Genomic DNA, 55797 nt, shown 5'->3' on the forward strand with positions numbered 1-55797 from the left:
CGAAGGCCAAGCTGTCAAACGCCATCACCGACAACATCGGCATAGTTCGAACGTCGGCATAGGACTTCAAATGCCGACGTCGGCATTTGAAGTCGGCCACCCACAGCTGGTTCGGGCCGGTCGCTGCGAACTTCCGCTTCACCAGATCCTCGGGACGCTCGGTCTCAGCACCGTCGCCGATGGTGGTCTTGCGGAACTTCTCCCGCGGGATCCCCCGCAAGCCCTCGGCGCGCATCAGCCGCTCCACGGTGCACCGGGCGACCTTGACGCCTTCGCGGTTGAGCTCGGCGTGGATCTTCCGGGCGCCGTAAACACCCAGGTTCGCCTTGTGGGCGACCTTGACGCCTTCGCGGTTGAGCTCGGCGTGGATCTTCCGGGCGCCGTAAACACCCAGGTTCGCCTTGTGGGCGACCTTGATGTCCTCGACCAGCTCGGCGTCACGGATCGCGCGTGCCGAGGGCGGTCTGGTCTTGGCCGCGTAGTAGCTGCTCGGGGCGATCTGCACGCCGGCGTTCCTCAGCACGCCGCAGATCGGCTCGACCCCGACCTCACGCCCGTCGACAACGTCGTGGCGATGGGCGTCGATGTAGACCACTACCTGTTCGTGGGGCGGTCGAGCTCCGCCGCGAAGAAAGCCGCCGAGGTCTTCAAGATGTGGTTCGCCCGCCGCAGCTCGCGGACTTCGCGCTCGAGGTCGGCCAGCCGCTGCGCATCACTGGTTGTGGTGCCGGGCCGGACGCCACCGTCAATCTCGGCCTGTCGGACCCAGTTGCGCAGGGTCTCAGGGTGCATGCCGAGCTGGTCGGCGACACGGGGCGATCGCGCCCTGCTTTGTCGCCGGGTCCTGGCGGAGCTCCACCGCCATCCGGGTGGCCCGCTCACGCAGCTCGTCGGGGTACTTCCTGGGTGCTGCCATGACTCTCATCCTCCATGGATTGAGAGCCTCCATCAGACCCGAGGCGATTCAACCCCGAAAGCCTGCACGGGCGTGGCGGGTAGAGAACAGAGGTGAGTCATGAGGAAACTTCCGGCAAAGCTGGCCACCCAGCTGTACGGCGCGGCCGAGCTCATCGCGGAACGGGGGCTGGACGGCACCAAGATCGACGACATCGCCGAGGTCACGGGTATCCCCAAAGCCACCATCTACTACCACCTGGACGGGAAGAACGGGGTGCTGGCATTCCTGCTGGGTGACCTGCTCGACCTCATCGCAGGGGAGGTCGGTGTCGCCGTCTCAACTCAGGAGGACGCGCGGAGCCGCCTCGAGGCCGCCGTTGCCGCGCAACTGGCCGTCATGGTCGAGCACCCGTTCCTGTGCCGGGCCCTGGTGGGCGACCTGGGGCGAGCCACCCGGCTGCCCGACCTCGCCGATGCATTGCGCAGTGCGTTCTACGAGCCGATCGAGCAACTGCTGGCCGACGGGTCACTGCGCCGGGTCGCCGACCCGAGTGCGGTCGCCATGGGCGTCTTCGGTGCCATCACCGTCGCCGGCCTCAGCGCCGCAGTCGAAGGTCCCTCAGAGGATCCGTCTGCGGATGCGGCACGATTCGCAGCGGCGATCTGCGCATTGATCCTCAACGGCCTTGCGACCCCCACCACGCCCGAAGATCGCGAGCCATGAGTCGCGCCCAATCCACAGTCAGTTGTTTCACTGGACAGACTGTCCGCGCCGTGACGTGGGAGCGCGTGGTGCGGCCCGGGGGAGATGAAAGGCGAACATCGCACCCCCGTCTGGCTGGGGTGTGTACCGGACGTCACCGCCATTGAGCAGAAGAAGACGCCGGACGATGTAAAGGCCGAGCCCGCTGCCCCGCTCCCGGCCCGATCGAGACGCCTCAGATCGGGTGAAGCGGTCAAACAGATGTGGCTCGAACTCCGGCGGCACCCCTGGACCCGCGTCCGCCACCTCGACGGCAACCGAATCGGTGTCCGTGCGGATGTTCACGACGACTGGTTCTGCGCCGTACTTCAGAGCATTGGTCACCAAATTCGTAACGATCTGCGTCAGGTGTCCGCGGTCAACAAGCGCCGTGGTGTCTCCCGTTGCGCGAAGGGTGATAGACGACGTCAAACCGAGATTGTCTAGGACTTCGCCAGCCACCTCGCTCACGCTCACCGGCGCGGGATAAACGACGAGACCGCTGTCGTCCAGTTCCGAGACCGTCAACGTGTTTTCGAGCAGCGCTTGCACTGAATGCGCCGCTGCCTTCGTCTTCTGCAGGAAGCTGCGGCGCTCGTCGGCGCGCAGTGAATCCCAGGAGTCGAGAAGCATTTCGACGTACCCCGTGACAACCGACATGGGAGCGCGCAGGTCGTGCGACAGCATGGCAACCATGTCCCGAAGAGATGCCTCGCGTACCTTGCGATCTGTGATGTCCTGGATCTGAGCGATGAAGTACTGCGGCGCGCCGTCAGGATCCCGTACCAATGTGACCGACAGCTGCGCCCAAACGGTGGAACCCGACCCGGTGATGTAGCGCTTCTCCAGGTCGTACGCGTCGATCTCCCCGGCAAGCAGCCGACTGCTGTAATCCACGTGTGTGTCGAAGTCGTCGGGGTGGGTGATGTCCTGGAACGACCGTGCCAGCAGTTCCTGCTCGGAGTACCGCGTAAGGTTCGCGAACGCTTTGTTGACTTGCCGCAGGCGCCCATCGAGTTCGACCAGCGCCTTGCCGATGGGGGCGTGGTCGAAACTGAGCCGGAAACGTTCCTCGGATTCCCGGCGCGCTTGCGCCGTTGCCCGTGCCTCGGTGACGTCCTCTACGACTCCCATTGCTGCTACGACCTGGCCGGACTCGTCTCGAATGGGAGTCAGGTGCTGAGAGAAGATTCGGCCCGCAAAGGGCACGTCGATGGTGTTCGAGCGACCTGCGAGCGCGTCTCGGAACCAAGGCTCGGCCATGGTGACCGTCTCTGCAGGGAAGACATCAAAGAGGGTCTTGCCCTCCAGGGCCTCTCGGGAGAGGCCCAGCGCGGCGAGGCCGCTGCCGTTGACTGACAGGTAGCGCAGGCTGCGGTCAAAAGTGAAAATGGCATCGAGGTCGAATGCACGCATCAGGGGATGGTCTGCTGCTCGCGAGAGGACCTCCAGCGTACGCGACCAAGCGTCGGTTGAGTGCGCCCCGTCAACGTCTCCCACTGCCTCTCGTGTGGGATCGCCGAACAGGTCGTGTCGAACCTCAGACCGTGGAACCAAGGTGAACTCCGTGACTTGACCGGTGGTCGGCGGTATGCCCGAGATGGGACATACTTGAGATGGAAAAGGCTACGTCAACAAGCGCACAACGCACCGGATTACATATGTTGGCACAAGCGACGACCCGCGCTGCCCTGCGTACGGCACCTCACGGGAACCCGACGGTCTCATCTGGGAGGTGGAGTCCGTCGAGGACCAGCTGTCCGAGGCGGCGGAAGTCGTTGTCGCGGGCCTTGCTTTGCACCTGGAGGTGGCAGTTGCTAACTTCGCCCGTCGCGGGGTCGCGCAACTCGATCGTGCCATCGATCCCGGCGTCGACTGTGCGCTCATGCCAGACGTGATCCATGGCGCTGACCCGCTGGTGAATCAGGGCAATCCCAGCGTCGCTGATGTGCGTGCTGCGACTTGACCTGCTTACCGCCTCCCACCGGTACCTCGCTTCTGCCGAGGAACCTGGAGAGCCCGGCTCTTTGAGGGTACGAGTCACCTCCGACAGTTCGTGGCAGGCGCGGTTCAGTTGCGGTGCTACCGGACTTGTATGGGCGCGAAGCGTCGTCACCGGCCACGGCTCTTGGCTGGGATACCGGCGGTGAGTGGTGCCACTTCATTTCGCCCGGTAGGGCTTTGGTGCGTGTTCACCCTCGCCGGGACTCGTTCATTGCTCGGCATGTGCACCGTAACCACCGCGGAGGCCGAGCTTGTGGCGTCGATCGTGGCGTCGCTGGCCGCGCGCAGGGTCTCCGCGACGGGCGGGGGGAGTGGCACGAGGCGCTTGGCGAGGATGTCGGCGGGGGAGACCCAGACGACGTCGCCCTCGGCAGGCGGGGTAGCCAGGCCGGCCTCGACGTCGTTGTGAGCTCGGCGCGACAGGGCTCGGGCCGGGCCGGTGAGGTCGGGTGCGTCGGCCTTCTCGGCGACGACGACTGCGAGCTCGGAGCCGGCCTCGATCGCGCGCAGCGAGGCGTGCATTGCCTGGGGCAGTCCTGGGCGGCTGGCGATGACCTCCGGGCTGGCCAAGGTGGTCTTGTCGTGGGTGATCTGGCGGTACGCGGCGCGGACCTCCGCGGCCGCGCGTGCCAGTGGCTCCTCGAGGCGGGCTCCTGGGGGAGCGAGGTCGCCCCAGCGGCTGGCCAGGTTGCTCCAGGAGCGTCCTGTCTCGGCGATGGCGGGGATCAGGCGGTCGGAACGCTCGAGCGCGCCGGCAGTCGCGGCGGCGTCGACGAGGACCATGCTGGCGCCGGCGATCAGGCCCTGGGTGCGGGTGATCAGCAGGATGTTGGACGTTTCGAGTTCCCGGGCCAGCGCGCGGTGGGTCTGGATGTCCCAGTTGGCCAGCGCTTGCGCGAGCCGGCCGGGGTCGTCGACGGGGCGCATCGCCTCGCCGGCGAGGGCTTGGGCGAACCGGTCGCTCAGGTAGCTGCGGGCGGTGTTCTCGCTTGCGGAGATCCGGTCGATCCAGGCACCGGTGGGGGCGATCGCGTAGGGGGAGTGGTGCTGCGCCAGGTGGATCCGGTGCCCGGCGCTGCGGGCGTCGTTGACGCGGTCGCGGCCGTGCTGCTGGAGCGCGACGTTGACGGCGTGGGCGGTGAGGTAGAGCCCGTGCATGATCCGGGTGCGTGCTGCCTCGAGGTCGCGGTGGGCGTCGGGCTGCTCGTGGGGGATCTCGGCGCCGTAGCGGCGGACCAGGGCGGCGGCGTTGAGGAAGGTCTGGGTCATCTGGTCGATGCGGTGGCTGGTTGGGCCTTGCCCTGGCCAGGCGGTGCGGCCGGAGAGGCTGGTCTCGATGGTGGCGGCTTGGGCGGAGAGGGTGGTGATGGGCCGGTCGCGCTCGTCGACGCCGGGGCGGCGACCGGGCAGGGATGCCCACAGGTCCTCGGCGGCCGCGACCATCGTCGGCCAGCTGCGCAGCAGGGTACCGGCGGCGTCTCCGTCGACGTCCATGAGGAGCTGGCGCGCCAGGTAGTCGACGTCGAAGAGCATCTCGCCGACGCTGCGCACGTCGCGCGCGGTAATCGGGATCTGGTCGACGTCGAAGAGCTCCTGGTCGATGTCGGCGTACGCCAGCCGCAGGTCAGTAGCCAAGGCCGCGGGCTTCCCGGATGAGGTCGCACAGGTCGACGACCAGCTGGGAGCCGTGCAGGTCGGGTCGGTGCAGCGGCAGGGGCCGGGTCAGCTCCTCGGCCTCGGTGAGCAGCTGCAGCGGGGTGGGCTCCTCGAGCTCGTCCACCTCGACGTCGGGCAGCTCGTAGTCCTCGGGCAGCAGGGCGCTGGCCTGGGAGTGCGCGAGGTAGACACCGAGGCCGAGGTCGTGCAGCGGCGAGTCGGCGGCCGCCCGGTCGGCGTCGCTCCATACCTGGGTGGCGGCTTGGTGCAGCAGGAGGGCGATCGAGCCGAGGCGGTCCCAAGTGCCGTCAGCGTTGAGGGTGTCCACGGGGGTTCCTTTCGGTCGGAGGTCGGTCTGGCCCATGAACCCACGTCCGGGTCGGTCCTCGCTCCGCTGCGCGGCGGGCTGTGGATAACTCGGGGTCGTGTCGGCGGCTGGGCACAAACTGGTCTCGTTCGCCTATGTCGTATGGCGGTCGCCGGACGAGCATCGCGGATAAAGTCAAGAGATTCGCACTAGTGCTGACAGATGGAGGAGGGTCGTGATGATGAGGTTCCCGATGACCGTGCTGAGAGTGGTGACGCTGGCGCCGGCGCTGCTGGTGAGCTTCGTCCTCACCGTGGTGGTGTGCGCCCTGCTCCCGCCGGCGCTCGGCCTGATCGCATTCCTGGCTGCAGCGGGCGTGCTCGTTGCACTGGCGCTCGGCCAGTTCGAGGTGCCGGCGACCGCGGCGCTGACCCGGTCGCGGCCTGCGACTGCGGCTGAGCTCCAGGTGATGGGGCCTGTGCTCGCCGAGCTGGGTGTCCGCGGCGTCGACGTCGGCACCCTGTTCGTACGCCGGCGTCAGAGTCCGGGCACCCTGGTGGCTGCGGCGATCGCGGATGGCGCTGTCATGGTCAGCCCCGGACTGTTCAACGCCACCTACCGGGGAGGAGTGACCGCTGCGGAGGCGGCCGCCGCGATTGCTCATGCCGTCGGCCGGCGGCGTGCGATCCGGCCGCGGCTCGAGCTCGCTGTGCTTGCGGCGACGACGCCGTGGCGGCTGGTGGGCGCGTCGTTCCGCGGCGTGGCCCGGGCGTTCGCCTGGCTTCCGTTCATGCGGCTGGCGTGGACGCTGCGAGGTGTCGTCGGGGTGATCTGCATCGTGCAGTCGGTCGTTGAGGGCCGGGCCGCTCCGGGGATCTTGGGCGGCGCGGTGATCGCCCTGACCTACCTGGTGCCGGCAGCCAGCCGGCGGATCGAGGCCGGCGCGGAGGCCGCGGCCGACCAGCTGGTGGTCTCCCTTGGGCTGGGCTCCGTGCTGGCTGGCCTGCTCCGGCGTCATGGCCATCCGATGACGCTCGAGCGGCTGCAGCGCCTGGAGACGGCCGTCGAGCAGCCGGCGCGGCGGCGGCTGCACCTGGTCCACGGCTAGGCACGCTCTCTGGCGCTGCAGGTCGGCGAGCTACTCGTCGTCCTGGAAGCCGGAGGTGGAGTGGTGCACGCAGCCGTGGCCGTTGCCCTCGTGCGGCTTGTGGTTCATGCACGGCAGCGAACCCAGCTTGTGGGAGCAGTCGACCCAGCGGACCGTTGTGCGGCCGGGGATGCGGCTGGCGTCCGTTGATGCGAGCGCGGTTGCCATCGCGACCCCCTAGCGCCGCGGGCCGCGGCGGCGGCCGAGCTGGGGCCGCTGGTAGGCGGCCGTGTCGGTGTGGTCGTGCTGGCGCCCGGACCGGTGGACCTGCGCGATCTCGGCGTCGGGGGAGGGGCCGGTGTCGGCGGCCGCGGCCTGGGCGGCGGCCTCCTGGGTGGCCCTGATCTCCTCGGCGCGCTGACGAGCCTCTTCCTCGAGCGCGGCTTCCTCGCGAGCGGCGTCACTCATGTGAACTCCCATGGATCCCGTGGACCGGCACAGGCTGCGCCAGTCCTCCTTGGTCTCCTAAGTGCGGATCGGGGGTGGGAGCGATCACCCTCGGCGCATCCGTCTTGGCGACCCGGGCCCGATCACGCCGACTGCGCCAGCAGCGTGGCTCCCAGCTGCTGCGCGGTGTGCTTGAGGACGCCCAAGGATCCGTTCTCACCGGGACGGTCGCAGCACGGATGGGTGCCGAAGCCCTCGTCGACGACGATGCGGTGCAGTTGGCCACCGCAGGCACGACAGCGCCGGCCGGCGTGGGTGGGGCACTTGGTCGGCCGCCACGGCGCAGGGCAGGCAGGCGGCCGGCGTCGGTGGGCTCACCTGGTGTTCGCGGTCCCAGTCGCGGCGCTGGCCTAGCAGCGTGGCGGTCTGTTGCCACAGTGCCTGCTCGAGGTGCGCCGGGGCGGGGCGGCCGAGGGCCTGGTCGACGGCGACTCTGCACAGCTGCTCACCGCAGCCGAGGAGGCGTTCGTCGATGCCGCGGGCGTAGCACCACCGGGCCAGCGTCTTCGCGGCCAGCGTCAGCTGCTCGTCCATTGACCTGCCCCTTGGCTCTCAGCAGTTGCCTCACAGGCCGCGCTCAGCGCCTTGGGCATCGTCGGTGGCCGCGGCGTACGACTCCTCGCGGGCGAGCGCCTGCGCGCACCTGGCTGGTCTTGCCCTCGGCGGGCTCGGGTCCTGTCTGGACTTCGGGCAGGGCGGCCTTGATCCCGCCGGCGGTGAGCCCGAGGATCGCGGCCGCGGCCAGCCCGATCAGTGCCTTCACCGGGCGACCCTCAGCTGCGCCCGCTCGGCGGCAACGGGGATCGCCCGCTGCTGCTCGCGCAACCCGAGGGAGCGGGGGCCTCTCTCGGGCACGTGCTCGTCGACTTCCAGCCTGCCGGCGCTGGCGCTGGCCGGCTGCTCGGGGAGATCCGCGGCGATCTTGGCGGCCAGGTCCCGCAGCGGCGGGGTCTTCTCGATGCGCCGAGTCGCCTGCAGCACCGTGGTGTGGTCGCGCTCGAAGTGCCGGGCGATCGTGGGCAGGCTGTGCCCGTGGATCCGGGCGGCGGTCATGGCCACCGCCCGGGCATCGGCGGCCGCCCGGCTCCGGTCGGCACCCAGGAGGACCTCCGGTGTGGTGTTGAAGGCATCCGCGGCCGCCACCACGGCGTGCTCGACCGGGCCATCGGGCTCGAACGTCGAGGCCAGAGGCCGCTGGTGAAGGTCGACCACGCTCTCCTCGGTGCGGGGGAGACGGGCGGTGTAGCGGCTGTTGACGTGCTCGCTCACCCGCGCCGCGGCGTCGGCCAGTCGGGGCCGCTCGGCGGTGCGGCGGACCGCATGGATCACCGAGCCGTGGTCCTTGTTGAAGTGCTCGGCGATCGCCGGCAGGGACAGGCCGGTCTCGCGGGCGGCCGTCATGGCCACCGCCCGCGCATCGCTGACTGGTCGGCGGCGTTCGGCGCTAAGAATCGCCTCCGGCGTCGTGCCGAACATCGGCGCCGCGGCGTTGATGGCCAGCTCGCACACCGCGGCCGGGCCGGTTGCCGAGGAGGCCGGCGCGCTCTGGTCGACCTGGACGGCCAGCACCGTCACCAGCGAGCACAGCCGCTCTGCATCGAGCGGTGCAATCAGGCTGGCGACCTGGTCATGTTCGCCTCGGCCAGCCGCGTCGAGGATGAGGCCCGCCAGCTGGCGGCCGCCCGGGTCGAGATCCATGGCTCGCTCTACCGACCCGGGGTCCTGGGACCCGGCAGGGTGGGGCTCGGGATCGGGTCACGGGCCTGCTCGGACATCCGCCGGCGAGCGTTGTCGGTGATCTCGCTGGCGATCCCGGCCGACTCACGGGCGCTGGCCGCGGCGTGGTCGACGACGTTGCCGAGCAGGCGCACGTCCTCGTCGGCGCGGCCGAGCTCCTTGCCGGCGGTCGCGATGCTCCGCTCCAGGCTGACCGGCTCCAGCAGCCCCATGGCAGTCACGTCCTGGCTGGCCTGGTGTGCCGTCTCGACGTGCTGGGCAGCCAGCTGGGCGACGGGCTTGGCCAGGGTGACCATCTCTCCGACGACCGCGAGGTGCGGCTTGAGTTGGGCGACCTCGCTGGCGATGACGGGATCGGAGGTGTCGGCCGGGTCGAGGAGGGCACGGGCGTCGGTGACCGACTGCGACGCGCGATTGAGGTGTACGAACAGGTCGTGCGTCAGGTCAGGCATCTCGTTGCACCTCGTGCGCAGCCGTCCCAGGTGCTCGCCGGCGGCCTCGAGGTAGAAGGAACCGCGCCCGGACAGCTTGGCCTTGGCCGAGTCGAGTTCGGCGTCGTTGAGCACGCGGAGCGCGGAGCCGATCGTCTCCTTCAGCTCCTCCACCACCCATCGGGCCCTGCCCACGGCCTGCTCGGCCTCGAACACGGCGTCGGCGGCGCTCATTGTGGTGTCGGTGGTCATGCCGACTCACCGCCTCCGGTTTCGGGCGGGCGGAGCGGTGGGAGGGGGCAGGACCTCGCGGAGTTGATCGAGCGCAGCCAGGGCCTGCTCGAGGTGTGCGCGGACGTCCTGGACCGGGTCACGGTCGGCCGCGGACGGGGAATCGGTGGGCGTGCTCACGGGCAGCTCCTTGGTGGACCGGGGTCATCTCTCAGTCACCAAAGGAAGGTCGACCCGTCGGGGCGATCACCCGACGCGAAGAAATCTTCGCTGATGCGTCAGCGGGGCCGGGTCAGGGCTGGTCTCAGGGCATCGACTCCTGGCCGTCGTCGGCGCCCTGGCTGATGACGTGCGCGGTGGCGTTGCGCGCGGCGTTGAGGTGCTTGTGCAGGTCGACCGCGAGACCGCGGGCCTCCTCTAGATGGAGGCGAGCGACGCCGATCGCCATCGCCGGGTCCGACTCGTCGGTCATCGCATCCATGCTGAGCACCTGGTGAGCCAGAGCCTGCTCGAGCGTGCTGGAAAGCTGCGATGATGCCTGGGGGAGTGCGGCCGCGATCTCGGCGAACTCCGCCAGCTGGGCGGAGGTCTCAGCCGGGATCTGGTCCTGCTCCCACATCGTGGCGCGGTTGAAGCCGTAGACGTGCTCGCGGGCCGCCGACGCGTGCCCGCCTGCTTCGAGCTGGTCGTTGTCGTCCACCGGGTGCCCTTCCCTCCGAGAGGTTGGGCTTGAGTCTCGCGGATCTCGCCGGCCGGCGCGCGCCGCTGGCGGTGAGGCTGTTAACAACGGGAAAGGGACTCCCTCCAGGTGTGTGGGGAGGGAGACTGAGCCATGGACGACAAAGCGGCCCTGATCGCGCGGCGCGTCGCGATGTCCGCCGCCGCGTGGTTCAACGCCCCCAGGATGTTGAGGCCTATCGCCGGCTCGCCGCGGCGGCCAGTGAGTGGAACGCCTACTGCGCCCGACGATGGAGTCACTGACGGCAGACGACTCCGAGTTGCTCGACGAGCTGGCCGACGTCGCGCCGCCGCAGTCCCTTGCCGCGCTGCTGCCCGACGTGACAGGGCCTCATGCTGCGGCGGGCCCGCCGCCAGCTCTAGCGCCGCGCGGACTGTCGCGGTCCGTGCCGGCCCGCTCCCAGCCTGTTACACGGCTGCGTTGTGTAACGGAACGTATGTCCGCGCGTTCGGTAGCGGTGCGCGCGGCCACTCAGGAGCGCGGCCGCACAGATTCGCCGCTGGGCGGTGGCACCTGGCGGGTCTCGTTCTGCTTGCTTCGGCGCAGCATGTCCCGATCCGCGTGGGCTGCTGACGGATCCAGCCCGGCGTTCGCGATCATCTTCTGCAGGCTCAGCAGTTCGGTCGCTGCCTCGGGCCGCGTGCGTTCGTAGTGGCTCAGAACGAAGCGGTTAAAGAGCGGAACCGCCATCGCCAGCTGGCCGCGTTTGGGTGCGTAGACGTCGCCCTCCTCGATGAGCTCCTCGCGGAGCCAGGACAGCTCTTGCTGGGAGCGACCGAGAGTCTTGGCGATCGCCGCTGTCGAGGCGCGCCCGCCGTGCAGAGCGAGGGCGGCAAGGAACTCCATCTGGCGATCGCTGATGCGGTCCCAGCGGGGACCAAGCGTGCGGCGTTCGAGCATGTCGGCGACCTGGGGGAGTGCGGCTTCGACGTCGCCGAGGGTGATCTGGTCGGGCCCAGGCGCGGATGTCCAGATGGCGTGGGCGAACAGCTGCAGGTGGGCCGGGTAGCCGTTGCTGGCCTCGACCACGGCTGCAGCCGCCTCGGGAGTCCACGCGACACCGGCCCGGCGTGCTGGCTCCACCACGGCGTATCGGGCGTCATCGGGTTCGAGCGTCAGCGGGATGGGCTCCAGCACGAAGAGGCGGTCTGGGTGGGTCACGCCGGCCTTGCGGAGTGCATCGGGGGTGAAGGGCAGTCCGGTGCCGGCGAAGAGGACCGGTGCGGAGGGGTGGTCGACGTTGAGTCGGTGCAGCGTCGCCGCGAGCAGGGCGAGGTCGGGCCCAGAGGCGACCTGGAGTTCATCGACGGTGATCAGCAGGCCGCCGCTGTGGGCGTCCTTGCGGACCTCGGCCGCCAGCGTGGCCAGGGCGTCAGCGAGCGTTCCCGCGTCCAGGCCCGGTGCTGCGGCGTCGGATTGGTGGGTAGAGATCCCGGCACCGATGCCCGCGATGCTGAGGTTGACCCCACCGATCCGCTCGAAGGCCTTGCGGGCGCGCTGCCAGGGGCCGGCCTCCTCCGCCATACGGGTGCGAGCGCGCTGGAGCAGCGCCTCTACAAGACCAGCGTGGCCCGACACAGCCTGGAGGTTGACCACCTCGAAGCCTTGCTCCTTGCCAAGGTCCGCGAACGCGCTCACCGTGACGGTCTTCCCCACGCCGCGCGGGCCGGCAAGGATCATGTCCTGGGCACGGACGCGGCCGCCAGCGACAATGTCGTTGAGCACCAAGTGCCAGTCACGGAGAAGGCCGTCGCGTCCTGCCAGGACGGGCGGGTTGTGCCCAGCACCGGGCGTGTACGGGCTCTGATCCACCAGCGCCACCTTCCTAGACTCACCTAGATTTAGGGGGTTTTCTAGGTCAGTCTAGGTGGTCACTCGGCGGGCGAGCTCTCGCGCGTGGGACCGGCGTGTCAACGGCCGATCCGGCGTGGCGGGGGAGGAGCGCCGCCGGCAGTGGACCGGTCGGCGCCGAGGGGTCTACGGGCTGCCTGGTCGGGACTCTCGGGGGCTGGGCCGGCCTCGCCGCAGACGAGGGATTCGCCGAGCTTGTCGGCAAGCTCGGCGATGTCGGCGGACAGCACCTGCTCGAGAATGTCGGCGATGCTGCCGGCGGAGCCGTCGCAGTGGTCGACCAGGTCGGCGGCGAGGCGATCGAGGGCGCGGTCGCCCTGCTGGGTGAAGGTGACGAAGCCGGGGCCCGGCTGCTCTGCGGGTGAAGTGCTCATCTGGGTCCTCCTCTGCTTGGTCACCTAGGTGATCCCGGACCTTGGGAGCGATCAGCTGCGCGAGGTACTTTCGCCAGCTCACCGGCCTGGGCCGGCACGCGTAGTGCACCGGCGGCGGGCACGGCAGCGTCGGATCCGCTGCTAGCTGCGCACGACTCGCAGGGCGATGATTCGCCACCCGTCAGGAACGCGGCGTCGGGCGGCCGCGAGCGCCTGGTCGTAGTCGGAGTCCTGGACGGTCAACTCGTCTCGGCCGAGGGTGTAGCCGCCGCGGTGGTCGGGCGGGATCTCCTGCACCCGGGGCGTACAGGGCGAGGACTCGAGCTGCGGTCTCCGTCACGTGCTCGACTCCTGCCCGGCCATGGTGCGCATCAGGCGAACGTCCCGGCGGAAGGCTGATGGGAGCCCAGCGCTCTGCTCCGGATCCCCCTGGTAGCCGATCAGGCCATCCTCCACCAGGTCTGCGGCGGTCTCCAGGATGCGCGCCACGCGCAGGAGAAGCGCCGGGGGCATCTGGACCGACGGCTCGTCGTAGAAGCCTGTGGTGGCCACCTGGTCATGGACCAGCAGTCCGAGATAGCTCTGCGCGTGCGCGATCTGAGCCACCCGATCGCGGGTGTGCTCGAGATCGTCGCGCTCGACGAGGAGGATGCGGACGACCTCGCCCAACCCCGCGAAGACCCGGCCGGCGAACCTCACGGGAACCGCGGCGGTCCGCGGTGCGCTCATCAGGTCCGCACCCGGTGTCTCGTCGACGAAGCCGAAGACGATCTCCCTGGCCATGCCGGCGAGGGCATCGTCGGTGAGGTACCGGCGGGCGGTGGTCTCTGTGACACGCATCTGCTCAGCGACGAACTTGACCCGTTCGTCGAGCAACTCGCCGGCAGCGGACCGGGACATCGTCATGCCGAGGTCGGAGACGGCCGCCAGGAGGTCGTCGATGCGCCGGTCGCGCCAGGATCGTGCAGCCCACCCGATCAGCCGGCCGCAGGGGAGTAGCGGTCTGGTGTAGTCATCACGGGGATTCTGCCATCCAGGTGCGGGTCACCTTTGTGATTGAGGAGCGTCCGAGCGATCAGCAAGAGGCGTTCGGGGGTGAAGCAGTCCACCGGGGCGGCTGCAGCCTCCGGGGCGGCTGGCGGCTGGACTGTGCCCAGGAGTTCGAGCACCTCGGCGCGGTCGCGGAACTGTGATCGTTCTCCCTGTCGCTAGTGTTCGTCGCTGATGGTTACCGGAGTCGACCCCTCGGAGTTGCGGGCAGCACGCGAGAAGGCGGGCCTGACCCAGCACGAGCTGGCGCGTCTCGTCGGTGCTGCTGGCGGGGAGCGCATCTCGCGCTGGGAGCTCGGCACGTCCGTTCCCCGGCCGGATTTCCTGGTCAAGCTCGCAAGGGCACTGGACATCCCGACCCTTCGTCTCATTCACATTGACGGTGAGATCCCCGACCTCAGGGCTCTGCGTCTGCAGGCCGGACTGACAGTCCCCAAGCTGGCGGCGGCCGTGAATGTTGCTGTGCCTACCTACTACGCATGGGAGCAAGGCCGCTGGGCTCGGCTCCCTGCGGCCAGGCAACTCGACAAACTCGCCGGTGCCTCGGGGCACCCTATTGATGTCGTCGTCGCCGCCTTCTACGAGGCACAACGTCAACGCCTGCAGCGCGAGGAGATCTAGCTCCGGGCAGACAACGCGCAAACGCCCCGGGTTGACGGTTATCCACAAGGAACAGGTTCTCCCCGGGAGAACCGGATGATTTTGTGGTCCCATAGATCCGGACATTCGGTGCGCGAAATTGATCGGTCCCATCGGGGGGACTGGGCCGCGCAACAGCTTCCAGTCAGGGCCCGGGCGATGACATCTCGGAGTTGGTCACCTGTGGATATCCACTCGCTCGATAGAAATGCACTAGTGTCGTCTTGTCGAGTTGGGTTGGCGATGATCGCTCCGAACCCGGCTTGACACGTAGGTGATCGAGACACGAGAGGACTCGGGATCCATGTCGATGAACATCACTCAGGACCGGTCGGGCGAAGCACCCTCCGATGTCGCGGCCACGCCCCACGTCACCCACTACCGGCCCTTCAGACAACGCCCCAGGCGGTGGGTGTTTGCACTCTGCGCAGGCTTGGTCGCTGCTGGTGCGCTAGGTACCGGCTACGCGTACACGTCTGTTAATGACACCCGAGAGGTCTTGGTCGTCAGCAGCGACATCAAGCGCGGCGAGATCATCGAGGCCGGCGACCTCGCCGTCGTGCGGGTCAGTGTCGACCCGGCGTTGACGCCGGTCCCCGGCAGCCAGAAGGCGGAGCTCGAGGGCAGCCGCGCTGCCGTCGACCTGTGGGCCGGCACTCTGCTCACCGCGCAGGCAGTCACCGACAACCTGGTGCCGGGGGAGGGGGAGTCCCTGGTGGGCATCAGTCTCACTCCCGCGCAGATGCCCTCGGAGCCGCTCTACGGCGGCGACGTCGTCCGGATCGTCACCACACCCGGCGACCAGGGCGAGATCACCGACAAGGAGCCGGTCACGATCGAGGCCACCGTCGTTGGTGTTAGCCGGGCGGAGGAGACGGGGGAGACCGTCGTCGACGTCTCGGTCCCCGAAGCCGAGGCCGCCGACCTGGCTGCCCGGGCCGCTACCGGAAGGGTCGCACTCGTCCTGGACGCCCGGGAGCGCTGAGGCATGGCGCTGATAGTCCTGGCCTCCGCCAGCGGTTCGCCCGGCGTCTCCACCTCGGCGCTCGGGCTCACCCTCAACTGGCACCGACCCGTGCTCCTGGTCGACGCCGACCCGACCGGATCCTCCTCGGTCTTCGCCGGCTACTTCCACGGTACCCAGGAGCCGACCGGCGGGCTGATCAACCTCGCCCTCTCCCTGCGCGAGGGGACGCTGGCCGACGCACTGCCCCGCGAGACGCTGCTGCTGGACCCCGAGGCGTCGGCCGAGCGCTCGGCCTGGTTCCTGCCCGGCATCCGGGCCCACGAGCAGGCCCCCAGCCTGCTGCCCTTGTGGGAGCCGCTCACCGAGCAGCTGCGCGCCCTCGAGCGCAACGGTCAGGACGTCATCGTCGACGCCGGCCGACTCGGCCTCGTCGGCTGGCCCCAGCCGCTCATCGCTGCATCCGACCTGACCCTGCTCGTCACCCGCAGCTCGCTGCCGGCGCTGGCCGGCGCCACCAGCTGGGCCAAGACCCTGCGTGCACAGTTCGCCGCGGTCGGTGGCCTGTCTCGCCTCGGGGTCCTGCTCGTCGACGAGGAGCGACGTTGGCCTACGGTGCCCACCGGCGCCCGAGTCCGGCCGTACACCGCACGCCACATCGCCAAGGCGCTCCAGATTCCCGTGGTCGCCTCCGTGGACTGGGAGCCCGAGGTGGCCGAGGTCTACTCCCACGGCGCCCGCAAGCCACGCAAGTTCGAGTCCTCTGGGCTGCGGCGCGGCTACCGGGGCAGCACCGCCGCAATCCAGTCCATCCTCGGCGCCAACCAGGCCGCCCTCGCTTCCACGAACGGAGGCCACGCATGAGCACCAACGGACACCACCAGGAGACCAACGATCGTCACCCGCTGCGCGCCGACGAGTGGCTCGATGCCCGCCACGCCGCGAACCGCGAGCAAACCTCGCCCTTCGCCCGCGGCCGCGGCACCAACGGCACTCCGCCGCCTCCGCCGCCGGGCGTCGAGGCCCACGACCCGACCTCACTGCCGATCTTCGCCGGCGCCTGGACCAGCGAAGGCGAGGGCCAGCTGCCCGGCCGCGCCCGCTCGGAGTTCAGCTTGCGCCCGCTGATGGCGCCCACACCGGAGGAGCACCATCACATCCACGGTGCGGACGGCGAGGTCCAGTTGGACTGGGAGCTGATCGCGCAGTATCGCGCCGAGATCTCGTCGCGACTGACCGCCCGGCTCGACAAGGAAGGTGGCCGGGTCACCGAAGAAGACCGCGAGCAGATGGGCCTCGACGTCATCGAGGAGCTCATCAAGTCCGAGGCCGAGACGCTGGTCTCCACCGGCCGGCCGCCGTGGACGAAGGGCCAGGAGAAGGCCCTCAAGTCCGCCCTCCACGCCGCCCTGTTCGGACTCGGCCGCCTGCAGCCCCTGGTCGAGCGCGAGGACGTCGAGAACATCATCGTCATCGCCCGCGGCCCGGTCTGCTCGGTCTGGCTGGAGCTGGTCGACGGCAGGCTGGTCGAGGCCGCCCCGATCGCCGACTCCGAGGACGAGCTGCGTGAGTTCGTCTCCGACCTCGGCGCCCGGCAGAACCGGCCCTTCACCGAGGCGCGGCCGCACATGGACCTCCGGCTGCCCGGCGGAGCGCGGCTCGCGGCCGGCTCCTGGGTGATGGCCTACACCTCGGTCGTGATCCGTCGCCACGGTTTGCGCGAGGTGTCGATGGACGAGATGGTCTACGGCCGCAAGGCGTGCAGTCCGGTCCTGGCCGACTTCGTCGCAGCCTGCGTGCGCGCCGGCAAGAGCATCGTCGTCTCCGGGGTCCAAGGCAGCGGCAAGACCACCTGGGTCCGAGCACTGTGCTCGTGTATCCCGCCCTGGGAGATGATCGGCACCTTCGAGACCGAGTTCGAGCTGCACCTGCATGAGCTCGTCGACCGCCACAAGATTGTTCACGCATGGGAGCACCGCCCCGGATCCGGCGAGGTCGGCATCGACGGCCGCCAGGCCGGTGAGTTCAGCCTCGAGGAGGCCATCCACCACTCCTTCCGGTTCAACCTCGCCCGCCAGATCGTCGGCGAGGTCCGCGGCCCCGAGGTCTGGAACATGCTCAAGGCCATGGAGTCCGGCCCGGGCTCGATCAGCACCACCCACGCACGCAGCGCCGAGCACACCATCGAGAAGCTCGTCTCCTGCGCCATGGAGAAGGGCCCGCAGGTCACCCGTGAGCTGGCGATCAGCAAGCTTGCTGCCGCGATCGACATCGTGATGTACCTGCGCTCGGAGGTCGTCCCCAATCCCGACGGCACCTTCCGCAAGCAGCGCTGGGTCGAGGAGGTCCTGGTCGTCCAGCCGAGCATCGACGCCGCCAGGGGATACGCCACCACCCCGATCTTCGCGCCCAACCAGCTCGGCCAGGCCGTCGCCACCGGGAAGCTCGACAGCTTCCTCGCCCAGGAGCTGGCGCGGCACGGGTTCGACCTCGAGGCGTACAAGGCCGAGTCCCAGGCCAACCCGGGGGTGGCCACGTCATGAGTACCGCGTTCCTGCCCGCTGTCTTCGGCGCGCTCATCGTCATCGGCCTGATCGGGATGGTCTACGCGCTGATCCCCGCGCCGCCCAAGCTGCCGCGGCCCGCCCGGACCGTCACACCGTTCGGGCGGCTGGGGAACTGGTTCGTCCGGCTCGACCGGCGCACCCGGATGCTGATGGTCGGCGGAGCCGTGGCCGGCCTCCTGGTCGCGCTGGTGACCGGCTGGGTGATCGCGATCGTGCTCGTCCCGGCCGGGATCGTCGGTATCCCGCTGTTGCTGACGCCCCCGCCGGCGGCCGCGAGCATCGAGAAGCTCGAGGCGCTCGAGGAGTGGACTCGGTCGCTGTCGGGCAAGCTGACCGCCGGCCAGTCCCTGCGCTCGGCGCTCATCAAGTCCCTGCAGTCCGCGCCGGCGCCGATCGAGCGTGAGGTCGGGCTGATGGTCTCCCGGTTGTGGAACAACACCGCCAATACCGAGGACGTGCTGCGCGCCTTCGCCGAGGACCTCAACGACTCTACCGGCGACGTCGTGGCCAGCCAGCTGATCCTGGCAGCCAGTGGCCGCGGCCAGGCTGGACTGTCGAAGGCGTTGGACGCCCTCGCCGAGACCGTCGCCTCCGACGTGCGCGCCCGCCGCCAAATCGCCGCCGACCAAGCCAAGCCCCGCACCACCGCCCGCACCGTCACAGTGATCACCCTCGGTGTGCTCGGCATGCTCGCCTTCACCGGCGACTACATCGAGCCCTACGGGTCCCCGCTGGGCCAGGTCATCCTCGCCGTCCTGCTCTCGGCCTACGTGGCCACCCTGCTGTGGATGCGCCGGATGGCCGTCGCCAAGCCACTCCCGCGGTTCCTCGACCTCCAGGCCCGCAACGCGCACCGCGCCGCCCAGCGCACGGCGCCGGGCGAGAAGGAAGGAGCGCTCGCATGACCGGCCTGCAGATCGCGCTCGCCAGCGGCACCCTCCTCGGGCTGGCCCTCGCCCTGCTCGTATGGCGCCTTGCGCCCTCCGACCCCGACCTAGTCGACGCGCTGGACCGTCTCTCACCTGACCACGTCGTACCCCGCCGCAACACTCCCGGCCCCGACGCCGACACCGGCACCAGTTCGGCGGTCGATCGGATCGGCTTGTGGGCGATGAAGAACCTGCCCGGCGGCGCCTCGGCGCACACGCCCCGCAAGGACCTGGCCATTCTGCAGATCAGCGAGACCCGGTTCTACGGCGAGAAGGTCGTCTGGGCACTGCTCGGCCTGATCATGCCGCCGCTGCTGGCCGCCTTCTTCACTCTCATCGGCCTTCCGCTGCCGTTCGCCATCCCGACGCTCGGCTCGCTGGCCCTGGCAGCCCTGTTCTGGTTCATGCCCAACTACAACGCCGCCGACGACGCCAAGAAGGCCCGCATCGAGTTCAGCCGCGCCCTGGGCGCCTACATCGACATGGTGGCCACCGGCGTCCGCGACGGATCCAGCGGCCAGCAGGCGCTGCGCTCGGCAGCCGAGGTCGGCGACAAGTGGGTCTTCAAGCGGATCGAGAGCGAGCTGCGCCGCGCCCGCTACATGACCCGCGCACCCTGGGACTCCCTGCACGGTCTCGCCGACGAGCTCGCCGTCCCCGAGCTCGATGACCTCGCCGACATCATGCAGCAGTCCGGCCAGGACGGAGCCCAGATCTACAACAACCTCCGGGCCCGCGCCGCCGCACTCCGCTCGGCGATGCTCAGCGCCGAGGTCGGCAAGGCCAACGCCACCTCCGAGCGCATGTACATCCCAGCCAGCCTGCTCGGCATCGTCTTCATGGCGATCCTCGTCACCCCCTCCCTGCTCCGCTTCACCACCTGACCGACCTAACACCGACCCCAAGAACCCGGGTCCACCCAGACCGCAAACCGAACAACCAGGAAGGAAGAACCCCGATGTTGAAGCTCTTCATCGCCCTCCAGATAGCGGCGCTGACCACGCTCGCCTCCCTCGAGGACCGCGTCACCAGGCAGCGCGACGAGCGCGGCTCCGTCACGATCGAGCAGGTCCTGTGGGCCGGCGCAGTGATCGTCATCGTCGGCATCGTCGTCGCGGCCATCAAGTTCTTCGTGACCAGCGAGTCCGCCAAGATCAAGTAGGCCGCCATGTTCGCCAGCCTCCACCGCCGCAGCCGGGACGAGCGCGGCTCAGTGACCATCCAGATGGTCTTCCTGATGCCCGCGCTGTTCCTGCTGATGTTCCTCGGCCTCCAAGGCGCCCTGTACTACCACGCGAAGCAGGTAGCGCTCGCGGCCGCGCAGGAGGGCGCCCGTGAGGCAGGCAGCGAGACCGGCACCCGCGACGCCGGTGTGGCCACGGCGAACACCTTCCTCCACGACGCCGGAGGCTCCGACGTGATGACCTCCACCAGCGTCTCCGGATCACGGACCACGACCACCGCCACGATCACCGTCACGGGCAAGTCCATGAGCGTTATCCCCGGCTGGCACGTGACCGTCACCCAGAGCGCCAGCGTCCCGGTCGAGAGGCTCACCGAATGACCAGGCAGACGAGGCGGACCAGCACACGCAGCCGGCGCCGGGACGAGCGCGGGTCGGTGGCCATCGAGGCCGCGATCGGCGTCCCGGCCTTCGGCCTGTTCGTGGCGATGATCATCCTCGGCGGCCGCGTGGAGATCGCCAAGCAGTCCGTGGACGCAGCCGCCTACGAGGCAGCTCGAGCGGCCTCCATCGAGCGCACTCAGAGCGAAGCCATCACCTCCGGCAAGTCCGCGGCCACCAGCAGCTTGAACGACCAGGGCCTGCAATGCACGACCACCAACATCACGATCAACGCTGCGGCCTTCAACGCCCCGCTGGGAACCACCGCCCAGGTCACCGCCACCGTGACCTGCAAAGTCGACGTGGCGGACCTGAGCATCCCCGGCCTGCCCGGCACCCGGACGATCACTGCCACCGCCAGCAGCCCCGTCGACGCCTACCGGGAGCGCCGATGATGAGCCACCGCATCCGCTGCCTCATGACGCCGCGCTCGCGCGATGAGCGCGGCTCCATCAGCGTCTGGTTCGCCACCGCAGCACTGGCGATGATCATCCTCGTCGGGATGGCCGTCGACCTCGGCGGCAAGGTCCACACCCAGCAGCAAGCCCGCAGCGCGGCCGCCCAGGCCGCCCGCACCGGCGCCCAGGAGGTTCAGGGCTCGACCGCAGTCCGCGGCGAGGACCTCCGCGTCGACCTCACCGCCGCCAAGACGGCCGCCATGGACTATCTCCGCGCCGCCGGCGTGGAGGGAACCGTCCGCGTCGTCGACGGCGACACCCTGATCGTCACCACCACCGACACATACACCAGCAAGTTCCTCGGGATCATCGGCCTGGACACGATGCAGGTCACCGGGGAGGCGTCCGCGCGGCTCATCCGCGCCGAAGGAGGCATCGAGAGATGACCACCCATCCCACCCTGGGCCAGCGGCTCACCGGCCTCGCAGCCTCTGCCGCCGTACTCGGCATCGTCCTCGGGCTGCCCGCACTATTCCTCGCGATCGGTGCCAGCCCAATCCCGGACCACGCCCCGAACCTGGACGGCATCAAGAACGCGCTCCTGGCGCCCGACGACGGCACCCTCGTCCTCGGCCTATTCAAGGTGATCGGCTGGGTCGCGTGGGCCTTCATGGCGCTGAGCCTGGTCGTGGAGGCCATCGCACGGCTCCGCAAGGTCCAGGCGCCCCAGCTGCCGGGCCTGGGCCGGCCTCAGGCCGCAGCACGCGGCCTCATCGGCCTCGCCGCCCTGCTGTTCATCGCCGCGCCCATCGCCGCCCAGGCAGCCACGATCACCACGGCCGCCGCGGCGCCAGTGACGGTGGGACACGTCAACGCCGGTGCCGCCGACCAGGCGCCCGCCCAGCAGGACGTCAAGGTCGAGACGAAGCAGGAGCGCCAGCGCAAGACGCTCGACCACGCTGTGAAGCCGGGGGAGAGCCTGTGGTCGATCGCCGAGGACCACTTCGGCGACGGTGCCCGCTACAAGGAACTCGTCGAGCTCAACCGCGACCTCCTCGGCGCGCAGCCGAGCTTCCTCGAGCCCGGTTGGGTACTCAAGCTGCCCGCCCTCAACGGCGAGGCACCGGCCCACGACTACACGGTGCAGCCCACCGACACCCTCAGCGAGATCGCCCAAGAACAGCTCGGCGACGCCGACCGCTGGCCCGAGATCTACCAGGCCTCCATCGGCATCACCCAGCCCGGCGGGGCCCAGCTGACCGACCCCGACGTCATCGACGTCGGCTGGAAGCTCAAAATCCCCGGCGCCGAGCAGGGGGGCAGTCACGACGACACCCGGCACCAGCAGCCGCGCGACGTCGAGCCCGAGACGCCCGCCAGCCCCGAGGACCAGCGGCCCGTCGACCTGCCGGCCGAGGAGGAGCCGCCGGTCGCCCAGGAGCCCGAGGTGCCCGAAGTACCCGAGACGGCCGTGCCCGACGCGCCGCCCCAGGCCGAGGAGCCGGCGGCACCGGCCGCCGACATCGACCAGGTCGACGACGCTGACGACTCGATCCTCGACGCGCCGTGGGTCCTCGCCGGTCTGACCGGCGGGGGCGTCCTGCTGTCCGGGGCACTGCTCATGGCCCTGCGGTCCCGCCGCCGCGCCGGCTACCGGAACCGGACACCGGGCCGCGCGATCGCCGCGCCGCCTCCGGAGCTCGCGCCTGTCGAGATGACCCTGAACGCCACCGGTGCCGCGGCCGCGGCGACCGTGGAGTTCGCGGACGAGGCGCTGCGCCGCCTCGCGGCCGCCGTCGGCGCGCAGGGCATCACGATGCCGCCGCTCGCTGCCGTGGAACTCGCGCACGGCAAGCTGACCTTGCACCTGAGCGCGCCGGCCGCTGTCCCGGGGCCCTGGGTGGGCAGCCCGGACCAGACCCACTGGCACGTCAGCACGGACACCGCCGTCGACGAGCTTGGCCCGGACACGGGGAACGTCGAGCCGCCCTACCCGCTCCTGGCCACCATCGGCATGAGCGACACCGGTGAGACGTGGCTGCTCAACTGCGAGGAACTGTCCACTCTCACCATCAGCGGCGACCCGACCTACGGCCGGGACTTCGCCCGCCACCTCGCCGCACAGTTCGCCGTCAACCCGTGGTCGCGGCGCGTGCAGGTCGACTGCATCGGCGTGGCTGAGGAAGCCGTCGCCATGGACGAGCGGATCAGCTACCACCCGACCGGAGCAGCCGGGTCGCTCGCGACCGCGGAGGCCCTCGCGGCCGCCGTCACCACGGTCGACCGGGCGAAGCGACACGACACCGACGTGTCCACGGCACGCACCGGCAGCGTCGACGACGACACCTGGCCGGCCCGGATGCTGTTGCTCGACGCGGCGGCCGGAGACCCCGAGGACCTCGAGCAGCTGCTGCAGCTGGTCACCGACCACGTCGGGCAGTCCGCCACCTCCATCGTCGTCGCCGGCGAGCGCCCCAACACACCGGGCGCCGTCCTGCACATGACGAACACCGGCCGCGTCGTCCTCGAGCAAGCCAGCCTCAACCTCATCGCCGTCGGCCTCACCAGCGACGAGGCCCGCGGCTGCGCCCTGGTCTACGGACAGAGCGAGGTCGCCGAGGACGTCCCCGTGCCGGTCGACGAGACCGCCACCGACGGCTGGGAGGCCTACACCGACCAGTCCGGGGCACTGCGCCGCGAGTACACCCTGCCGCGCAACACCCCCGCGGACGCCGTCGACGAGCCGCTGTCCTCCCTCCTGGAGGGCGACGACCAGGACTACATCCGTCAGAGCGCGATCGTGCAGGAGGACCTCGAGACGCTGGCGCCGAAGGTTCCCGAGCACGTCCGAGCCGAGGTCGAGCAGAGCGACCCCAATCTCGACCAGGACATCGCCGACTGGTTCTCGACCGACTGCGACCGTCCACGGCTCAGCCTGCTCGGTCCGGTCACCGCACGCACCCACGGCAAGGCCCTGGCCAAGCGCAAGCCCTACTTCACCGAGCTCCTCGCGTACCTTGCCCTGCACCGCAAGCACGGAGCCACCCGCGAGGAGATCGGCGAGGCATTCGGGATCACCCCCGGCAAGGTGCGCGACTACACCAACACCGTCCGCGAGTGGCTGGGCTCCAACCCGGCCACTGGAGAGCCCCACCTGCCCCACGCCGACAAGGCACCCGCCACCAAGCTTCGCGGCGTCAACGTCTACCAGGTCGACGACGGTCTCTTGGTCGACCTCCACCTCTTCCTCCGACTGCGCAAGCGCGGGCAGGCCCGGGGCGGCGCGGAAGGCGTCGCCGACCTCTGCACCGCGCTCGAGCTGGTCGGCGAGGCCAAGCCGTTCAGCCAACTGCGTGAAGAGGGATGGTCTTGGCTGGTCAATGAGCCCGACCGCGTCGACCTCATGGCGTCCGGCTGGATCGCCGATGTCGCCCTCATCGTCGTGACCGAGGCTCTCGCCGCCGGCGACCTGGTCAAGGCTCGCTCCGCCGCTTACGTCGCCAACCGGGCCGACCCTGACGGCGAGAGCACCCGCCTGTGCCTGGCCCACGTCATGAAGGCCGAGGGCGACCAGCTCGAGGCCGACCGGATCCTCCGCGAGGAGATCTGCAACCGGTCCGACGACGGCGACGCCCCGCTGGAACTGTCGGAGCGCACGAAGACCATCATCAGTACCCACGGCTGGCTCGCGAGCTGACTCGGGAAGGGAGCACCAGCACATGACCACGTTCGACCAGGAGCTCACCGGCCGCTACGTCGCGGCCGGCGGCGACCGCCCAGACCTCGACGCCCGACGCGTGGCCAGGGCCGTCTTCGTGCGCGACACCATCCGCACCCTCTACAACGCCGACAAGCAGTTCGGCATCGACCCCGCCGACAACGGCTCGCTGGCCGAGCTCGTCGACGCCGCCGAAGAACACCTCGAGCACATTGCCACCGACGTCAGCCAGCGATCAGTCATGGCGCCGCCCAACATAGGAGGAGACACCGCATGAGGAAGCACCACTCCGCACTCGGGGGAGTGGCCCTCGCCCTCGCCCTCACCCTCACGGGCTGCTCGGACGACAGCACCGACCCCGAGGCCGAGGACACCCCGACCGCTACGCCGAGCTCGAGCCCGACGAGCACTGCGCCGACGCCGCAGACTCCCGAGGAGAAGGCGGCGGCCCAGCTGGCGATGTACCTCGAGGTACGCGACCTCGCTTACCGGAAGCGGGACATCAACTTCAAGGCGCTCAATCCGGTCGCGACCGGTGAGGAGTTTCTGCAGTTGCAGCACACCGTCGCGAGCATGATGAATGAAAACGTCACGGTGACCGGGGAGTACGCACACACGCTCGACGCGCCGCGGAATCGCGGGACCTCGATCCTGATCATCGACTGCGAGGACCGCACCAGGGTCACCTGGAAGAACGACGGGGCGATCAGGCAACCGGACTTCACCGACCCCAACGGAAACCCGCTCCGCAACCCCGCCCCGGTTGAGTACACGCTCGTCAAGGACAAGGGTGCGTGGAAGGTCTCCGACTCGGACCTGCTTTGGGACCAGCCATGCTGAGGAGACTCATTGCTCTGTTGGTGGCGTTGGCAGGGTCGCTCGTCATCGTGTTCGTCACCGCCTCCGCCGCGAGCGCTGACTGCACAGCGGACCCGGTGACCGGCGAAGTTGTCTGTGACGACGAGGATGGCGGCAACGACGGCGGTGACGGCGGTGACACCGGTGGCTCGTCGACTTGCTCGACCTCAGACGGTAGGGAGATCCCGTGCACTGGCCCCGGCGGGTCGGTATGGAGCAGCAGCCATCAGTGCTGGGTCGGCGACGTCTGGGATCCGGGTGGGGAGGGCCCACTGCCGCCCCCTGGACAGAGCAACGAGGATGGTGCGTGGCACATCTGCTACTGGCCGCCCCCAGGCTCCTCATGGGATCCGGTCTGGATCCAGAACGGCACGGTCACGATCGACCCGGTGGTTCTCGCCAATCGCGCGATCGCGTCGATGGACCTGGATCCGATCAGGATCGGCATCGTTCCCGAGCCCGGCCCCAACCGGATCGGACTCGTTGGTCTGCCGGTGTGGATGTGGGTCGACAGCCCGACCGATGACACGTTCGGACCGATCACCGCGTCCGCCAGCGAAGGGCCGGTCTCGGTCAGCGCCACCGCCAGCGTCTCCAGCATCGTGTGGAACATGGGCGACGGCACCAAGGTGACCTGCACCGGCAAGGGGACGCCGTACGCCGATCACTACGGCAAGCAGGACTCCCCGACCTGCGGGCACCGCTACGCGAAGATGTCGACCGACCAGCCCGAGGGTGCGTACCAGGTCACCGCGGCCAGTCACTGGGTGGTCGAGTGGACCGGTGGCGGGCAGTCCGGAACCATCGAGTTCGACCTTGCCACCGAGCCCCTCCCGATCCGCATCGGGGAGGCCCAGGTGCTGACCCAGTGACCCTGTACTAGCCGACCGACCCACCGACACAGGTCTCGTCCTCTCAGCAGGAAGGGGACCTGTGTCGTTCGCTGCCCGAGCGCGCCCCGAGGTACCGGGCCTGCCGAGCGGAGCTGCTCGTGCTGCCGCTGCTGGACGTGAAAGAGCCCCAGGCGTCTCGGGTCACCTGGGGATCGCGAGAAGTAGAGCATGGGGTGGCTCGCCTGCGCTGATGAATAGGAAATCGCGCGGACCTAGACGCTCGCCTTCGGGGGGCCAGCTGGCCCGTCACGTGACCTGGGTGCCCGCCCTTCTGGCGGTCTGGGGTCCGCCGATCTGCGAGCTCGCCCTCGACACAGCGTGGCCTGACGGCCGCTTGGTCCGGCAGGAAGTCAGGCGAGGATGCAGTCGGCGAGTGGGGCGCGGAAGCGCTGCGAGAGCACGGATCTGAGTTGGAGGAACAGGGACACGTCGCCGGGGAGCACGTGAGCGACAGCTGCGCTCAGTACTGCTGCCGCCTCGGGGATGTTCAGGCAGGCGATGAGGTCGGCTTCGTGCTCCTCGACGAAGACCTCGTCCTTGATTGCCTTCATCGCGGCGGCAGCGCCACGGATGACAGGGTCGAGAGCGGCGGGGTGGGGGCTGGTGTCGAGCTCGTCGTCGAACGCTGTCCAGTCCACGCCCGGCGGGCAGGGGGGGGGGAGTGCTGGCCAGCTGGTTCAGGACCAAGCCGAGTCCCAGTGTGCGCTCGTTGACCTGCAGATCGTGCTCGATGGCGGACACCATCTCTGCCGCGCTGGCGACCGTCAGACGGTTTGCGGTGGCTGTGAGGTCGTCACGCATCATTCGTGCTACTGCGTCTCGTTGTTCGGCACCGCTGTCGGCGTAGCGCAGAAGGATGCGTAGCGACCGGTCCAGGTTGAACGTAGAGGGCGCGTCCAGTACGTGGAGCCCGTGAGCCAAGATGCGGCGGCTCCAGTTCGGCCATGCGCGCGCCATACCGTCGTCAAGGACGTCGAGAGCTACCTCGGGGCCGATCGGTAGATGCGATCCGAATCGTTCGGGAGCCTCCTGGTCGACCGTCTCGATGAGCTCGACCACGGCCTGATGTTCGTGGGCGCGAGGTTCCGCGAACATCTTTCCTGTCGCGAACAACCAGGTGTTGCGCCAATGTGGGCTGGGGGCCAGGAGACGTAGCCGGTTGATCAGGGTCTCAAGGGGCGCGTCGCTGATTCGCCGGGCCGCCATGAGTTCTTGGAGTGAGCGCACGTCGAAACCGAAGCCGTCGTTCCGGGGCGCGATCAGGACCAGTCGCTGTGTGGCAGACCTAATGATCGAGTCCAGGACGTCGGAGTGGTGCCCGTCGGGCTTGAACTCGGCGTCGTTGAGGATGTGCCAGACGATGTCGCGCAGCTCCGGCTCTGTTAGAACAGCCGTGGAGTGGTCGGCCGTCTCGCTGCGCTGTTGAAGCACGAAGCCGGCGCGCTCGTGAAGCTGGTGGATGAACGGCTCGTACTTGGTCAGGAGCGTGCGGACCATCGTCGGTTTGTTGCGCTCTCGTCGTACGACGGTGTCGTAATAGCTCCAGAACAGGCTGTACCGGTCTGGTGCGATGGTCCCTGCGCCGTCGACGATGATCGACAGGATGAGTACTTGCAGCGGCGTCCGCAGCAGTTTGACGAGGTTCTCATCCTGCGCAGCGTTCCGAAGGGCCGTGACGACCTTGCCGATCCGCTCGTCGTCGCCGCTAAGGCGTACTTGGGCGGCCTTAGTTCCGAAGGCGACGGCCTCAGCGGGTGTCAGGTCGTCCAGTCCGATGGTTTCGAACGACGTCGGGTCGATGTTTTCGGTGTAGCCAACCGGGCGGGTCGTGATGACGGCGAGTAGGTCGCATCGGTCTCCCTCTGCGTTGTTGACGAACTCCACGACGCGCTCGATCGCCGTGCGCCGCGTCTCTGGCTCGGTGACCTCGTCCAGGCCATCGAATACGACTAGCCAGGGCCAAGCGCGCAGCCAGGAGGTCAGCGTTGCGGGAGTGACGGTGCCATGGTTCGACTTCTTGCTGATGTGTTCGGCCACGTATCGCATCAGCGATTGGTCGAGCTTGTGGCCTCGTTCCTCCGCGTAGTCGGCGAGGTCGATGCGCAGCGGCCAGCGCCGGTGCCGCGGGAGTTGGTGCCCCAGCCTCCGCAGCACGTCCACGGTCCCGGTGATCACGGTGTCGTGGTTGGCCGCTAGTGCCGTGGAGCCTTTGAGCGCTGCAACCCGGTATGCCTGCACGATCAGCTTGGAGATCGTGGTCTTCCCGTTGCCCGGCTGGCCGGTGAGGACGATGTGGCGCGGCCCGTCCACAGCTGTGATGTCTCGAGCTAGGAGGTTGTCTCCCCGCTCGAAGACATGCCGCAGCACGGTGCTCCTGTGGCCTCCGCCCGGGAAGGTCACGGGGAGATCGATGGCGACCTCGTGTACCGGGATGCCGCGGTTTTCGCGGTCACCGGCGTCGTCGAAGTACACGAGCCCGTCGGAGAGTAGTTCGGTGCGTGCCTGGTCAAGCAGAACCGGTTCGCTGTCCTTAAGGGCGATGTTGCCCGTGAGTTCAGAGATGAAGGTGAAGACGTCGCTGGCGGTCAAGAAGGCGTCGAACCGGCGGCGCACGCCTTCGTGCGTGCTCAACAGAGCGTCTAGCTGGTTGCCGTCCCAGAATCGGATCGTCTTGATGTGCGCGATCCGCTTGCGCCGCTGGACCCTATCGAGAATTGCATCCTGATCGTCGATGTCGCGGCTGGGGTCGTTGAGTCTGTCGCGGTAGGCCTTGATGTTCTTGCGGATGGCGTCGTGGCCGCCCGTGTTCTGAACGGGCGTGAGTGCGACGTTGGTGATGAAGACGAGCTGATCGGGCAGGGGATCGCGCGGGTCCTTCCTATCCCACTCAGCCCAGGCGTCGAGTTCCTTCTTGACCTCTCCCCACAACCACGAGGCATTGGTGGTCTCCGAGTCGGAGATCTTGTCGTGATGCTTGACCTGGAAGACGGTGTAACCGCTGAAGGTGTCTTCTGAGGGCTCGAGTGCTGAGGCGAACTTCAGGTTGCCCTCGAAGTACAGATCGCGGCCGCCGTCCTTGCCAGCGCCCATGACCTGGACACCTGGGCCGAACTCGGCGATCGCCAGCGCAGCGGCCATCGACTGAAAGGCACCGGGGCACAACAACTGCAGCTGGTGCTTCACGGACGACTCCACTGTTCGACGGACGGCTCAAGGTAGCAACGCGCAGCGACACGGCGGGTTCGACCCGCGCGGTCACCCGTCCGTCTGTCACCAGGGCGCTGCCGCGGAGCGAATCCCTACCGATTCTGTGTTGAAAGGTAGGTGCGTCGCGTTTGGAAACGTTCGGCGCATCTCGACGAATAGGCCCCGCGCCACCCTGGTCAAGAAGTTTCTGCAATTTTCGGGGGGACGGCCTCTGACCTGCGGAAACGCGCGTCCCTCCTCTGCGTCCCCCCTCCAAATCGGGGGTTTGGGGGGACGGATGCGGGGACGCCCGCTCGCGACCTTTCTGCCGTGCACAGCCACGGACGAAAGGGGAGCGAGTGCGATGAGTGTGGGTGACCAGCTCGGCCTCGACGACAACAGCGAACTGCTCGACCAGGCCCGCCAGAAGTGGCCGGCTTGGGTGGCCGCGGATCCACGGCTTGGAGTCGTCGAGGAGTTCGACGACCTCCGGGCCTGGCTGCCCTCGGTGGACAGCGCAGCCTCTGACGAGGTCCTCCTGGCGCTGGCCATGCTGGCGGCTCCGGATGGCGGCGACGACATCGCTGCTGCGGCCGCGCTCGCCAAGTGCCTGCTGCCCGGCGCGTGCCGGCTCGCCGGCTGGCTGAGCACCCTCCCTCCCCGCGAGGTCTTCCGCGACAGCCAGCCCGTCGCGGCAGGCTCCTGGTCGGCCGTCGAGCGGATCGACGAGCTGGTGGCCTCCCAGCTGTGGATCGAGGTTCGGACCTTCAAGTGGCGCCGGCTGCGCAAGGTCGCCGCGAACATCCTGATCAACACTCGCGTCGGCGTCCTCCGCGAGGTCGGGGACTTCTTCTACGTCTCCCGGGCCGACCGCACGTGGGCGAACACCACCCTCGTGGAGTTCTTCTCGTCCGGAGACTTGGCCGACGGCGACGCAGGAGTGTGGAGCGCCGCCGCGATGCCGACCGAACGGGTTGCTGGCGCCCTGTTCCACCGTCCCGAGATCCTCGCCGACGCCGGCCCGGAGCAGGAGGAGCCGTCGGCCACCGAGGAGCTGCTGGAGCTGCTGGCGTGGGCCTGCGAGAACCAGGTGATCAGCCCGGCCGACCGGTACCTGCTGCTGTGCCTGGTCGACGAGGCCGACCGGGTCGAGACCCGCAACCTTGCTCGCGGCTACGGCGGTCTGCTGAGCAACGAGGTGTCCAGCCGGGTCGCGCCGCGGGTCGGGGTGTCCGAGGCAACCGTCCGTCGCCGCGGCTCGCGCAGCATGCGCGCCCTCGCCGCGGCCGCCCCGAGGAAGTTCGGCCATGACGAATGAGCGCAACCGTGATCGCTCCCACCGCCCCACTACACATAGGCGACTGGAGGTGGTGAAGCCCATGACGAACACCCAGGACGACCGCGAGAGCCGGACGCCGGAGCAGGTTGCCGAGCTGTTCGCGATCGCCGGCCGCGAGACCGAGGCGATCGAGCAGCTCACCGGCTGCGTCGCCCAGCTGCACGAGGTCCAGGCCGCCAAGGCACAGCTGGCAAGCCTGACTCCGGCTGAGGTCCGCGCCGCGCTTGAGTTCCGCCGCGGCGGCATCGGGGAGGCCCAGTGAGCACCCAGATCTCAAGCCGCCCGGTCGGGGTCGACGAGCTCAAGCGGGCCTGGGATGCCGTGAACGCCGGCGAGTTCCGCACCGGCGTCGGCGCCGGCAAGGGACCCCGCGGCCGCGGCCCCGCCGCCGCGGACGACTGGTCGCCAGCCGCGGGGGAGCACACCATCGCGGTGATCGGATGCGCCGGGTCGGTCGGGGCCAGCACCATCGCCCTGGCTGCCGGCCTGGCTGCCGCCGGCCCGGTCCGGGTGATCGAGTGCTGCTCGGTCACCGCCTCTGGTCTCGCCGCCGCAAGCACCGCCGAGCTCGGCCTGCACCCGACCGACTGGCGTCAGGGCAAGCGCGACCACGTCCTGCTCGAGCGGGCCAGCGAGGTGCTCGCCGGCGTCGACGAGATTCCGCTGCCGATCGACGCCGAGAACGAGACCCAGCTGACCATCCTCGACGTCGGCTGGGAGGCCGGCCTGCTGCTGGCCACCGACTGCTGGCTCGCCGAGGCCGTCCGCACCGCCGACCAGGTCGTCCTGGTCACCACCGCCACCGTCCCCGGGATGCGTCGCGCCTCGGTCGCGCTCGAGCTGCTGGCCAACCACTGGCAGCCCGAGCAGATCGCCCTCGCCGTGCGTGGGCCGCGCCGCAAGAAGTGGCCCCGGGGCCTCGAGCACGCCGGCGGCCCCGCCGTACGTCGCGCCCTGGTCGCGGACCGGTGCGTGGAGATCCCCGAGGAACGCGAGCTCGCGGTCAACGGCCTGGACTCCCGGCCCGTCCCGGCCCCCCTCATCTCGGCAGCCCGTCAGCTGCTCGAGCCCGCCCACCTGTCCACCGACACCAGCGAAAGCGCCTGACCCGCACCGAGTCAAGCAAACCCAGAAAGGAAGTCCACCCATGGACGTCATGACCGCTCTCCTCCCGATGGCCGCCCAGGTCTGCCCGAAGGCGCCGCCGGGTGCCGTCGGACCCACCAACGAGATCACCAGTTACGTGCTGTGGGGCGTCATCGTCCTGTTCGGCCTCGGCATCGTGATCGCCATCGGCGCGATCATCGCCGGCCGCGTGTTCTCCCTGCCGCACGCCTCCAAGGTCGGGGTGATCTCGGTGGTGGTCGTGTTCGCCTGCGCGATCGCCTACCTGGTCCTGCCCGGCATGCTCAACGGGATCCTCGGCAAGGGCTGCATCTGATGCGGCGCGCAGCCACGAAGAAGGCCGAAGGTGCCACGGAGTGGGGCCGGCGCCGCCTGCTCGGAATCCTGGTCGCCGCCGTCGTCGTGGCGGTGCTCCTGCTCGGTGGCCTCGGCTACGCGGTCTACCTGGCCGTCGCCGGGATCGGTGAGGAAGCCAGCGCCAACACCGACGTCGCCACCGGCGAGACCGATCGCTCGACGGTGGCCCAGGGTGCCGTGCATCGCGACGAGGTAGCGGCCGAGCCGATGCTGGCCGTTCCCGAGAGCGCCGCCTTCCCGGCCGCGACCCCCAGCGCCAAGGTGCCCGTCATCAAAGTCCCGGCTGGCACCGGTGTGAACGGACCGGCGTTCGTGATGACCGGGTTCCCGCACACCCCCGAGGGCGCGATCGGGCAGCTCGCGCAGATCGACCTGGCGGTGCTGCAGTCGATGAGCCTGACCACCGCGGCGGAGGTCTACAACGCCTGGGCTCTGCCCGGCGGGGTCCGCGCCGAGGAGTGGTGGATCACCGCCAGCGTCCAGGCCTTCTTGACCAGCACCGGAATGGGCGAGGTCAAGGACCCCAGCGCCTCGGTCTCCCTCGAGCCGGCCGCCGCGCTCGTGAAGGGCACCGACGGGCCCGACTGGACCACCGTCTGCGTGCTGATGAAGGTCACCGCCTCCTACAAGCAGGAAGGCCAGATCGCCTTCGCCCACTGCGAGCGCATGCAGTGGGTCGGCGGGCGCTGGATGGTCGCTCCCGGCGCCCCGCCCGCACCCGCCCCCGCGACCTGGCCCGGCACGCAGCTGGCCCACGAGGCCGGCTGGCGCACCTGGTCGACCGACGACACCACTGACCCTGACCACATCGAAGGGGACCACTGATGAAGAACCTGACGACCGGCAACGACGACTCGCGGGCCACCCTGGTGCGCATCGGCATCCTGGTGGGGATCGCCTGCATGGTGGCCACCGTCGTCTGGCTCGGTGCTCGCACCCGGGCCGACGACGACTCCGGCGGCCCCGACGCCACCGGCGGGGACAACTCGAGCCAGACGGTCGAGAACGCATCGGTCGAGCAGGTCGCACCGGACACCGCGCCGGTCGACGGAGTCGTAATCCCGACCGGCGACGACCAGGTCGACGGCTACCCGACGGGATTTCCGGCCACCGACCTGGGCGCCGTGGCGCTTCAGGTCGAGCTGGCCAAGGCACAGCTCGGGTTCGACTTCGACCAGGCCGTCACCGTCGCCCGCCTCTACGCCAATCCCGAGGACAAGGCCGTCTTCGAGGAGCGCTCCCGCGCCGCGGTCGCGCTGCGCCGCCAGCAGGCCGGCGTCGCGAAGGAGGGCGACGTGCCCGCCCCCGCGTCGTACGCCGTCACCCCGGTCGCCTTCACACTCGAGGAGCTCGACACCGGCTACTACGCGGTGAACCTGCTCAGCTACGTCACCCTCACCACCGTTGACGGCCAGGTCAAGGACAGCCTCTACGCCGGCACCCAGCTGATGCGGTGGCTCGACGGTGACTGGCGACTGGTCCAGGGCAGCGAAGCGGACATCGAGCACCTGGTCTCGGAGGGCCAGCCGCAGGCGGTGGCGCCCGGCACCCCCGAGTTCGCGAAGGCCGGCTGGATCCGGATCAACGGAGCTCCCCAGTGAGCACCGTCATCACCGCCGTGCGCCGGGCGAGCCGACTCGCCAACGCCGCCCTGGCGCTCCTGGTGCTCACCACGCTCCTCGGAGCTGCCTCGACCCTCCAGCCTCCCGCCGCAGCGGCCAGCGAGCCGGCCGCCAGCACGGCGCACCTCGCTCCGATCGCCCCGGTGGTGGCCAGCGGCACTTTGCCGGCCCGCAACCTCAAGATGGGCTGCCCGGGGCCCGACGCCCTGTGCGATCTCGGCGGCGACGCCGTCGACTGCGCCAAGGACCCGATCGATTGCGGCAAGGACGCCGCCGGCGATGTGAAGGACGGTGCCGGCGACCTGCTGGACGGCGCGGGAGATCTGCTCCCCGACGGCTGCGGGATCCTCGACGCGATCTGCGGCAACATCGGCGGGTTGCCCGGGCTTCCGGGCGTCCCTGGGCTGCCCGGGATCCCCGGTCTGCCGAACGTCGGTGACCTCTTCGGCGGCGGCATCCCCGGTCTCGGTGACATCCCCAACCCGTTCGAGGCCATCGGCGACGTCATCGCCAAGGCCGCGGCCGACGCCTGGACCGCGGCCATGCTCGCGATCTGGAACTCCGGCCTGTTCGTGCTGCGCATCGTGCTCACGTTCAGTGAGCTGTTCTTGACTCCGGACCTGAGCGCCGACGGCCCGGGCAAGGACGTCTACGCCTTCACCCTGTGGCTGGCGCTGGCCCTGGTGGTCATCTTGGCGATGATCCAGCTCGGCGCCGCGGCCTTCAAGCGCGAGGGCAAGAGCCTCGCCCGGGCCTTCATCGGGTCCGGCCAGTTCGTCTTGGTGTGCGCCTGCTGGTTCGGGTACTGCGTCATGATCATCGCGGCGTGCGGGGCGCTGACCAAGGCGCTGATGAAGTCGCTGCTCAAGGTGCAGACCTGGCCCGACTGGGACCCGCTCGGCGGACTCGGCATCGACGACATCGCCGACGCCGGCGTGGCCACCGCTCTTGCCTTCCTGGGGATCTTCCTGTGGCTGGCCGCCATCGGGCACGTCCTGGTCTACCTGGCCCGCGCGGCGTCCCTGCTGGTGCTCACCGCCACGGGGCCGCTCGCGGCCGCCGGCCTGGTCTCGGAGTTCACCCGCTCCTGGTTCTGGAAGTCGCTGCGCTGGTTCCACGCCGCGGCGTTCACCCCGGTGCTGATGGTGATGGTGCTGGGCATCGGCGTGCAGTTCGCCAACGGAGTCGCCGCCCACCTGGCCGAGGACACAGCCAAGGCGTTCGGCACCGCGCTGCCGGCCGTGATGACGATCCTGATCAGCGTCGTCGCCCCGCTGTCCCTGTTCAAGCTCCTGGCCTTCGTCGACCCCGGCACCCCCAGCGGCGCGTCGTTCCGCCAGGGCATGGCCATCCAGGGCGGCCTCCAGGGCCTGCTCAGCGGCGGCGGCGCAGGTGGCGGCTCGTCGGCTGCGTCGACCACTGACGCCAACGGCCGCTCCTCGGGCGAGCAGAGCGCCGAAGCCTCGACCGGCGACCGGTTCAGCAAGTCGACCCAGGGCGCCCTGGGCAGCTTCGGGCCGGTCGGCCAGGCCCTGTCGACCGGCATGGGCTGGATCAACTCCGCCGGCGCGAAGGCGACCTCTCTGATGTCGGACGAGAGCAACCAGGCCGGTGTGGGCCAGAGCACCTACGGCCCCGACTTCAGCGGCCTGGGTGGACGGCAGTCCGGTGGCCAGTCCGGCGGCCAGGGCGGGACCCACCCCGGGTCGCAGAACGGCGACCGGAGCGACGAGGACTCGTCGATGCCGACCCCGCCCACGCCTCCTGCGCCGCCCACCCCGACGACGCTGCCCACCGGCGGCGGCCCCGGCGGCGGTTCAGGCGGCCAGGGCGGCGGAGGAGCTGACGCCGCTCCCAAGACCCCGGCCGCCGGCGGTGGGGGAGCGGCTGGCAGTGCCGGCGGCGCCGGCGCGGCAGCTGGCGGCATCCCACCGGTGGCGGTGTAACCGATGCGCCGACCGCCCCAGCTCGAGCACCGATCGACACCCACCGATCTCACTGACCAGAAGGGAAGCCGACGATGACCACCTACGCCGACTACCAGCGCGACCGCATCGGTTGGTTCTTCGGCCTCTCCGGAGGCCAGCTGATGTTCCTGGCGCTGGCCAGCCTGCCGGCGTTCTGGGCAATCAGCCGCGGAGCGTGGTTCTCCGCGTTTCTGTTCGCTCTGGTCTGGGTGTTCCTGCTGGCCATCACCGTGATCCCGGTGCGCGGCCGCTCGGCCACCGGCTGGGTGTTCGCCTCGACGATGTACGCCGTCGGCGGCCTGTTCGGCTGGACCTCGTTCCGCGCCAAGGCCGCCCAGGGCCGCGGCGACGACCTCGACACCCCGGACCTGCCCGGGGTCCTCCAGGGCGTCCGGATCCACGACGGCCCGCCGCACGGCTCGCAGCTGCAGCGCGTAGCGATCATCGAGGACCACGCCATGAAAACCTGGGCGGTCACGGCCTCGATCGTGCACCCGGGCATCGGCATGAAGGACACCGAAGAGCGCGCCCGCTACGGCGAGGCGCTGGCCGGGCTGCTCGACGTCGCCGGTCGCACAGAGAAGGTCGACGAGATCCTCTTCATGGTGCGCACCGTCCCCGAGGACGGCGCCGAGCGCGACCTGTGGGTCAACCGCCACCGCCGCCCCAACGCCCCGGGGCTGTCGGAGGTCGTCAACAGCGACCTGGCCCACGGCCTCACCCAGGCATCGGTGCGCACCGAGCAATTCGTGACGGTCGTGATCCCGGAGACCCGGATCGCGAGGTCGGCCAAAGAGTCCGGGGGCGGCTTCGAGGGCCGCTGCCGCGAGCTCTACCTGCTCATGGCCGAGATCGAGGCCCAGCTGCGCGGCCCGATGGGGATGACGACGGTGCGCTGGCTCACCAGCCCCGAGCTTGCGCTGGCCTGCCGGACCGGATTCGCCCCCGGCGACCGCGCCGGCATCGTCGAGGCCCTCTCGCTGCGGGAGAAGGACCCGAGCGTCAACGCCGACGTCCCGTGGGCGATGGCCGGCCCCTCGGGTGCCGACGCCACGGTGCGGCACTACAGCCACGACGCCTGGAACTCGGTCAGCGCCACCATCAAGCTGCCGACCCGCGACGTCGCGATGGGTGCCCTGGCACCGATCCTCACCCCCAGCGAGTTCGGTGAGCGGCGATCGTTCGTCGTCGCGTACCCGATCGTTTCTCAGACCAAGGCCGACCGGCAGTCCGGCAACGCCGAGTGGGCCGCCGACCTGGCCGAGGGGATGAACGAGAAGCTCGGCCGAAAGACCCGCGCCAAGCAGCGCGACGAAGCCCACAAGGCCCGCGGCCTGGACGCCAAGCTGGCCCGCGGCAACTCGCTGACCCGGCCCTACGGCGTGTGCACGGTCACCGTCCCCAAGTCGATGCGGATCACCGAGTTCGGGCGCCGCCTGGACGCCTCGGTCCGACGCGCCGGGTTCGCACCGCTGCGCCTCGACCTCGCCCAGGACGTCGGGTTCGCCGCGTCCACCATCCCCCTCGGCACGAGCCTGACCCGGAGCGGAGACGCCTGATGACCACCACCCGCCGGAACCGCCGTGGCGGCCGCGACATGGCTGCCCTGCTCTCCGACTTCGGGCACGACCTGCCCACGATCCCCACGCTCGCCCCGGAGGCCAAGGAGCCCCGGCTCTTCCGCTACGCGCCGCGCCGCGGTGCCACCCGCCGCGGCCGAGGCTGGGCTGCTGCCACCGCCCCGGCGATGGCCTGGCGGATGACCAGCGACCAGGCCCCGGTGTTCTGGCCCTTCGTCTCGGCTCCCGCCCTGCCCCCGACGGGCGCCCAGATGGGCGTCGACCAGCTCTCCGGCGGCAGCTTCTACTGCGACCCGTTCGGTTGGGTGCTGCGCGACGACGTGCCCGCGACCAACCCCAACATCTTCCAGTTCGCCAAGCCGGGAAGTGGCAAGTCCGGCACCACCAAGGCGTTCTGCACCCGGATGACGCCGTTCGGCTACCGCACCCTGGTCACTGGCGACGTCAAGGACGAGTACGAGTCGCTGTGCCGCGCGCTCGGTGTCGAACCCTTCGTCATCGCCCCCGGCTTCTGGGCCCGGGTCAACCCGCTGTCCATGGGGCCGCTCGGCGACGGGTGGGAGAAGCTCTCGGCCGAGGAGGCGCAGCGCCGCGCCACGATCATCTTCAAGCGGTGGCTCGTCCTGGTCCGAGGCCTGGTCGGCAGCATGAAGATCGACGACGAGCGCCGGGTGCCGTTCGGCCCCGACGAGAGCGACGTCGTGCGCAACGCGCTGGCGATCCTCACCGGCTACGCCGCCGGCAACAGCGTCCTGCAGGAGACGACCATCCCGCGGCTGTGGGACCTGCTCCGTAACCCCACCGAGGAGCTCGTCCGGGCCTGCGAATACGCGAACACCCGTCAGTTCCTCGACGAGACCCGGCTGCTGCGCAACGCGCTTGGCGAGCTGGTCACCGGCACCCTCGCCGGCCTCTTCGACGACTTCACCAACATCGAGGTCGACTGGCGGGCCCCGATCCAGTCGTTCAGCCTCTCCCGGCTCGACGGCCTGGGCGATGAGGCCGTGGGCATCGCGCTGCTGTGCATGAACTCCTGGGGGCGTGGTCTGCGGGAGATCGCCGAGCCAGGCGACCTGCGCATCGTGGTGCGCGACGAGGTCTGGAAGCAGATGCGCCTCGGAACCGCCGCAGTGGCGAGCTTCGACGCCGACCTGCGGCTCTCACGCGGCATGGCCGGCAAGGGCGGCGATATCCAGTTCTGCAACCTCCACAAGCCCTCCGACCTGCTCTCGGTCGGCGACGCCGACTCCCAGGCCGCGATGATCGCCAAGGACCTCCTCGAGCTGGCCGACATCAAGATCCTCGGTGCCCAGAAGCCCCGGGTCGCCCGCGAGCTCGACTCCATGCTCGGGCTCGGCCCGATCGCCCAGGACCTCGTCTCCGGGTGGGCCATGCAGGACAAGGGCCGCGCCCTGTGGTGCATCGGCGACGCCACCTACAAGGTCCAGACGGTGCTCCACCCGCTGGAGAAGAAGCTCTACTACACCAACGAGGCCATCGAGTCCGCCGCCTGAGCGCGCGCGACCTCGGGACTGACCTGTGATGAAGAAGCTGCTGCTCGCGGGACTGCCCGTCCTGATCATCTTCATGGGGCTGCCGTTCCTGGTGACGCTGATGGTGGTGATGACGACCACCGCGGCCGCCGAGTGCCGCACCCAGAGCAGCCAAGGCACCGTGCCTACCGAGCTCGGTGACCTCGGAGCCATCGACGGCCCGGTGGGCGGCCCGGTCAACGGCAAGATCACCATGGCGCAGGCCAACATCCCGCGCCGCTCCGGCCTCGACGGGTTCCGGGCCTCCATGCCCAAGGTCCTGTCCAAGAACCCCGAGTTCGTCACCCTCAACGAGGCCAGCGGCTGGAGCCTGGAGCAGATCGAAGCCGCCACGCCGGGCTACTCAGCCTTCCGGGTGGCAGCCCCGGCCGGCACCGGCACCGGCGCCGAGCAGGCCATGGGCAACGTCGTGCTCTGGAAGAGCTCGACCTGGACGAAGGTCAACGGCGGCCGGGTCCAGCTCGTCGACGACGACAAGACCTTCTACGACGGGCGTCCGGTCACGTGGGACCGCTTCGCGACATGGGTGATGCTGCGCCGCGCCGACGGCTCCGTGGTCTCGGTGGTCTCCACCCACCACATGACCAACCCGCACCGTTGGCCGAAGCAGCACGGCAACCCGCCGCTGACCCGGCCCCAGCAGTACGGCGCCGGAATGGTCATCCTGCTGCAGCTGCGCAACTCGCTGGCCGCCCACGGTCCGGTGCTGATCGGCGGCGACATGAACACCCAGGCCTCCTACACCAACATCCCCTGGACGGCGGCCGCGAAGATGAAGGCCGCCGGCTACGGATGGCACAACCACGGCGTCGACTTCATCTTCTTCCCGCACCACCAGGGCGCCCGCCTCGAGCAGGGCTGGGACGGCACGATGGTGTCGGACCACCACTGGCTCTCGGCTCGCATCGCGATGAACGGCGCCGGCCCGGAGAGCGCGCCCGAGACCACCACCACGACCGACGGGATCGTGCCCGCGGCGACCACCGCCCGGACGTCCGCCGAGCCGCCGGCCCGCGACGTGCTCGCCCAGCTGATGCGGCTGCGGTTCGCGTCCAACTACCCGACCATGACCGCCGAGCAGGCCCGCAACGCGATCACCATCGCCCAGGTCGCCCGAGACCTCGAGATTCCCCGCTACGGGCTGCAGATCGCGATCGCCGCCGCGATCCAGGAGTCCAAGCTGGTCAACCTCACCGGAGGTGACCGCGACTCCGGCGGCCTGTTCCAGCAGCGCCCCTCGGCTGGCTGGGGAAGCCGGGCCGAGATCACCAACCCCCTCCTCGCGGCCCGCGCGTTCTTCGGCCAGGCCCAGCACACCGGCAACCCCGGCCTCCTCGACATCCCCGGCTGGCAGAACATGCCGCTCACCCAGGCCGCGCAGGCCGTCCAGCGCTCGGGCTACCCAGACGCCTACGCCCAGTGGGAGGACGTCGCCGGCGACATCACCGATCTGCTCGGCGGCGACCTGCCGGACCTGCCCGGCTCTGACTCCGAGGGCTCCACCACGAACGTCGCCAACTGCCAGGGCGAGACCGTCAACCCCATCACCGTCGGCACCCTCAACCTGCTCGGCGCCGGCCACACCGACAAGCCGGGGGAGCGGCCCGGGTACGACACCTGGGACAAGCGACTGCCCGGCGCCATGCGCACGATCGAGAACGCCGGCATCTCGATCGCCGGCCTCCAGGAGGTGCATGGCCCGCAGGCCCAAGCGCTGGAGAACCAGTACGCGGCCAAGTGGGGGATCTACCCGGCCAGCGGGAAGGCACAGAACCGGGTGATCTGGGACCACAACGAGTGGGAGCAGACCGACGGGCGCCTCGTCGACATCCCGTACTTCGGCGGCAAGGACGTCGGCATGCCCCTGGTACAGCTGACCTCGACGACCACCGGGCAGCTGATCTGGGTCTGGAGCATCCACAACCCGGCCAACACCCACGGGAACGCCGCCGGGCACCGCCAGGAGGCGCTGCGCCTCCAGCTGGCCACGATGACCGAGCTCGCAGGCACCGGCACCCCTTCGGTGATCCTCGGCGACTTCAACGACGGCAAGGACGGCAGCAACTCCTCGCACTGCGCACTGACCCCTGAGCTGAGCAACGCCTTCGGCGGCTCTGCCGACCCCTGCAAGAAGCCCAAGCAGGACGCGCCGATCGACCACGTCTACGGCGCCAACCTCACCTGGGCCAGCGCCGCGGTCGACACCATCACCCAGGCCAGCAAGATCGCCGACCACCCGCTGGTGACCGCCACCACCGCCGGCAGCAGCGCCGGGTGCGCAGTCGACTCCGGCACCGCGGAGGCCAAGTACAACCTCGGCCCGGTCAAGCCGCAGCTGACCCAGCTGGTCAACATCCTCGGCCCCATGTTCGACATCAAGACCGTCGGCGGCTACCGCGAGAGCGCCACCGACCCCAACGGCCACCCGGCCGGGCTCGCGGCCGACTTCATGGTGCCACTCAACGCGGCGGGCCGCGCGCAGGGCGACCGTCTCGCCGCCTACGCCAAGGCCAATGCCCAGAAGCTCGGCATCGACTACATCATCTGGTACCAGCGGATCTGGTCGGTCGCCCGCGCAGGCGAGGGCTGGCGGCCGATGGAGGACCGGGGGAGCGCTACCGAGAACCACCTCGACCATGTCCACATCAACGTCAAGCCCGGCGCCTCCGTCCAGCCGGTCGGCCTCGAGGGCGCCTCCTGCGACGAGGTCGTCTATCCGGTGCCCGCGCAGTATGTCGGAACCGACAACCACAACTGGCACGAGACCGGCCCTTACTGGTCCAGGTGGCACACCGGCACCGACTTCTCCGCACCCTGCGGAACCACCGTCTACGCCGCCCACGCCGGCACCATCGAGATCGACACCACCCAGCGTTCCTGGGCTGGGCCGCAGCTGGTCAAGGTCACCACCGGCGCCGGGTCCCTGACCACGTGGTACGCCCACATGGCGACCGTCAGCGTCAGCCGCGGCCAGACCGTCGCAGCCGGCGAGCCGATCGGCCAGGTCGGCAAGGAGGGCAACGTCTCCGGCTGCCACCTCCACTTCGAGGTCCACCTCAAGAACGGCTCCATCTACGACCCCGACAACGTCGACCCCTCGACCTGGCTCGCAGAGAACGCATCACGCCCGAGTCACGCCGTGTGATCGCACCGGAGCCCTGACAGCACATAGGTGACCAGCGAGGCCCAACGACCCACGACCGCCTGGAGGTGGCCAGACCGATGCAGCGTGAGCGACGACGAGACCCCTACCCGTGGACCTGGGAGATCCCCGTAGCGGTGGCCTTGGCGACCCTGTTCATCATCGTCATTGGCATCCAGCTCGGACGATCAGTCGCCAACCTGGTCGCCGGCGCCGGATGGACATGGCCCGACGCCAACGCCGGCGCGTTCCCCTCACCCATCGGCACCGCCTTCTGGACCAGCCTTCCCGGCGTCCTCGGCGGACACGCCGACGCCGGGCTGCCCAGCCCCACCCCCGACGGTCTGGCCGGTAGCGGCCTGGTCTGGGTCAGCCTCGCCCTGACTGAGGTCGCGCTGCTCACCGCGACCATGTGGCTCGGCGCGTGGGCCTACCAGCGCTGGGGCCCGGGCCGCATGCGCGGCATGGCGACCGCAGCCGAGGCCGAGAAGCTGCTCGGCGTCACCCGGCTCCGCAAGGTCGCCGGCATCGTCCGCCCGGACCTCTACGGCAAGCACGCCGCCGCGACAGCAGCGCCGGTCCAGCGCACCGCCGGCGACCTCACCGAACAACCCGGCCCGCAGCTGGGCCACGGCCTCAGCCCGTGGCTCCTGCATGGCCGGCGAACGAAGGAAGACCGATGAGCAACGAGACCCCACTGCAGGACAACCCGACACTTCGCACCCGCGGCCGCCGCCTGGGCGGCATCAGCTGTCGCCGCCGCGGACACCGGCCGGTCCTCGTCGGGCGCCACTACTACGTGGCTGCCGGCCAGGTGGAACTCCTCTGCGAGGCGCGCGACCTGCTGTCCGACACCTCTTTCCCGCTCCTCGGCCGCCGAAAAGAAGAACGCCACGGCCGTGCGGTGATCTGCCGTCGCTGCCTCGCCCCGTGCGGGGACACCGTTCCCGAGGTGGCGCGATGAAGCTGAGGTTCGACCCCTGGGACGTGGGCTGGCGCATCGGTGATGCCCACGAGCCGCGAGGCGGCGAGCTGTGGGTGCCGTGGGACCGCACCGCCGGCGTAATCGGCCCGCAGGGATCCGGCAAGACCCTTGACCTGCTCACCCCTGCGCTGCTCGGCGCTCCGGGTGCCGCCCTGGTGACACTGACAAAGGTCGAGGACCTGCTGCTCAGCCTCACCGAGCGTTCCCGCGACGACCGGCCCTGCGTGGTGCTCGACCCCTTCGGCCTGGCCGAGGGCGTCGTCGACGAGCTGATCTGGGACCCGATCGCCGGCTGCGTGGACCCCAAGGTCGCCGAGCGGCGCGCCAAGGCTTTCACCGCCGGCACCGTCAAGGGCGCGATCACCGGCGGCACCGGCGACGATGCTGCGCGGTTCTACGCCGCCGAGTCCGCGAAGGTGCTGCAGGGCTACTTCCACGCCGCGGCGCTGACCGGTAGGACGCTCGAGGACGTGCTGCAGTGGGTCGCCAACCCCACCGCAGCCACCCAGCCGATGGAGATCCTGCGGCGGCACCCGCACGCCGAGCCGTTCTGGCACGGCCTCCTGCACGGTGCGCTGAACGGTGACGACCGCACCGCCGGCAACACCGTCACCACAGTGCAGCAGGCGGTCTCGCTGTTCTTCCAGGCCGACATCCGCCGCCGCTGCATTCCCAGCCCCGGACGTCCCGCCACCGACCTCGCCGACGTGATCCGTCGACGCGGCACCATCTACCTGCTCGGCCGCGAAGACCCCTACGCCTCGGCCAGCCCCCTGATGACCGCCGTGGCCGAGCACGTCTTGGACACCGGCCTGCTGCTGGCCAACAGCTCACCGTGGGGCGGCCGGCTGTGCCCGCCCCTGGTCTCGGTGCTCGACGAGCTGCCGTCGACCGCGCCGCTTCCGACCCTGCGCACCCGAATGGCCAACGAGCGCGCCCTGGGGCTGTCGTTCATCTGGGCCGCCCAGACTCGGCCCCAGCTGACCAGCATCTTCGGTGAGCACGAGGCCCGAGCACTGCTCGGCCTCACCAACGCCCTGGTGATGTTCGGCGGCTCCAAGGACGTCGCCTTCAACCAGGAGATCTCCGACCTCCTCGGAACGGTCCGCATCGGGCGGGTCACCCACTCCACCGGCGGAGCCAGTGGCGGTGGGCGCAGCTTCTCCGGCGACGACATCCCGATCATGCGGCCCGAGGAAGTCCGGCAACTGCCCGAACGCCAAGCTCTGGTCGTCGCCGAGAACGGCAAGCCGATCATCGCCAAGCTGCACCGCTGCGTCGAAGGCAAGGCCGGGGAACGCCTGCTGGCCGACCAGCGGGCGCTGCGCGAGCGCCTCACCAACGACCGGCGCATGGTCATCACCCCCGAGGCCCGAGCCACCGCCGCGCTCGTCGAGGCACGCCGTCTCGGCTTCGTCGACGACGAGACCGACCACGCAAGGAGTGAACTGTGACCACAGAGCAGCAGACCCGCCGGGCGGCACCCACGCTGATGGTCTTCCCGTTCCCCGTCCCCGGGGACCACGTCCGCCTCGCCTACCGCGAGCTCCACATCGCCATCAACGGGACCGAGGAGGAGAAGAAGGCCCTGGGTAACCACGCGCTGCTGTCGCGGCCCTGGGAGCCGTCGACCTGCCTGGACCCCGAGCTGCGTCACGACCTGTGGGAGTGGCTCGAGGACGTCGTGATCTGGCTCAACCGCGAGTACACCTGGGACGTCTCCGGGCTCATCCCCAGCTGCTGGCCTCTGCACCCGCACCTGGTCCACGAGATCGCCGTCCTTGCCGACCAGCGCCGGCGGGCCGGCCTGGCGATGACCAGCGACGCGCTCGAGGAGTGGCACCGCTACTGCCTGGCGGCGTTCACCGACCGGATGCGCAACAGGCTGCGCACCCACTGCGACGACGAGCACAAGAGCTGGCCGGCCAAGCCGCGCCACAGCGAGCACCTGGCCGACGCCAGCCGCCAGCGCCGCGAGAACACGTTCGCCCACGACATCGACGCTCTGCCCGTCAACCGGCGGGCACACGAACAATCGCCGGCCGGTCCACCGCGGCTCGGCCTCGTCGACCTCGACACCGGCGAAATCCACGACGACGAGCTGGGCGGCGCTCTGCCGCGCACCCGCACCGAGAAGGGACCCCGCGAATGATGCAGATGAACGAACGCTCCGAGGCCATCCGCCGAGCCCAGCGCGCCCTCAAGGCTCTCGGCGAGCACCCGCGCTCAAGCAAGAAGGAGCTCGGCCACGCGCGCGAACACGTCAACGCCTGCTACTCCCACGGCTCGGGTGAGTACGTGTGGAACGCCGTTGCACAGGTCGAGGCGATGGCCAATCGCCGATACGGCGTACCGAGCACAGAGGAGCAGCGTCAAATGGTCGAGGCGACCGAGGACCTCGAGGAGCCTGCGACAGCCGCCCGCGGCCGAGCGGCCGAGGACCGCGCAATCCCATCGACGTCGGCGACCCCAGACGTGGAGCTCGCGCCCACTGCATCGCGATGAAGTGGGCACGACGGGCTCAAGACGGCGTTAGAACGCCGCTGAGAGAACGGCAACCCCTGCCAGCGGGTAGTCACACACCGCTTCGTTGTGGGAGAGCCATTCTGAGCGTTCTCGCCCCTTCGACCTCCCAGGCGTAGGACTGATGCCGGATCAGCTGACCTCAGCGCTCCTCATCGTGGTGACTATCGCCTACCTCGGCGGAGCCGTTCTGTTGATCGTGGCGCTTGCGAAGGTCCTGCTCGCCTGGTCGGTCAGCTGGCGCACCAGCGCGCAAACAAGCCCGGTCGACGTCCTGCTGCAGCAGCGGGCCGCCGCGGCGATGGCCGCCGTCGCCGCAGTCGCGAACGTCCCGCCTCCGGCAACCGACGTCGTTGCGATCCTGGGCGCCCCGGTCGCCGGGGAAGCCGATGGGACCGTGGGCGATGGTGGTCTCGCGGTGACCCGCTTCCGGGCTGGTCGTCCCCCCACCGTGGTGTTCGCGCGGGCCGCGCTCACCGGCCTCAGCGCCCGCGCAGTGCAGAGCCTGGCCGCCCACGAGCTCGGCCACGTCATCCGCCGCGAGCGCAGTTCGGCCGCGGCGCGGTACTCGTGGCTGGTCGGTTACCTACTCCTCGTGTTGGCAGGCGCTGGTCTCACTGCAGCTGCTCTTGCGGCCTCGCCCCAGCTGGCCGGCCCCTCATTGCTGGCCACGATGAGTGCGGCCGTGGCGTTTCTCGGTCTCCGCTTCACCTTCGACCGGCGCGAAGAGGCCACCGCCGATCTCTTCGCCATCGACCTGACTCGCGACCTGGACGCGGCCGCCGAGCTGATGCGGTTCTACGAGAAAAGCCTGGCGCGGCCGACGCCCGACGGCGGCCCCGCGTGGTCGCGGCTGGAGCGGCGGTGGTTCGCAACCCACCCCGAGCCGCAGGCGCGGCTCGCAGCCATGCGCAGTCGCCTTGGGTGACTTCTCGAACGCGGCGGCGAAACACCTCTGGTAGCAGCCGGGCCGACCTCGTTGGCCCGTTCAGCGGCTGGCAGCCGACGTAGTCCATCCGGTCGGCCGCGGCCTGGGTAGACCCTGGCTTCTTCGCTGCGTGAGGATGACGATCGTGACTCCAACCGATCTGGGACCAGTTTGGCGGCAGCACAATTGCTCACGTGAGCACAGGACCTTTCTGACGATGGCGAAGTGCATCTGGAACGACGCTCCGTGGGTCTCCGGCGAAGGAGCTATCGCGTTGGTGGCGTGCAGACCTTCTGGGCCTGTCAGGTACCGGCACGGAGCCGTGTCCCTGCACCAGACGGCTGATAGTGCGTTGGAGGCCAAGACGTTGATCGACGAGACCGGCTGCGGAGGCCGCTGTCACCGCGACCACAGGATCGTGCAGCTGGTCTTACCGTGACGCCAGCCTGCGGGCTTCCGGAGCGGGTCACCGGCGAGGGGTACCGCGGCGGGGCGGCCGCGGACGGTTCACGTCCTGCCGATCTCGTGCCACGCCCGGCGACTGGGTCGGCGCCGGGGTGCTTTCGCCGGTGTCGATCGGGATCTCGAGGCGGGACACGATCCGGTAGCGCAGGTCACGCGCAGGGCTGTCGCCCAGGGGCTTCTCAGCGACCAGGCCGCGCGTGGCGGCGCCGACGTCTTGACCCTGCTCGTGGGCCTGCTGCAGCATCGCGGCGGTGGCCGGCCAGTCGCCCTGCTCGAGCAGCCGCGGGTCGAGCTCGCGAGCCAAGGTGGCCCACCGCTCGGCGGGGGTCTTCTCGGCCGCGGCCGAGAGCCGTGTGCGAACCTCGCTGCTCTTGTGGAGCTCGGCCAGTGCCGCCTTCCGCGGGTCGGCATCCCAGGTCTTGATCGCGTCGCGCAGGTCGCGTCGCGCCTGCAACTGGGAGAGCTGCAGCCGGGCCCGGACCTGGTTGACGCCCGGCTCCCAGGCGCGGCTGGGACGTGCCGAGATGACCCGCATGGCGGCCAGATGTGCCTGCTCCGGGGCGAGGTTGTCCAGCCGCTCGGTGAGCAATTGGTCACCGAGCGAGCGGAAGGCGGGCTGGCCGCTGGCCACCGCGGCAGTGAGCGCGGCGGGCCCGCGCTGGGCGAGTAGGTCGGCGGGGTCGAGGCCGTCGGGGAACCGCGCGAAGCCGGGGTCGAGGCCGTGCGGGGTGAGCATCCAGAAGTCGCGCTCGGCCGCGACCTGGCCAGCGAGGTCGGCGTCGGTGGCCACGATCGGGTCTCGGCCGACTGCAGCCAGCTGGGCGGCCTGCTCATCGGTCAGCGACGTGCCGAGGGGCGCCACGCCGAGGTAGAGGCCGGCGCTGGCCAGCGTGACCGCCACGGCGTCCATCGGGCCCTCGACGATCACTGGGACCGCACCCTCGGCCAGCAGTTCGTCGACGACACCGAATAGCTGGGCGCCCTTGTGGAACAGCGGGGTGGCGGCTGTGTTGAGGTACTTCGGGCCGCCCTTGTCGGCGTGGGTGAGGTCGGGCCGGCGGCGGCCGACGAAGCCGAGCACTTCGCCCTGGTGGATCACCGGGAACATCACCCGGTCGCGGAACCGGTCGATGAGGCGACCGGTGCTGGCCTCGGTGGCGACGCCAGTGGCCACCATCTCGGCGTCGCTGACACCGCGGCCGCGCAGGTGGTCGACCAGGTTGGTCCACCCGGCTGGCGCCTGACCGGGACGGAACCGCTCGTCGCCGGCGAGGTCGATGCCGAACCGTCCGGTGAGGTAGTCGCGGCCCCACGAGTCGGTGAACCGGGCCTCGAAGAAGGCCCGTGCCATGTCGTTGATCTCGAGCATGCGCTCACGCGAGACGGGGGAGGAGTGCCACTCGTCGGCCCGCTGGTACATGACCCGGAGGTCGGCGTCGGTGGGCTCCAGTCGGCTGCCGCCGAGGTCGCGGATGTAGGCGGCCAGCGTCAGGTCGGGCTCGACGAACTGGTCCTCGTCGACGTCGACCAGGTCGCCAGCGACGGCGTCGACCACGTGCTCGTCGGCCACGTGCTCGTCGGCCGCGTGCTCGTCGTACGGGCCGGGGTCCTCGGCGAGCGGCCAGTCGGCCCAGTCGGGGTCGGCGGCGTGGTCGACGAGCGTCTCCGGGTCCGGCTCGATCCCGTCCCACAGCTCTGCGGGTGGTTCGTCGGGAGCGGTCTCCAGCGCGATCGAGGTCCGCCAGACCAGCGCCTGGCACTCGTCGACGCCCTCCCAGCCGTCGCTCGGCATCGCCCGCCCGGCACCCAGCAGAGCCTCGACCTGCCAGCCGCGCTGCACGCCGTGGTCCACGTTCGCGACGAGCGCGGGCCACCAGGTGCTGGCCTGGATGCTCGCGGCGCGCTCGGGACCGAACAGATCCGCGAGCCGCGGAGTCCACTCGGTGGTGACGCTCTCACCGTGGGAACCGTCGCCGATCTGGGAGGCAACGGCCGGGGTGAGCTGACGGGCCATGCGCCACCACACGGCCGCCGCGGCGTGCTCATCGGGCAGCGGCCCGGCCGGGTGATCGGCCGCAGTGGCGGTGCGCAGCAGCTCGTGGGCGGTGACGGCCGCGCGGGACATCGCGGCCAGCCGCTCGGCGAGCAGCGGGGTGAACTCGTCGTCGCGGACCTGCGGGGCCAGCGAGTAGAGCAGCTGGCGCCATTCCTTGAGCGCCGGCGTGTGGTCGCCGGTGACGGCGCGGTTGAGCCGTCGCTGCCAGGTCGCGGAGGCCTTCTGCAGCTGCGGTGCACCGGTTGGTCGCCGGTCGTCGACCGGGACCCGCATGGCGGCCCGCCAGACCTCGACGTTGGCGACCGTGGCGGCCTCGGGCCGGAGGCCGTTCTGTGCCCACGCCGGCAGTGCTGCCTGGTCGGTCGCCCGCGTTCGGACCTGGTCGGCGAGCTGCTCGACCAGGTGAGCGCGCTGGGAGAGGTAGGCGCCCCAGTGCGGGTCCTCAGCCAGGCGGGCCGGGACCGCGGGCATCCACGGCAGCGGCCCTGCGCCGGCGTTGCGCAGGCCGGAGGCGTCCAGGCGCCAGTCGAGGACCGCGGCGCGGTCGTGCGCGGTCTCCAGCTCCCGGTCGCCGGCGGCCGCCCGGAGCGCGTCGACAGGGTTCTCGCCGGCCGCGCCGAGCAGCAGCAGATGGGCACGCAAGGTCGGCCAGGCGGCCTCCTCCGAGAGCCCAGGGACGAGCGTCTCGACCGCGTTGTCCAGGGCATCGACCACGTTGATCGGGGCGCCGTTGGCGTCCTGGCCAACGTGGTCATGGCGCAGGAGATCCTCTGCGGCGACGTAGAGGCTGTCGAGGTAGCGCTGGGACGCCTCGCCGAGCCGGGTGGCCGGATCGGCCTGCTCGCGCAGCAGGCTGGTTGCGGACCGCTGCGTGTCGTCGCGCGCCAGCACCGACTCGAGGATGTCAGTCGGCGTGAGCGGCCGGACCAGCGTCGGGTGGATCACCGAGTGCGGGTCGCCGTCGCCGACGACCTCGAGGTAGACGTGGTTCGCGTGCGCGCCGCGGGTCATCATCGTGTAGAGCTGCTGGCGCGACTCGCTGCCGGTGGCCAGGCCGTGCATCGTGTCGGCGGTGACGCCCTGGGCGGTGTGCACGGTGCACGCGTAGCCGAGCTCGGAGGATCGGGCGACGTAGTCAGCGGGCAGCCGCACGGTGCGGCCGTGCTGGGTGTGCTGGACGGTCAGGTCGCCGCCGTCGTGGATCTCCAGCACGTTCCAGCGGTCGCCGTTCTTCACCCAGTCGGTAGCCGAAGTACGCAGGCGACGGTCGTTCTCGCGGGTGATGATCAGTTCGCCGATCGAGGCCTCGTTGCCGTCGGCGAGCCGGCGGACCGGGCCGCTGGCGGACTCATGGTCGGGGTCGGCCGGGTCGATCCCCTCGAGCCGGTGGGCGCGGGCCTGCTGGTTCAGCTCGCTGACCAGGTCGCGGGTGGGGGCGAGCATGATCGAGTCCAGGCCGGCGGCACGGTCGGCCTGCCAGGCGGCGAAGACGTCCTCGGTCATGGTGGCCAGGTCGCCGACGTGGACGCGGTCGCGGTCGAGGTAGAAGCCGAGCGACTCGGGCTTGCCCTCGCGCAGCGCGAGCGAGGCGGCGCCCTCGGCGGGGTCCTTGAACCGGACGAGCTCGGTCAGCTGCAGTGCTCCGTGAGTGGCGCGGATGTCGCGCAGGACGCCGCCGGCGCCGATCGCGGAGAGCTGCTGGTCGTCGCCGATCAGGCGGACGCTGCCGCCGCGCTCGAGGATGTAGGACACCGCCGCGTCCAGCGAGAGGGTGTCCGCCATCCCGGCCTCGTCGATGACCACGAGGGTGGAGGCGTCGATGCCGGCGACCCAGGCGGGCATCGCGGCGCCGGACTCGCGGGCCTGCTCGAGCGAGTGGGTTAGTTTGGCCAGGGTGTCGGTCTGGGTGTCGATCTGCGAGCGGAGCGCGTCCGCGGCCGCCGCTGAGGGAGCCAGACCGATGATGGTGCCGCCACCATCAGCCCAGGCGCTGGCCAGGGCTCGCATCGCGGTGGTCTTGCCGGATCCGGCGGGCGCGATCGCCAGCTGCAGCCGGGCACCGGAGGTGGCCATCTCGCGGACCAGCGTGGCCTGTCCGGCGTTGAGGGTGATGCCGTTGGCGGTCGACTCGAGCAGCGCCAGGTCGACCGAGGACGGCTCGACGGCGTACCCGTCGTGGCGGCCGGCGACCTCGACCAGACGCTGCTCGGCGGCGAGTACCTTGCCCGAGGTGAACAGCACGGCGCCGCTCTGGGTGTAGACCGAGGCCCCGTCCGCGCGCCGCAGCTCGACCAGTTCGCTGATGGCGTCCCAGGGTCGGGCCATGCTCACCGAGCGGCCGTCGAGGACCTCGCTGACGAGCAGTTCGACGACCTGGGAGACCTGGTTGGTGGGCACGTTGGCGCCCCGGACCTGCCGCTGGGCCTCGGCGTAGACGTGCCAGAACTGCCAGGTGCTCCGAGCTCCCTCCATCGTCGCCACGATCCGGTCGGTCGTCTTGGCGAACCAGGCCGAGTCGGCCAGCGACCGCGCTGCGCCCTTCGGGTTCAGCGCCCCGTGGACCATCTGCTTGACCCGTTGAGGGGTGCCCAGCGCCTCGATGGCCTCACGGCTCCAGGTCTCGCGCTGCTCGGCCAGCGAGCGCGGCTCGTGCTTGGCCTCGCGGGTCTCCAGCGTCGCCTGCTGGGACAGCTGGATGGTCTCCACCGGCGTCGGCGGGCGGCCGTGGGTGGCATGGAACGCGGCCGCGAGGACCTTGCGGCGGTCCTCGACGCTGGCGCGGCGCTTAGAGAAGCGGCGGTTCAGCTCGGGGTCGACGCCGACGATCTCGCGCACCGGCCGCTTGCGGGCGTCCTCGTTCGGCCGCTCCTTAAACCGCACGCCGAGGGCGTCGACCAGGTGCCGCTCGAGCGCGGTGTTGTAGGTCTCCGAGGCCGAGACCACCGCCTTGTGCAGCGGCCGGCCATCGATGGCCAGCCACTTGCCGTCGAGCGTCTGGACCTTGTTCGCAACGGCGACGTGCGTATGCAAGTCAGGGTCTCCCGCGCGGGAGTCGCGGTGGGTGAACGCCGTGGCGACCAGGCCGCGGACGTCGACCTGGCGGACGCCGTTGGTGCCCCGGCGGGTGAACAGTGCCTTGGATTCGATGAAGCCCAGCGCGTCCTTGATCGCCGCCTGGTGGGCCCGCTCGATCACCGCGGCGGTCTTCGGGTCGGAGATCGCCCACAACACCGAGACGCTCTTGACCGGGGAGAAGGTCAGGTCGTAGCCGGCCACCGCGTTGGTCTTCGCTCGGGAGTGCCTGGCGATCGCGGCGGCCAGCTCGCGTGCGTCGGCGGGTTCGCGGCCGTGCTCAGCACGGAAGAACTCGGTGCCGACCTCGGTTCGGACCTTGGCCCGGTCGGCCGCGGGGACCGGCCAGTCACCCGGCAGGCCGGCGGCCTCGTTGAGGGCCGCGATGCGCTTGGCGACCTCGATCCGGAACGGGCTGATGTCGTTTTCGTAGACCTTGTACGGCGTGCCGAGCTGGCGGGCCGTCTTGTAGTCCGCGTCGGTCGGCCGGTCGACGCCGTCGCGGCCGATGCGCAGGTCCAGGTCCTTGGTCCGCTGGGTGGCCAGCGGGTGGTGACCGGAGCCGAACAGGCTCTGCATGTGGTCAGCGGTGACGACGTCGCCGGCGTCGAGCCCTTCGAGTCCCTCCATGCCGGAGCCGACCCACACGCCGGGAGTCTCGCCCCTCTCGGTGTAGTAGCTCGCGAGGCCGGTGTGGCCCTTATCCGTGGCGTCCATCGCTGCGACCTGGCGGGTCAGGTAGTCGTACCCCGACCCCGCCGTCAGCTTGTGGAGGCTCATCGTCACGGTCACCTACGTGCGCGCGGGCGCCCGCTGCGATCACTTCCGGTCGGATTGCTGATGTGTTCTTTCTATTCGGCAGACCGAGAATGCAAGAGGTGTGTGGCACTTGGAAGGTCGCGGAAATCTGGGGGGACGCTGAGGGGTGTCGGTGACGGCTGGGGCGTCGGGTCGGGCTGCGGGAGTTGAACGGGCTGGCTGGGGTCGAGGTTGGTGGGTTCGGAAGGCTTCTTGGCCGGAGGTGATCGCACGGGGACCGGGATTTGTCGTAGGTGACTGTCAGAGTCCATGTCGACACGGAGTGAGGACCGATGAGTCAGCAGACGATCAAGCAGCAGGCGCGGCGTACGGCGCGGGAGATGGCCGACAAGAGGCGGCGCGAGCGTGAGGAGCGCGAGCGCCGGGTGGTCGACCTGGCCGAACAGGTCATGGTGGCGATCGGCCAGCGGGACGCGGCGGTGGCCGAGACCGAGAAGCGCGCTGGGGATGCGCTGCGGGAGTTGACCGAGGTCGAGGGGCTGTCCCTGGGCGAGGCGGTCGAGTGGTGCGGCGAGACGATCACCGTGCGGGAGGCGACGCGGCTGCGGCGGCTGGCCGCACCGGCCGGCAGCGCGGAGACCGAGGGCGGCCCGGCCGCCGAGGGGGAGCCCGACGCGGCGGCCGAGAGCGGGGGAGCGGGTGCCGGCTCGGCGGCTCGATGACGCCGGCCTCGCGGCGGTCGCGGCGGCGCTCACAGACCCGGCGGTGCTCACGCGCTACCGGGCGAAGGTGGCCACGGTGCCGGGCAGTGAGTGCCTGTGGTGGACCGGGGCGGTCTCGGGTCGGTCCGAGCGGGAGCGCACCGACGGCGGTGGCCATGGCCGGTTCTGGTACGCGCCGGGTCGGGTGATCATCGCCCACCGGTTCGCGTACGCGGTGATGCACGGTGTGGACGCGCTCGCGGAGGCGCGGCTGCTCGGGCACCGCTGTCACAACCCGCTGTGCCAGCGGATCGCGCCGGAACACGTCGTGGTCTCGACGGCGCGCAAGAACCGGCAGGAGTGGGCCGTCCAACGGCGACTGCCGTACAGCCCGCTGGCCGACCCGCGCGGGCCGCGTCGGCGGGCTCGGGAACTGCGTGACCTGGCGCGTGAGGACCCGCAGCTCGTAGCCGACGACCTCACGCGGCTCCAGGAGCTGCTGGGCGAGCAACTGACCCTGTGGTGACCAGCCGGACGCAGAGGGCCGCCCCGCACCGATGGCACGGGCGGCCTTGCGGTTGTTGGTCAGCCGGGCTCGCCGTCTAGGAGCCGACCGAGCGTCTCCCACAGGTCGAGGTAGCCGTCCGCGTCCTCGGGCGACTGCTCGCCCCACTTGGCGTGAAGAGCGCGAATGCGGTCGAGCCGGTCGAGCCGGTCAGGCAGCGCGGTGCGGGCAGCGGCCATGAACTCCACGTCGGCGGCGTGGCCGGTGGTCTCGAGGCCGAGCCGGTGACGGTGGCCGGTGTAGTAGGCCGCGAGGATGTTGTCCGGGATCAGGGCGTCGGCGGCGGTGGCACGGATCTTGTCGCCGTCCGGAGTCCAGGGGCCGGGGGTCGCGCGCTCCTCCAGGGCGCGGAGGCTGGCGTCGTCGCTCATGCGGGCTGGTCCTCTCGTGCGGCGGCCAGGTCGAGCCGACCGGACGCGGCGGTGGCCACGGCGGTGATCCGGGCGGCCAGTGCGCGCAACTCGGCGGGCGTGCCCTGGATCGCGACCACTTCGTCACCGGCGAGGGTCAGGACGGGCTGGCGGTGCTCCCCGGCGCCGATCCAGTCGTCGCCGGGTGTGAACACCTGGACGCTGGTCTCGCGGGCGGCCAGCCACTCGATGTGCGCGCTCACGGGGTCACCTCGGCGGGCGCGGTGCCGATGAGGCGGCGGAACGCCTCGATGTCGGCCTCGAGGGAGAACAGGCGGCGGCGGTGCGTGTCGCTCTCTGCGGCGACCTCGGTCAGGACCTCGGCGAGGCCGTCGAGGAACGCCAAGACGGCATCGGCGGTGACGGTCTCGCGCAGCGCCGTCCACGGCTTCGGGACGCGGCTGCTGGCCGCGTACGGCATCCGCGTCATGGCGGCGAGGATGCGGCGCTGGTCGCGCTCGCTGATCACGGTGCCGGTCGGCTCCGGCTGGGTCTGCTTGGACATCACTGCTCCTGTTCGGTGGTGGTGCGGTGGGCGTACTCGGCGTGCAGGGCGTCCAGCGCCGTGGCGACGCTGGACAGGGCCGCGTCCAGGTGGGCGCTGGCGGTCTCGGGGGTCCAGCGGCGCACGTCGCGCAGCCGGTGCTCGATGACGATCAGGTCGCAGGCCGTCTCGCTGAGGGTGTGCCGGTCCTTGGCGGCGCTGGCCTCGACGTCGGCGGCAGGGGAAGTCGGGGTGTTGTCCCGCTTCGCGATGGTGACGAACTGGTTGAGCGGCAGGATGCGGGCGCCGAGGACCAGGGCGGTGATGTGGACCCTGCGTCCCGCGCGGCCGGGCTCATCCACGGAGACGGTGGTGATGGGGAACGCGACGCCGGTTGTGGGGTCGACCAGGGTGTCGGTGGGCCGGAGTTCCCATGCGCGGACTTGCTCGGTATCGAGGGCGGTGGTTTCGGTCATGGCTCCTCCTTCGGTTGGGCCGGTGGCGGGCCGGACTCGGGGTCTCAGCCCGCCACCGGAAGAACTGGCGCGGATGGTCAGGCCGGGGCGAGNGGTCATGGCTCCTCCTTCGGTTGGGCCGGTGGCGGGCCGGACTCGGGGTCTCAGCCCGCCACCGGAAGAACTGGCGCGGATGGTCAGGCCGGGGCGAGCGCGGTCCAGGCGCSKCGCTTGATCCGGTCGGGGTCGTCGCTGGTGAGCACTCGCGTGGCGCGGGCGGTGGCCTCGTCGCCCTTAGCTCGGACGGGGGCGTAGTGGTC

General features: G+C 70.2%; 59 protein-coding genes and 1 pseudogene (1 of these 60 only partly in view). 34 read left to right on the top strand and 26 right to left on the bottom strand.

Annotated features, from left to right (window positions below):
• The 3 genes from ASD30_RS09340 to ASD30_RS27770 all read right to left on the bottom strand — a co-directional run.
• Positions 1–595 (bottom strand): IS3 family transposase (locus ASD30_RS09340; RefSeq protein ID WP_156393572.1); only part of this gene is annotated, 595 nt, incomplete at its 3' end.
• Positions 595–792 (bottom strand): transposase, encoded by a 198-nt coding sequence (locus ASD30_RS09345; RefSeq protein WP_056680529.1) that lies wholly within the window; start codon positions 790–792, stop codon positions 595–597. The genes ASD30_RS09345 and ASD30_RS09340, both read right to left, overlap by 1 nt.
• Positions 782–916 carry a hypothetical protein gene (locus ASD30_RS27770; RefSeq protein ID WP_268788290.1) on the bottom strand — a complete coding sequence of 45 codons (135 nt, stop codon included), beginning with the start codon at positions 914–916 and terminating at the stop codon, positions 782–784. Before ASD30_RS27770 ends, ASD30_RS09345 begins: the two co-directional genes overlap by 11 nt.
• Before the next feature lie 99 nt (positions 917–1015).
• Between ASD30_RS27770 and ASD30_RS09350 the strand changes: the two genes are divergently transcribed.
• Positions 1016–1621, top strand: coding sequence for a TetR/AcrR family transcriptional regulator (locus tag ASD30_RS09350; RefSeq protein ID WP_056680532.1), 606 nt, complete (start codon positions 1016–1018; stop codon positions 1619–1621).
• 27 nt (positions 1622–1648) lie between these two features.
• On the opposite strand, the gene ASD30_RS09355 is transcribed toward ASD30_RS09350, so the two are convergent.
• From ASD30_RS09355 to ASD30_RS09370, 4 genes are all read right to left on the bottom strand, one after another.
• A complete protein-coding gene (locus ASD30_RS09355; RefSeq protein ID WP_056680535.1) occupies positions 1649–3055 on the bottom strand; it encodes a sensor histidine kinase in 1407 nt (468 codons plus the stop codon).
• 289 nt (positions 3056–3344) lie between these two features.
• On the bottom strand, positions 3345–3542 hold the full coding sequence (locus tag ASD30_RS27925; protein WP_056680538.1) for a DUF4365 domain-containing protein: 198 nt from the start codon (positions 3540–3542) through the stop codon (positions 3345–3347).
• A 209-nt stretch (positions 3543–3751) separates the two neighbouring features.
• Positions 3752–5278, bottom strand: a complete 1527-nt coding sequence (locus ASD30_RS09365; protein WP_056680541.1) for a hypothetical protein — start codon at positions 5276–5278, stop codon at positions 3752–3754.
• Positions 5268–5627, bottom strand: coding sequence for a hypothetical protein (locus tag ASD30_RS09370; RefSeq protein ID WP_056680544.1), 360 nt, complete (start codon positions 5625–5627; stop codon positions 5268–5270). Before ASD30_RS09370 ends, ASD30_RS09365 begins: the two co-directional genes overlap by 11 nt.
• 232 nt (positions 5628–5859) lie before the next feature.
• Here ASD30_RS09370 and ASD30_RS09375 point away from each other — a divergent pair, with 232 nt between their 5' ends.
• Positions 5860–6714 carry a hypothetical protein gene (locus ASD30_RS09375; RefSeq protein ID WP_156393573.1) on the top strand — a complete coding sequence of 285 codons (855 nt, stop codon included), beginning with the start codon at positions 5860–5862 and terminating at the stop codon, positions 6712–6714.
• Between the two features lie 30 nt (positions 6715–6744).
• Here the strand turns inward: ASD30_RS09375 and ASD30_RS26490 are convergent, their stop codons facing one another.
• The 12 genes from ASD30_RS26490 to ASD30_RS09420 all read right to left on the bottom strand — a co-directional run bounded on the left by ASD30_RS26490 (position 6745) and on the right by ASD30_RS09420 (position 13469).
• Positions 6745–6921 carry a hypothetical protein gene (locus ASD30_RS26490; protein WP_156393574.1) on the bottom strand — a complete coding sequence of 59 codons (177 nt, stop codon included), beginning with the start codon at positions 6919–6921 and terminating at the stop codon, positions 6745–6747.
• A 9-nt stretch (positions 6922–6930) separates the two neighbouring features.
• Positions 6931–7161, bottom strand: coding sequence for a hypothetical protein (locus ASD30_RS09380; protein WP_056680550.1), 231 nt, complete (start codon positions 7159–7161; stop codon positions 6931–6933).
• A gap of 195 nt (positions 7162–7356) precedes the next feature.
• Complete coding sequence (locus tag ASD30_RS09385; protein WP_056680553.1) at positions 7357–7734, bottom strand: hypothetical protein; 378 nt, start codon at positions 7732–7734, stop codon at positions 7357–7359.
• A gap of 43 nt (positions 7735–7777) precedes the next feature.
• Positions 7778–7963, bottom strand: a complete 186-nt coding sequence (locus ASD30_RS09390) for a hypothetical protein (protein WP_056680556.1) — start codon at positions 7961–7963, stop codon at positions 7778–7780.
• Complete coding sequence (locus tag ASD30_RS09395) at positions 7960–8898, bottom strand: helix-turn-helix domain-containing protein (protein ID WP_056680558.1); 939 nt, start codon at positions 8896–8898, stop codon at positions 7960–7962. Before ASD30_RS09395 ends, ASD30_RS09390 begins: the two co-directional genes overlap by 4 nt.
• A gap of 8 nt (positions 8899–8906) precedes the next feature.
• A complete protein-coding gene (locus ASD30_RS09400; protein ID WP_056680562.1) occupies positions 8907–9620 on the bottom strand; it encodes a hypothetical protein in 714 nt (237 codons plus the stop codon).
• 6 nt (positions 9621–9626) lie between these two features.
• On the bottom strand, positions 9627–9779 hold the full coding sequence (locus ASD30_RS26495; RefSeq protein WP_156393575.1) for a hypothetical protein: 153 nt from the start codon (positions 9777–9779) through the stop codon (positions 9627–9629).
• Positions 9780–9903: 124 nt separating this feature from the next.
• Complete coding sequence (locus tag ASD30_RS09405) at positions 9904–10299, bottom strand: hypothetical protein (protein WP_056680564.1); 396 nt, start codon at positions 10297–10299, stop codon at positions 9904–9906.
• 510 nt (positions 10300–10809) lie between these two features.
• The gene (locus ASD30_RS09410; protein WP_057294102.1) at positions 10810–12150 is read right to left on the bottom strand and encodes an ATP-binding protein; all 1341 of its coding nucleotides are present in this window, start codon (positions 12148–12150) and stop codon (positions 10810–10812) included.
• Positions 12151–12248: 98 nt separating this feature from the next.
• On the bottom strand, positions 12249–12563 hold the full coding sequence (locus tag ASD30_RS09415) for a hypothetical protein (RefSeq protein WP_056680570.1): 315 nt from the start codon (positions 12561–12563) through the stop codon (positions 12249–12251).
• Positions 12564–12704: 141 nt separating this feature from the next.
• Positions 12705–12860, bottom strand: a complete 156-nt coding sequence (locus ASD30_RS27140) for a hypothetical protein (RefSeq protein WP_200951126.1) — start codon at positions 12858–12860, stop codon at positions 12705–12707.
• Positions 12861–12899: 39 nt separating this feature from the next.
• Entirely contained in the window at positions 12900–13469 is a 570-nt protein-coding gene (locus ASD30_RS09420) for a hypothetical protein (protein ID WP_056680573.1), read from the bottom strand.
• Positions 13470–13787: 318 nt separating this feature from the next.
• Here ASD30_RS09420 and ASD30_RS09425 point away from each other — a divergent pair, with 318 nt between their 5' ends.
• The 14 genes from ASD30_RS09425 to ASD30_RS26505 all read left to right on the top strand — a co-directional run bounded on the left by ASD30_RS09425 (position 13788) and on the right by ASD30_RS26505 (position 26182).
• On the top strand, positions 13788–14234 hold the full coding sequence (locus ASD30_RS09425) for a helix-turn-helix transcriptional regulator (RefSeq protein ID WP_056680576.1): 447 nt from the start codon (positions 13788–13790) through the stop codon (positions 14232–14234).
• 517 nt (positions 14235–14751) lie between these two features.
• Positions 14752–15237, top strand: a complete 486-nt coding sequence (locus ASD30_RS09430; RefSeq protein ID WP_235532552.1) for an SAF domain-containing protein — start codon at positions 14752–14754, stop codon at positions 15235–15237.
• Between the two features lie 3 nt (positions 15238–15240).
• Positions 15241–16080: a MinD/ParA family ATP-binding protein gene (locus tag ASD30_RS09435; RefSeq protein ID WP_056680578.1), complete on the top strand. Its 840-nt coding sequence runs from the start codon at positions 15241–15243 to the stop codon at positions 16078–16080.
• Positions 16077–17759 (top strand): CpaF family protein, encoded by a 1683-nt coding sequence (locus ASD30_RS09440; RefSeq protein ID WP_056680581.1) that lies wholly within the window; start codon positions 16077–16079, stop codon positions 17757–17759. The genes ASD30_RS09435 and ASD30_RS09440 overlap by 4 nt, the downstream gene beginning before the upstream one ends.
• The gene (locus tag ASD30_RS09445) at positions 17756–18688 is read left to right on the top strand and encodes a type II secretion system F family protein (RefSeq protein ID WP_056680585.1); all 933 of its coding nucleotides are present in this window, start codon (positions 17756–17758) and stop codon (positions 18686–18688) included. The genes ASD30_RS09440 and ASD30_RS09445 overlap by 4 nt, the downstream gene beginning before the upstream one ends.
• Positions 18685–19596 (top strand): type II secretion system F family protein, encoded by a 912-nt coding sequence (locus ASD30_RS09450; protein ID WP_056680588.1) that lies wholly within the window; start codon positions 18685–18687, stop codon positions 19594–19596. The genes ASD30_RS09445 and ASD30_RS09450 overlap by 4 nt, the downstream gene beginning before the upstream one ends.
• A gap of 74 nt (positions 19597–19670) precedes the next feature.
• Complete coding sequence (locus tag ASD30_RS09455) at positions 19671–19874, top strand: hypothetical protein (protein WP_056680591.1); 204 nt, start codon at positions 19671–19673, stop codon at positions 19872–19874.
• A 6-nt stretch (positions 19875–19880) separates the two neighbouring features.
• A complete protein-coding gene (locus ASD30_RS09460; RefSeq protein WP_056680593.1) occupies positions 19881–20276 on the top strand; it encodes a TadE/TadG family type IV pilus assembly protein in 396 nt (131 codons plus the stop codon).
• Positions 20273–20731, top strand: a complete 459-nt coding sequence (locus tag ASD30_RS09465; protein WP_056680595.1) for a TadE/TadG family type IV pilus assembly protein — start codon at positions 20273–20275, stop codon at positions 20729–20731. The genes ASD30_RS09460 and ASD30_RS09465 overlap by 4 nt, the downstream gene beginning before the upstream one ends.
• Positions 20731–21180, top strand: coding sequence for a pilus assembly protein TadG-related protein (locus tag ASD30_RS09470; RefSeq protein WP_235532553.1), 450 nt, complete (start codon positions 20731–20733; stop codon positions 21178–21180). The genes ASD30_RS09465 and ASD30_RS09470 overlap by 1 nt, the downstream gene beginning before the upstream one ends.
• Positions 21177–24431 carry a LysM peptidoglycan-binding domain-containing protein gene (locus ASD30_RS09475; protein WP_056680598.1) on the top strand — a complete coding sequence of 1085 codons (3255 nt, stop codon included), beginning with the start codon at positions 21177–21179 and terminating at the stop codon, positions 24429–24431. The genes ASD30_RS09470 and ASD30_RS09475 overlap by 4 nt, the downstream gene beginning before the upstream one ends.
• Before the next feature lie 22 nt (positions 24432–24453).
• Positions 24454–24729 carry a hypothetical protein gene (locus tag ASD30_RS09480; protein WP_056680600.1) on the top strand — a complete coding sequence of 92 codons (276 nt, stop codon included), beginning with the start codon at positions 24454–24456 and terminating at the stop codon, positions 24727–24729.
• Positions 24726–25292 carry a hypothetical protein gene (locus ASD30_RS27145; protein WP_056680603.1) on the top strand — a complete coding sequence of 189 codons (567 nt, stop codon included), beginning with the start codon at positions 24726–24728 and terminating at the stop codon, positions 25290–25292. The genes ASD30_RS09480 and ASD30_RS27145 overlap by 4 nt, the downstream gene beginning before the upstream one ends.
• Before the next feature lie 407 nt (positions 25293–25699).
• Positions 25700–26182, top strand: a complete 483-nt coding sequence (locus ASD30_RS26505; RefSeq protein ID WP_156393577.1) for an ATP/GTP-binding protein — start codon at positions 25700–25702, stop codon at positions 26180–26182.
• 267 nt (positions 26183–26449) lie between these two features.
• Here the strand turns inward: ASD30_RS26505 and ASD30_RS09495 are convergent, their stop codons facing one another.
• Complete coding sequence (locus ASD30_RS09495; protein ID WP_056680608.1) at positions 26450–29386, bottom strand: hypothetical protein; 2937 nt, start codon at positions 29384–29386, stop codon at positions 26450–26452.
• Between the two features lie 367 nt (positions 29387–29753).
• On the opposite strand from ASD30_RS09495, the gene ASD30_RS09500 reads away from it, so the two are divergent.
• From ASD30_RS09500 to ASD30_RS09575, 16 genes are all read left to right on the top strand, one after another.
• On the top strand, positions 29754–30707 hold the full coding sequence (locus ASD30_RS09500; RefSeq protein WP_056680611.1) for a hypothetical protein: 954 nt from the start codon (positions 29754–29756) through the stop codon (positions 30705–30707).
• 61 nt (positions 30708–30768) lie between these two features.
• Complete coding sequence (locus ASD30_RS09505) at positions 30769–30990, top strand: hypothetical protein (protein WP_056680613.1); 222 nt, start codon at positions 30769–30771, stop codon at positions 30988–30990.
• A complete protein-coding gene (locus ASD30_RS09510) occupies positions 30987–31835 on the top strand; it encodes a hypothetical protein (RefSeq protein WP_056680616.1) in 849 nt (282 codons plus the stop codon). The genes ASD30_RS09505 and ASD30_RS09510 overlap by 4 nt, the downstream gene beginning before the upstream one ends.
• Before the next feature lie 40 nt (positions 31836–31875).
• Positions 31876–32169 carry a hypothetical protein gene (locus ASD30_RS09515; RefSeq protein WP_011755687.1) on the top strand — a complete coding sequence of 98 codons (294 nt, stop codon included), beginning with the start codon at positions 31876–31878 and terminating at the stop codon, positions 32167–32169.
• Positions 32169–33035 (top strand): hypothetical protein, encoded by an 867-nt coding sequence (locus tag ASD30_RS09520; RefSeq protein ID WP_056680619.1) that lies wholly within the window; start codon positions 32169–32171, stop codon positions 33033–33035. Before ASD30_RS09515 ends, ASD30_RS09520 begins: the two co-directional genes overlap by 1 nt.
• Positions 33035–33811 carry a hypothetical protein gene (locus ASD30_RS09525; RefSeq protein ID WP_056680622.1) on the top strand — a complete coding sequence of 259 codons (777 nt, stop codon included), beginning with the start codon at positions 33035–33037 and terminating at the stop codon, positions 33809–33811. Before ASD30_RS09520 ends, ASD30_RS09525 begins: the two co-directional genes overlap by 1 nt.
• Entirely contained in the window at positions 33808–35778 is a 1971-nt protein-coding gene (locus ASD30_RS09530) for a type IV secretion system protein (protein WP_056680625.1), read from the top strand. The genes ASD30_RS09525 and ASD30_RS09530 overlap by 4 nt, the downstream gene beginning before the upstream one ends.
• 74 nt (positions 35779–35852) lie before the next feature.
• Positions 35853–37358 (top strand): SCO6880 family protein, encoded by a 1506-nt coding sequence (locus ASD30_RS09535; RefSeq protein ID WP_056680628.1) that lies wholly within the window; start codon positions 35853–35855, stop codon positions 37356–37358.
• Positions 37358–38893: an ATP-binding protein gene (locus ASD30_RS09540; protein WP_056680631.1), complete on the top strand. Its 1536-nt coding sequence runs from the start codon at positions 37358–37360 to the stop codon at positions 38891–38893. Before ASD30_RS09535 ends, ASD30_RS09540 begins: the two co-directional genes overlap by 1 nt.
• Before the next feature lie 28 nt (positions 38894–38921).
• Positions 38922–42077: a peptidoglycan DD-metalloendopeptidase family protein gene (locus tag ASD30_RS09545; protein ID WP_056680634.1), complete on the top strand. Its 3156-nt coding sequence runs from the start codon at positions 38922–38924 to the stop codon at positions 42075–42077.
• Positions 42078–42154: 77 nt separating this feature from the next.
• Entirely contained in the window at positions 42155–42757 is a 603-nt protein-coding gene (locus ASD30_RS09550) for a hypothetical protein (protein WP_056680638.1), read from the top strand.
• Complete coding sequence (locus ASD30_RS26885; RefSeq protein ID WP_056680641.1) at positions 42754–43038, top strand: hypothetical protein; 285 nt, start codon at positions 42754–42756, stop codon at positions 43036–43038. Before ASD30_RS09550 ends, ASD30_RS26885 begins: the two co-directional genes overlap by 4 nt.
• Positions 43035–44513, top strand: a complete 1479-nt coding sequence (locus ASD30_RS09560; protein WP_056680644.1) for a type IV secretory system conjugative DNA transfer family protein — start codon at positions 43035–43037, stop codon at positions 44511–44513. Before ASD30_RS26885 ends, ASD30_RS09560 begins: the two co-directional genes overlap by 4 nt.
• Complete coding sequence (locus tag ASD30_RS09565) at positions 44510–45211, top strand: hypothetical protein (protein ID WP_056680647.1); 702 nt, start codon at positions 44510–44512, stop codon at positions 45209–45211. The genes ASD30_RS09560 and ASD30_RS09565 overlap by 4 nt, the downstream gene beginning before the upstream one ends.
• Before the next feature lie 5 nt (positions 45212–45216).
• Positions 45217–45564: a hypothetical protein gene (locus tag ASD30_RS09570; protein ID WP_156393578.1), complete on the top strand. Its 348-nt coding sequence runs from the start codon at positions 45217–45219 to the stop codon at positions 45562–45564.
• Between the two features lie 142 nt (positions 45565–45706).
• Positions 45707–46510, top strand: coding sequence for a M48 family metalloprotease (locus ASD30_RS09575; RefSeq protein ID WP_056680653.1), 804 nt, complete (start codon positions 45707–45709; stop codon positions 46508–46510).
• Positions 46511–46976: 466 nt separating this feature from the next.
• Here ASD30_RS09575 and mobF read toward each other — a convergent pair whose 3' ends face one another.
• Positions 46977–52883: a MobF family relaxase gene (gene mobF / locus ASD30_RS09580; RefSeq protein WP_056680657.1), complete on the bottom strand. Its 5907-nt coding sequence runs from the start codon at positions 52881–52883 to the stop codon at positions 46977–46979.
• A 311-nt stretch (positions 52884–53194) separates the two neighbouring features.
• Here mobF and ASD30_RS09585 point away from each other — a divergent pair, with 311 nt between their 5' ends.
• Positions 53195–53584: a hypothetical protein gene (locus ASD30_RS09585; RefSeq protein WP_056680660.1), complete on the top strand. Its 390-nt coding sequence runs from the start codon at positions 53195–53197 to the stop codon at positions 53582–53584.
• Entirely contained in the window at positions 53562–54089 is a 528-nt protein-coding gene (locus ASD30_RS09590) for a hypothetical protein (RefSeq protein WP_056680664.1), read from the top strand. Before ASD30_RS09585 ends, ASD30_RS09590 begins: the two co-directional genes overlap by 23 nt.
• Before the next feature lie 59 nt (positions 54090–54148).
• On the opposite strand, the gene ASD30_RS09595 is transcribed toward ASD30_RS09590, so the two are convergent.
• The 5 genes and pseudogenes from ASD30_RS09595 to ASD30_RS09615 form a co-directional block, all read right to left on the bottom strand.
• A complete protein-coding gene (locus ASD30_RS09595) occupies positions 54149–54499 on the bottom strand; it encodes a hypothetical protein (RefSeq protein ID WP_056680667.1) in 351 nt (116 codons plus the stop codon).
• On the bottom strand, positions 54496–54741 hold the full coding sequence (locus ASD30_RS09600; protein ID WP_056680670.1) for a hypothetical protein: 246 nt from the start codon (positions 54739–54741) through the stop codon (positions 54496–54498). Before ASD30_RS09600 ends, ASD30_RS09595 begins: the two co-directional genes overlap by 4 nt.
• The gene (locus tag ASD30_RS09605) at positions 54738–55043 is read right to left on the bottom strand and encodes a hypothetical protein (protein ID WP_056680673.1); all 306 of its coding nucleotides are present in this window, start codon (positions 55041–55043) and stop codon (positions 54738–54740) included. The genes ASD30_RS09600 and ASD30_RS09605 overlap by 4 nt, the downstream gene beginning before the upstream one ends.
• The gene (locus ASD30_RS09610) at positions 55043–55498 is read right to left on the bottom strand and encodes a hypothetical protein (protein WP_056680676.1); all 456 of its coding nucleotides are present in this window, start codon (positions 55496–55498) and stop codon (positions 55043–55045) included. The genes ASD30_RS09605 and ASD30_RS09610 overlap by 1 nt, the downstream gene beginning before the upstream one ends.
• A gap of 176 nt (positions 55499–55674) precedes the next feature.
• Positions 55675–55797 (bottom strand): annotated as a pseudogene (locus ASD30_RS09615) (DUF932 domain-containing protein) (it continues 829 nt past the right edge of the window).

This window comes from Nocardioides sp. Root140, assembly GCF_001426745.1.
Taxonomy (GTDB): domain Bacteria; phylum Actinomycetota; class Actinomycetes; order Propionibacteriales; family Nocardioidaceae; genus Nocardioides.

Coding starts and splice junctions, on each gene's coding strand:
- ASD30_RS09345 (WP_056680529.1), bottom strand. CDS start 792: ATGCACCCTGAGACCCTGCGCAACTGGGTCCGACAGGCCGAGATTGAC.
- ASD30_RS27770 (WP_268788290.1), bottom strand. CDS start 916: ATGGCAGCACCCAGGAAGTACCCCGACGAGCTGCGTGAGCGGGCCACC.
- ASD30_RS09350 (WP_056680532.1), top strand. CDS start 1,016: ATGAGGAAACTTCCGGCAAAGCTGGCCACCCAGCTGTACGGCGCGGCC.
- ASD30_RS09355 (WP_056680535.1), bottom strand. CDS start 3,055: ATGCGTGCATTCGACCTCGATGCCATTTTCACTTTTGACCGCAGCCTG.
- ASD30_RS27925 (WP_056680538.1), bottom strand. CDS start 3,542: ATGGATCACGTCTGGCATGAGCGCACAGTCGACGCCGGGATCGATGGC.
- ASD30_RS09375 (WP_156393573.1), top strand. CDS start 5,860: ATGACCGTGCTGAGAGTGGTGACGCTGGCGCCGGCGCTGCTGGTGAGC.
- ASD30_RS26490 (WP_156393574.1), bottom strand. CDS start 6,921: ATGGCAACCGCGCTCGCATCAACGGACGCCAGCCGCATCCCCGGCCGC.
- ASD30_RS09380 (WP_056680550.1), bottom strand. CDS start 7,161: ATGAGTGACGCCGCTCGCGAGGAAGCCGCGCTCGAGGAAGAGGCTCGT.
- ASD30_RS09385 (WP_056680553.1), bottom strand. CDS start 7,734: ATGGACGAGCAGCTGACGCTGGCCGCGAAGACGCTGGCCCGGTGGTGC.
- ASD30_RS09395 (WP_056680558.1), bottom strand. CDS start 8,898: ATGGATCTCGACCCGGGCGGCCGCCAGCTGGCGGGCCTCATCCTCGAC.
- ASD30_RS09400 (WP_056680562.1), bottom strand. CDS start 9,620: ATGACCACCGACACCACAATGAGCGCCGCCGACGCCGTGTTCGAGGCC.
- ASD30_RS09415 (WP_056680570.1), bottom strand. CDS start 12,563: ATGAGCACTTCACCCGCAGAGCAGCCGGGCCCCGGCTTCGTCACCTTC.
- ASD30_RS09420 (WP_056680573.1), bottom strand. CDS start 13,469: ATGACGATGTCCCGGTCCGCTGCCGGCGAGTTGCTCGACGAACGGGTC.
- ASD30_RS09425 (WP_056680576.1), top strand. CDS start 13,788: ATGGTTACCGGAGTCGACCCCTCGGAGTTGCGGGCAGCACGCGAGAAG.
- ASD30_RS09435 (WP_056680578.1), top strand. CDS start 15,241: ATGGCGCTGATAGTCCTGGCCTCCGCCAGCGGTTCGCCCGGCGTCTCC.
- ASD30_RS09440 (WP_056680581.1), top strand. CDS start 16,077: ATGAGCACCAACGGACACCACCAGGAGACCAACGATCGTCACCCGCTG.
- ASD30_RS09445 (WP_056680585.1), top strand. CDS start 17,756: ATGAGTACCGCGTTCCTGCCCGCTGTCTTCGGCGCGCTCATCGTCATC.
- ASD30_RS09450 (WP_056680588.1), top strand. CDS start 18,685: ATGACCGGCCTGCAGATCGCGCTCGCCAGCGGCACCCTCCTCGGGCTG.
- ASD30_RS09455 (WP_056680591.1), top strand. CDS start 19,671: ATGTTGAAGCTCTTCATCGCCCTCCAGATAGCGGCGCTGACCACGCTC.
- ASD30_RS09460 (WP_056680593.1), top strand. CDS start 19,881: ATGTTCGCCAGCCTCCACCGCCGCAGCCGGGACGAGCGCGGCTCAGTG.
- ASD30_RS09465 (WP_056680595.1), top strand. CDS start 20,273: ATGACCAGGCAGACGAGGCGGACCAGCACACGCAGCCGGCGCCGGGAC.
- ASD30_RS09470 (WP_235532553.1), top strand. CDS start 20,731: ATGAGCCACCGCATCCGCTGCCTCATGACGCCGCGCTCGCGCGATGAG.
- ASD30_RS09475 (WP_056680598.1), top strand. CDS start 21,177: ATGACCACCCATCCCACCCTGGGCCAGCGGCTCACCGGCCTCGCAGCC.
- ASD30_RS09480 (WP_056680600.1), top strand. CDS start 24,454: ATGACCACGTTCGACCAGGAGCTCACCGGCCGCTACGTCGCGGCCGGC.
- ASD30_RS27145 (WP_056680603.1), top strand. CDS start 24,726: ATGAGGAAGCACCACTCCGCACTCGGGGGAGTGGCCCTCGCCCTCGCC.
- ASD30_RS09500 (WP_056680611.1), top strand. CDS start 29,754: ATGAGTGTGGGTGACCAGCTCGGCCTCGACGACAACAGCGAACTGCTC.
- ASD30_RS09505 (WP_056680613.1), top strand. CDS start 30,769: ATGACGAACACCCAGGACGACCGCGAGAGCCGGACGCCGGAGCAGGTT.
- ASD30_RS09515 (WP_011755687.1), top strand. CDS start 31,876: ATGGACGTCATGACCGCTCTCCTCCCGATGGCCGCCCAGGTCTGCCCG.
- ASD30_RS09520 (WP_056680619.1), top strand. CDS start 32,169: ATGCGGCGCGCAGCCACGAAGAAGGCCGAAGGTGCCACGGAGTGGGGC.
- ASD30_RS09525 (WP_056680622.1), top strand. CDS start 33,035: ATGAAGAACCTGACGACCGGCAACGACGACTCGCGGGCCACCCTGGTG.
- ASD30_RS09535 (WP_056680628.1), top strand. CDS start 35,853: ATGACCACCTACGCCGACTACCAGCGCGACCGCATCGGTTGGTTCTTC.
- ASD30_RS09540 (WP_056680631.1), top strand. CDS start 37,358: ATGACCACCACCCGCCGGAACCGCCGTGGCGGCCGCGACATGGCTGCC.
- ASD30_RS09545 (WP_056680634.1), top strand. CDS start 38,922: ATGAAGAAGCTGCTGCTCGCGGGACTGCCCGTCCTGATCATCTTCATG.
- ASD30_RS09550 (WP_056680638.1), top strand. CDS start 42,155: ATGCAGCGTGAGCGACGACGAGACCCCTACCCGTGGACCTGGGAGATC.
- ASD30_RS26885 (WP_056680641.1), top strand. CDS start 42,754: ATGAGCAACGAGACCCCACTGCAGGACAACCCGACACTTCGCACCCGC.
- ASD30_RS09560 (WP_056680644.1), top strand. CDS start 43,035: ATGAAGCTGAGGTTCGACCCCTGGGACGTGGGCTGGCGCATCGGTGAT.
- ASD30_RS09570 (WP_156393578.1), top strand. CDS start 45,217: ATGAACGAACGCTCCGAGGCCATCCGCCGAGCCCAGCGCGCCCTCAAG.
- ASD30_RS09575 (WP_056680653.1), top strand. CDS start 45,707: ATGCCGGATCAGCTGACCTCAGCGCTCCTCATCGTGGTGACTATCGCC.
- mobF (WP_056680657.1), bottom strand. CDS start 52,883: ATGAGCCTCCACAAGCTGACGGCGGGGTCGGGGTACGACTACCTGACC.
- ASD30_RS09585 (WP_056680660.1), top strand. CDS start 53,195: ATGAGTCAGCAGACGATCAAGCAGCAGGCGCGGCGTACGGCGCGGGAG.
- ASD30_RS09595 (WP_056680667.1), bottom strand. CDS start 54,499: ATGAGCGACGACGCCAGCCTCCGCGCCCTGGAGGAGCGCGCGACCCCC.
- ASD30_RS09605 (WP_056680673.1), bottom strand. CDS start 55,043: ATGTCCAAGCAGACCCAGCCGGAGCCGACCGGCACCGTGATCAGCGAG.
- ASD30_RS09610 (WP_056680676.1), bottom strand. CDS start 55,498: ATGACCGAAACCACCGCCCTCGATACCGAGCAAGTCCGCGCATGGGAA.